Below are 57,671 nucleotides of genomic sequence, written 5' to 3' on the forward strand. Positions count from 1 at the left end.
AAACACGGCCTAGGTCGCGCCAGGGAGGTGACGGATGCCCGTGGCGGCGTCACTATCACCACCTACACCCCAGAGGGCCCGGGGCCGGTGACCCAGACGGTCACCACTAACCCCTTGGGCCATCGGGTGACCACCACCCAACAGCCGGCCTGGGCCAAACCGACCTCGATGGTTGACGCCAACAACAAGCGCACCGACCTTGCGCACGACCCGCTCGGCAGGCTGACGAAGGTGTGGTTGCCTGGCCGGGCCAAGGCCACGCAGACACCGAACCTCGACCTCGGCTATCTGGTCCGCAACGACGGACCACTGGCTGTCACCACCAAGCGGCTCGGCCCCAACGGCAACTACATCACCGAGATCGGACTGTTCGACTCTCTGTTCCGCAACGTGCAGACACAGAAGGACGCCATCGGCGGACAGCGTCTGGTGTCTTCGACCGGCTACAACGATCGGGGCCTTGAGGCATATCAGGCTGGCCCGGCGTACGTGACGGGCGTACCCGCTAACGGCCTCGTGCAACTGAATCCCGGCGCGGACCGGGTCCGGACGGTGTACAGCCGGGATGCGCTCGGCCGGGTCATCAGCGAAGGCGTCTGGTCGGGCGACAGTCAACTCTGGGCCACGGTCACCAGCTACGGCGGCAACCCAGACGGCTGGCAGGTCACGGTCACCCCGCCCGAGGGAGGAACCACCACCGCGACCATCAGCGACGTCCGTCAGCGGACCACTGATCTACGGCAGTTCCATGGTCGAACCCCCACCGGCGGGTACGACGCCACGCGCTACGCGTACACCCCCCGCGGCGACCTGGCCACTGTGACCGGCCCGACCGGCAAGGTATGGCGGTACGAGTACGACCTACGGGGCCGGAACGTACGCACCACCGATCCGGACAAGGGTGTCACCACTCTCACGTACGACAACAGCAATGAGGTCACGTCAACCACCGACGCCCGTGGACAGGTGGTGTCGACCGAGTACGACCTGCTGGGGCGGCAACGCAAGCGTCTGACCAACGGTCAGTTGGCCGGTGAGTGGACCTACGACACCGTCGCCACGGGGCAACTGACCAAAGAGCTCTCCGTTGTCAACGGCTACCAGTTCACCCGCGAGATCTTTGCCTACAGCAACGCTTACCAGGTCATGGACGAGGAATCCGTCATCCCGGCCGTGCCTGGCCTCGCAGGTGCCGCCGGCACCTACGTCTCTACCTCAACCTTCAAGATCGACGGCTCGCCTGAGCGTGTGAACCTGCCGGGTATCGGTGGCCTTGAACGGGAGATGCTCAGCTACGCCTACGACGACCAGGGCAATGTGACTCGGCTGCTGGGCCAGTCCTCGTCTAACACGATCACCACCTACGTCGATGCCGCCACGTACTCGCCCTACGGCGAGTTGTTACAACGCAAACTCGGCACCAACACCCGGCCGCAGGGGTACCACACGTACGTCTACGACGACGTGACTCGACGGCTTGCCGAGTTCTACTTCGACCGGGATGCCAGCATCACCAACGTCGCAGCGCTTGCCTATCAGTACGACCCGGCCGGCAACGTGCGGTCGATGGCCAACCAGCCAGAGACCAACGACGGCACCCCGCGACCCGGTGACAGCGACATCCAGTGTTTCCAGTACGACCAACTTCGCCGGCTCACCCAGGCATGGACGCAGAGCATGAACATCTGCGCCACCGAACCGCATCCGGGTGACGTGGGCGGTGTGTCACCGTACTGGACGTCGTACGCCTTCGATAAAGCTGGCTCCCGAGAATCGGTGACGGACCGGCGCACCGGTGTGACCTCCACCTATGGCTATGCGTCAGCGGTGGGCCAGCCGCACGCGGTGCGTACCGTCACGACCGGCCCGCGCGTCGACCACTACGACTGGGACGCCACGGGCAATCTCACATCCCGCCGGGTCGACGGTGTCGCCGAGACCCTCGGTTGGAACGCACAGGGCAAGCTCACCGAGATCAGCGGGCCGGGTGGCGTCACTCGGATGCACTACGACACCAACGGCAACCGTGTCGCCCGGATCGATCCGAACGGCGACGCGACGGTCTACGTCGCCGGGCACGAACTGACCGTTTCCGGCCTGAACAAAACGGCGACCCGCTACTACGGGCACGCGGGAAGCGTGATCGCCTCCCGTACCGTGTCATCGGTAACAGGCGCAGGTGACCTCGTGTGGCTGGGCTCCGACCACCAGGGCTCGACACAATGGGCCGTCAACTCGGTCACCCGCGTCGACACCGTCAAGTATGTCGACCCCTACGGCAATCCGAGGGGTTCCAACGGCGGTGTTTGGCCTGCTGGACAGCGCGGGTTCGTTGGCGGTGTCCAGGATCCCACCAGCCTGACCCTGCTGGGCGCTCGATTCTACGACCCGACTCTCGGCATCTTCATCTCCGTTGATCCGCTGCAGGATCTCACTGATCCGCAGCAATGGAACGGTTACTCCTACTCGAACAACAATCCCGTCACCTGGTCGGATCCCTCGGGATTGATCTACACGGACTTCATCGACGCGGTCAACCAGGATGCGGCACGAGGCAACGGTAAGGCAAATCAGCGAGGGCTCTGCCTGAACGGCAGTGCGTGGGCCTGCTCCCAGCGATACCAGCAGAACCGAAACTATGCGAAGTCTCGGGTGGCAAAGGGGCCCGGACCGTCGGTGAAGAAGCAGGTTGCAGGTGCCCTGCTCTGCTCCGCCATCGTCCTGTGCCGGGTTGCCGAGAGCACCTTCAACGTCGTTCAGGCGTTCAAGGCGTGTACCGCCGGTGCCAGCGCTGAATGTGGTGGCCACGTCATGGACATCGCATCAATGGGTCACGGGAAGAACCTCAGCCGGCTACTCAAGAAGAGCTGCCTGCATAGTTTTGACCCCGAAACCCCTGTGCTCATGTCCGACGGCACCGAGAAGCCGATCGGTAAGATCGAAAAGGGTGACAAGGTTGTCGCCCATGACCCTGAAGAGGGGGTGACCCGAACAGAGTCGGTAGAGCAGGTGCACGTCAACCATGACACCGAGCTGACCGATCTCACCGTCCGGACTCTCGACGGACAGATCGTTGTCCTCGAAACCACACAGCACCACCCGTTCTGGAGCGAGACGCGGCGGGAGTGGGTCGACGCGGCGTTCTTGCTGCCTGGTGAGCTACTTGGCGGCCGGGTTGGCCAGGTCACAGTCGTCAAGGCGAACAACTTCGTCGGCGCCGAGACGATGAGAGACCTGACGGTCGCCAACATCCACACGTACTATGTGCTCGCCGGCGCCAGTCCCGTGCTCGTGCACAACTGCGGCGACCTTGTGGGGGACGCTGCCCGATTCCCGAATGCTCACGTTCTCAACGAGCACGTCAATGTTTCTGACGCCCAACTTATCCAGATGGCTCAGGCGACTGGAGTGAAATCACGTTTCCTTGACCTTCAGACCGCTCAGCAGGTCGTTGATTATGGATTGGCTGGGAATAAGGGCAAGATTGATAAGTGGCTCCGTGGGGGCGGCGTGGGAAATCTCGAAATCAACGGCAAGTTCGGCACGAAAGACCCGATTGGTGTGGTGGCGAGAGCAGATGGTTCGATCTCGCCCAGCAGCAACGCCTACACCATCGTTCTCCAGCGAGCCAAGGGGCATTCTGGTGGCTATTATGTCTATACCGCGTACCCTCGCTGAGGGGTATGTATGAATCCTATTGCTGAATTTGATTTCGGCGTCACTGCCTTAGCTCAGCAGTTTCATCAGGACTGGCCAAGTGAGGGAACGCCTATGGAGGTTGTTAATGCGTACCTGAATGGGCAGTCGGTGTCGCATCTCGTGGCGCTAGCGGATGATCTATCTTTCATGATCGAAGGGAACGCGAGCGGCGATTATACTGGAAGTCTTTGGTTTGCAAGCACCATGGGGAATTACCAGCCGCAGCTAGCTGGAATGTCTAGCGAAGGCCTTCTTGGTCGAGCTCTTGGAGAATGTAACGAAAGGCTCAAGTGGGAAAGCTGTCCCCTGTCGTCTGGTTCGCACTACAGGGAGCGCGGTAGTGAGGTCAGACGCATAGTTCAGCAACTCCATGATCGCCTATCGAACTGCCTCGTTCGGTCGGGTCTCGTCATCGCGGAGGGGGCTCCCGTGGCTGTGGATGCACTACATCTGTACGCGGGTTCAGAGGCTCGGCCCGAACTTGCGTTTCGCTTTCTCTTAAGGCTTCTTGTGGCTAGTAATTGCACGATCGGGATCGCTGAGTATGAAGATCTTCGGGGAGTTGGTGCGGCTATGGGTTACGGCATCTTTTTGATGTCTACCGTGGAATTTTTAGTCGAATAGGTAGTTCGTCGTTGTTAATATTTTGAAACCGGTGTGTATGGGATTCACGCTTTGTTGCATCTCCGCTGGTCGCGCAGGGATATGCGGTAGAGATGTACCGAAATTTGTGGGATCCGCGGAATTCTGGGCGGTGTTTCAATCTAGGAGTCATGGAGAGGTTAAGAGTCGAAGCTGTTCCGCCGGAATGGTGGTTTGAGCTCCTTGGCGGGGAGGCATCTTGAGCCTCTCGAAGAAGAGGGTAGGTTGGCTCTATCTGCTATTTCGAAAGAATGTAGGCGGCCTCCTTTGAGGGGACTTGAAGTTTATCCGAAGGGATGCAGATGAGCTCCCCCAGGGGGGAGCCTCATCGTCAGTCGAATTCTGAAGAATTGGATATTCTGTGGTCTTGCATCGTGTGTCGGAGTCCAATCGAAATGAACGCCGTACGTTGCACTCTCTGATTAGGTCGTTTGGTTAACGGGCTGGGCAGCGCAGGCCTTCGGCGGGCAGCGTCAGATCGATCAGGTACGCGTCGACGGCCTCGGTGATGCAGGGGGTTTGCGGGTACGCGGTGTGCCCCTCGCCCTCCCAGGTCAGCACGCGTCCGACGCCGAGCATCTCGGCCAGGGCCGGGGTCTGCTCGTAGGGCGTGGCCGGGTCGCCGGTGGTGCCGATGACCAGAATCGGTGGGGCGCCTTCGGCGCGGCCGGTGGGGTAGGGGTCGGTGCCGCCGGGCCATTCGGTGCAGGAGATCAGGCCGGTGGCGAGCGCCGGACCGAACAGCGGGTACTGGGTACGCCACTGGGACTGCAACTGGCGGATGCGCTCCAGGCTGGGGCGTTCCTCGTCGTCGGCGCAGTTGATCGCGGTGTTGGCGTCGAAGAGGTTGGTGTAGCGGCCGTTCTCGTCGCGGTCGGCGTAGTTGTCGGCGAGCTGGAACACCGCGTCGGGGTTGCCCTTGTCCAACTGGTCGATGGCGCGGGCGAGTTGCCGCCAGCCGGTCTCGTTGTACAGCGACGAGATGACCGCGTAGAAGATCCAACCGGCGGTGGCCTCGCGGCCGTCGGCGGAGCGGACGGGGGAGGACGTGGCCTTGTCGATGGCGGAGACGACCGCGGCTCGGGCGTCGGGGGCGATCGGGCAGTTGCCGGCGTTGGCCGCGCACCACCGGCCGAAGTTGTCGAAGGCGCGCTCGAAGCCTCTGGCCTGGCTCTCCGAGCCGGCGATCAGATTCTGCCGGGGGTCGACCGCGCCGTCGAGCACCAGCGCCCGCACCCGCTGCGGGAAGAGTTGGGCGTACGTGGCGCCGAGCAGCGTGCCGTAGGAGTACCCGAGGTAGGTCATCTTGTCGTCGCCGACCGCCGCGCGGATCGCGTCCATGTCCCGGGCGGTCTGCTCGGTGGAGTAGAGCTTGAGCTGGTCGCCGTACTTGTCGCCGCAGCCCTGGCCGATCCGCTTGGCCATGGTGACGAAGACGTCGAACTTCTCCTGGCTCTCCGGGTCGGGGTCGTAGCCGAAGACGCCGTCCAGGTCGGCGTCGGAGATGCACTCGACGGGGCTGGACCGGGCCACGCCGCGCGGGTCGAAGCCGATGATGTCGAACCGTTGCATGACGCTGTCGGGCAGGCCGCCGAACTGCTCGCCGAAGGAGAGGTAGACGGCGGTGTCCACGCCCGAGCCGCCCGGGCCGCCCGGGTTGATCAGCAGTGAGCCGATGCGGTCGCGCTGGTTGTCGGAACGGACCCGCAACAGGGCGATCTCGAAGGTCTCGTCGGCGCCGGGACCGGTGGTGGCGCCGGTGCCGCCGGCCCAGTCGCGCGGCACCTGGATGCGGGCGCAGTCGTACCGGACGCCGGGGGCGCGGCGTCCGACCAGGTCGTCGGGCACCTCCGGGCAGGCCCGCCAGTCGGGTGCCGTGCCGGGCGGGGCGGCCGACCCTTGCGCGTCGACCTCGGCGCGCGGTGCGAAGGCCGGCACTGTGCAGCCGGCGGTGACGAGCACGGCGGCGGTCAGGCCGGCCAGGGCGAGCCGCAGGCGGCGGATCCGGTCGGAAGTACGGGTCACGAGTCGGGCCTCCGTGATCGGGTCGACGGCCGCGGGTCGGTCGGGCGCGGGTCAGTCGGGCGCGGCTCCCACCGGCACCGCCGGGTCGCCCCGCAGGACCTGGTCCACGTCGAACCGCACCGGCCGGTCGAGTTGATCGTATCGGCAGGAGCGCGGGTCGCGTTCGGGCCGCCAGCGGACGAACCGCGCGGTGTGCCGGAACCGGTCACCCTCCATCGCGTCGTACGCCACCTCGACCACCAGCTCCGGGCGGACCGGCTCCCATTCCAGGTTCTTGGTGCCGGTCCACCGGCTGACCCCGCCCGGGATGCGCTGGCCCCGCTCGTGGTCGCCGTGCACCCACGGGTGCTCGGCGTCGACGTCGCGGTAGGGCGCCAACTCCTCCAGCAGCTCGGCCCGGCGGGCCATGGTGAACGAGGCGCTCACCCCGACGTGGTGCAGCACACCCGCGTCGTCGTAGAGCCCGAGCAGCAGCGAACCCACCACCGGGCCGGACTTGTGCCAGCGGAACCCGGCCACCACCGCGTCGGCGGTACGCGCGTGCTTGACCTTGAACATCAGCCGCTTGCCAGGCTCATACGGCAGGTCGGCCGGCTTGGCGATCAGCCCGTCCAGCCCGGCGCCCTCGAACACGTCGAACCAGCGGCGGGCGGTGTCCGCGTCGGTGGTGACCTGGGTAACGTGCACCGGTGGCCGTACCCCGGCCAACGCCTGCTCCAGCCGGGCGCGGCGGGTCGGGTAGGGCGCGTCGAGCAGGCTCTCGCCGTCCAGCGCCAGCAGGTCGAAGGCGACGAAGTCGGCCGGGGTCGTCTCGGCCAGCAGTTTCACCCGGGATACCGCCGGGTGGATGCGCTGGGCCAGCAGCTCGAAGTCCAGCCGGGGTTGCCCGCTCGGCCCGTCCCGGCGGATCACGATCAGCTCGCCGTCGACCGCGCAGCGCTCCGGCAGCTGCCGACGGGCCTGCTCCACCACCTCGGGGAAGTAGCGGGTCATCGTCTTGCCGCCCCGGCTGGCCAGCTCCACCTCGTCGCCGTCGCGGAAGACGATGCAGCGGAAGCCGTCCCACTTGGGCTCGTAGGTCATTCCCCGCGCGGTCGGGATCGACGCGACGCTGCGCGCCAGCATCGGCTCCACCGGCGGGTTGATCGGCAGGTCCACGGCGCCAGTCAACCAGACGGCACCGACAGCGGTGAGGCAGATCACGGGCGCGCCGTGGGCGCGGTGTCCGCCGGTACGCCCTGCCGTGCCACCCGGGCGAATCAGGAAACCGCAGGTCAGAGCTACTTTCGCGGAGTGCCGGAGTGGGTGTGCGGGTGCTGCGGGCGGTGGCGGGTCAGCGTCGAGCTGATCCGGCAGCGGTACGTGTACCGGCTGGTGCACCACTATCCGCCGGATTTCGGCGGGGGCAAGAACGTCCTCGGCGAGGTGGGCTCGGTGCCCGAGCTGGCGGAGCTGCTGCTGAGGCGTACCCCGGTCAGCCTGGCCGACCTGCGCGAAGCCGCCTGATCCGCTCAGAAGCGGGCGAAGGAGCGGATCGGCGCGCGGGGGCCGAACTTCGGCGCCTGGACGCCGGCGATCTCCAGCAGCCGGCAGACCCGACCCCGGTGTCCCCGGAACGGTTCGAGTAGCTCCAGCAGCCGGGCGTCGTCCCCGCGCGGCTCACCGGCCAGCGCCCAGGCCACCGTGTTCGGCACGTGGAAGTCGCCGACGCTGACCGCGTCCGCGTCGCCGTACGCCACGCGTACCACCTCGGCGGCGGTCCAGACGCCGATGCCGGCGACGGCGGTCAACCGGCGGGTGGCCTCAGCGGCGTCCCCGCAGCGTTCCAGCCGGTCGGCGACGGCCGCGGCCCGGCGCAGGGTCTCGGCCCGGCGCTGTTCGACGCCGAACGGGTGGAACACCCAGTACGGGGTGGCCGCGACGGCGGCGGGCTCGGGCGGCAGCAGCAGCGACACCGGCCCCGGCGCCGGTTCGGCGAAGTGGCGGACGGTGGCGGCGTACGCCCGGTACGCCTCCTTGCCGGTCACCTTCTGCTCGAAGACGGCCCGGAGCACCCGGGGGAAGACCAGGCCGGTGGCGGGCATCCGCACCCCGGCGTGTCGGGCCGCGAGTCGCGCCACCACGGGGTGCGACCGGGCCAGGTCGGCGAAGCCGGTGAGGTCGTCGCGCAGCCCGGCGATGGCGTCGGCGTGCGCGACCACCCAGTCGCCACCCGGCCCGTACCCGTCGGCCCGCAGCTCGTCCCCGATCTCGCGCAGGGCCAGGGTGGCGGGTCCGACCGGCGTGCGGGTCGCCCACCAGAGGGTGCCGTCGACGATCCGGGCGCAGGGGTCGTAGGGGCTGAAGGTGAGCGGCCGGATCGAGGCGGCCAGCCGGTAGCCGGGTGGCGGGCGCAGCGTCCGGCTCGCGGTCGGCGCGGTCCCGGTCATGGGGTAACTCTGCCACCTCGGTCGACCGCTCGACGGGGTGCGTCCTCACCTGCCGACGGAACGACCGTGGCCGGCCGCGCCCGTACGGGCTGCGACCGGCCACCGGTGACGGATCGGATCAGTAGTCCGAGCCGCTGTCCGACTTGGTCTTCGACGGCGGGGCGACCGCCTTCGGAGTGCCCTTGGGCAGGCACTCCAGGTTCTTGCTGCCGTCCGGGTTCACCACGAACCAGGTGCCACCGACGCCCTGGCCCTTCCACTGACCGGGCTTCTTGTCACCGATGTAGGTGTAGAGCGGCCAGCCGTCGAGGGTGATCTGACGGGTGCCGTCGGGGCGGGTGATGGTGCCCACCGCGTCGTCCGAGACGCCCTTGAGCTTCGGGTTGCCGTCGGTCAGCGCGGCCGGCCACACCTCGATGCACTGGCCCTCGCAGTTGCTGGCCGGCGGGTCGTTGGTGTCGTTGTCAAAGCGGTACAGGAGGAACCCGTCCTGGTTGACGACCGCGCTCCCCATCCGGGGGAACTTCTTGCCGGTGAGGCTCTCGGTCAGTTCGAGGCCGTCGGGCAGGGGAACGTCGTTGTCGTCTCCCGCGCCGGGTGATGCCGAGGCGCCCGGCGTGGCGCTCGCCTCCGGGTTCGCGCTGGCCTCCGGGTCGGCGGTCACGGTGGGCTCGGCCGCGGCAACGGCGACCGGCTCGGCCGGACCGGCGTTCGTCCCGTCGTAGCCGGCGGGAGCGCAGGCCGTGAGTGCGACCATGGCGCCCACGGCGCTCACAGCGATGACGGTCCGCTTGATCTGTGCCACGTGCCCTCCTCATGCTTGACAGTCACCGGGATATACGGCGACGGCAGTGTCAAGGTTGAATGCGAAACGGTGGCTCATTTCACAGTGGAGCCGTTGAACCGGAACCCCTGAACCTGCGTAGGAGTGCGTATCCGCAGACCAGAGCCACGAAGGCCCGCCTCCGAATGGAGACGGGCCTTCGTCGATGCGGTACGGATCAGGGGGCGGGCACGGTCAGCAGCGTCCGGGCGGCGTCCCTGCCGTTCACCTCCTGCACCTCGACGTGCTTGATCTCCTCCAACTGCGCCGACGTGGTCGCGGAGAGCGTGGCCCGGACCGGGTTGCTGTTGGTGCCGTACCCGGACGGCGGCACCGTCCAGGTGGAGACGACCTCGGTGCTGTTGTCCTTCTTCACCACGACCAGGCGGCAGGTGCGCGGCCCGGGCAGCCGACCCAGGCTGAAGTCCAGCTTGGTGCCGAAGTCCTTGCCGATGAAGAAGTAGGTGCCCTCGACACCGGTGCTCGGGTCGGTGACGTCGACCTGCTCACCCTCCTGCTCGTTGCCGCCGAAGCCGGGGCCCGAGTTACCGGAGCCGCCGCCCGACGGGTCGACCGGGGCGCTGCTCGGCCCGGCGAGGGGCCGTGCGCCACTGTCGCCGGACAGGTTGCTGAACACCACGCCGGTCAGGCCGCCGAACACCACCACGGCCGCCGCGGTCGCCAGGATCTGCCGGAACCGGGCCTTCCGCCGGTGGCTGCGCAACGCCACGAGCGTACGGTCCAGCAGGACCGGATCGGAGTGGGTCTGCTCCAGCGCCGTCACCGACTCCTCGTCGATGTCGGAGAGCAGCCCGACCACCGGCACCATCGACTCCAGTTCGGCGGCGCAGGCCCAGCAGGTCGCGAGGTGTTCCTCGAACCGCTCCATGTCCTGTTCGTCCAGTACGCCGAGCGCGTACGCGGCGACGTCCATGTGGTCTACCCGGCTCATTCCGTCACCCCCCGTTCCTGCAGAGCTGTGCGCAGCGCGCGCAGCGCGTAGTAGACCCGCGACTTCGCGGTGCCCAACGGCAGACCGAGCTCCTCGGCCGCCTCCGGCACCGTCCGGCCCCGGAAGTACGTCGCCACCAGGATCTCCCGGTGCGATTGACTCAACGTACGCAACGCGTCCGCCACCGTCATCGAGCGCAGCACCCGGTCGGTGCTGTCCGACTCGGCGAAGGCGGTCAGGTCCCGGTCGTACGTCTCGGCCGGGCGGGCCTGCTCGCTGCGATGCTCGTCGATGGCGATCCGGCGAGCCACCGTCACCAGCCACGGCCGCAGCGACCCCTGCCCCTGCGTACCCAGCCGGTGCGCATTTCGCCAGGCCCGCAGCAACGTCTCCTGGACGATGTCCTCCGCCCGCTGCCGATCCCCACCGGTCAGCCGCATCACGAACATCAGCAGCGGGCCGGCGTGTTCGGCGTACAGCGTGCGGATCAACTGGTCGGAGTGGGCGGCCTCGGTCGTCGTGGCCTGGTGTCGGCCAGGGGCAGGTCGCGGCGTCACCGGGCTATTCTGGCGAGACGTCGCCCGGGAGTCGACCCCACGGTCGGACGTGGTCGGCCGCGACTGGGATCGAGCGGACATCCAGTCCACCCGCACCCGGTCGCCTTGCCAACCGACCGCCAGTGCATGCATGCAGACCTCCGGATGTCCATGGACAGAAAGCCGTCCCCCCACGGGCATGGCTGCCGGGTAGTACGGAGGGTCTCGCCGAACGGATCAACGGCGGACGGAAAAAATCCCCGGTGGGGGCGGTGTGGAGTCGGCGGCGTCGCTGTCGCGCACCACCGGGGAGCCTCCGGCGAACCGGTCGAGCTCCGCGCCGGCCAGCACCCGGCCGGGGAACCAGTCACCGGCGGCCCGCCGGGTCAACGCCGCCACCGGCGGCTCCTGACGACCGGCGACCAGCACCAGGTTGCCGTAGCGTCGCCCGCGCAGCACCGCGGCGTCGGCCACCAGGCAGGCCCGGGGCAGCAGCTCGCGGACGGTCGCCACCTGCCCACGGGCGTACCGCAACGGCGGCCCGTCGGCCAGGTTCGCCAGATACCAGCCCCCCGGCCGCAGCACCCGGGCCACCTCGGCGGCGTACTCGACCGAGGTCAGCCGGGCCGGTGTCCGGGAGCCGGCGAAGACGTCCGCGACGATCACGTCGTAGCCGCCGTCCCGCCCGCCGGCCAGCACCGCCCGCGCGTCGTCCACCCGGACCTTGAGTCGCGCATCGGGCCGCCAGGGCAGCTCCCGACGGACCAGGTCGACCAACGCACCGTCCACCTCGACCACCCGCTGCACCGAACCCGGCCGGGTGGCGGCGACGTAGCGGGGCAGGGTGAGCGCCCCGCCACCCAGGTGCAGCACCCGCAACGGCGTACCGGCGGGCGCGACCAGGTCGATCGCGGCGGCCAGGCGGCGGACGTACTCGAACTCCAGGTGGGTCGGGTCGTTCAGGTCGACATGCGACTGCGGGGCGCCGTCCAGCAGCAACGTCCACGATCCGGGCCGGTCCGGGTCGGGTGCCAGCTCGGCCTGCCCGGTGTCGACCTGTGCGGTGATCCGGTCGGCGTCGCGCCGCCGACCCATCAGCGACCTCGCCGCGCGGCGGCGGTCAGCGCGCGGTGCAGCAGCCGGGAGTCACCCAGCCGGGAGCGCAGCAACCGTTCCAGCCCGGCGATCGGGACCAGGTTCTGCGGGGCGCGGGGGTCCTTGTAGGGAGTGGAGGCGAACCGGGGCAGGGTGACCAGCGACAGGTCGGCCAGCCGCACCACCTCGGTGATCTCCAGGTCCGCCGAGCACTCCAGGCGGACGATCCCGGCCCAGGGCGCACCGGCGGCCACCGGCAACCGCAGATACCACGACCAGCCGCCCCACGCCGTGCCCAGGCGGAACACCGGCGAGCGGTGACCGGCGGCGAGCCCGGTGACCACCGCGGTGAGCCGGGCGTCGAGATACTGGCTGTGCTGGGTCTTGATGTAGCCCAGGGTGCGCGGCAACTGCCGCCGGTTGCGCAGCGGTCCGTCCACCACCAGCAGGTCGTCATCGGTACGCGCGGCGGACGAGACCTCCACCTCCAGCGCGGTCAGCGGGCCCTGCACGGCGGCCGGCAGCTTGGCCAACTCCCCGGTGCCGCTGACCCGGTGTACCGGATAACGGACGGTGCCGGCGACCACGTCGGTGGCGGACGGGCTGGCCGTGAAGAGGCCCCGGCCCACCGTGGCGCCGGCCAGCCGGGCCGCGCCCCGCTCCAGGTCGCACCGGACCACCCCGGCGGCGTACGAGGCGGCCAGGCCGGGGAACGACGTGCCGTCCTCCTCCGCCGTCCAGACGCTGGCGTCGATCCGGCGTACCCCGTCGACCAGCAACACCACGTCCGGTGCGCGGACCCCGGGCCGGGGACCGATCGCCCGCCAGTCCACCACCGGCAGCTCGTGCTCCGCCTCCACCTGGGCGCTGCTCGGCGCGGCCGGCCCGGCCGCCGACGCCTCGAACGAGGCCCCGTAGGCGGGATCCCACGCGTCGACGAAGAACCGCCCGGCACTCACGGCTCGCGCCTTTCGTTCGCGACTGCGGGGCTCCGCTGCGCTGCGCTCCTCGCGCTCACGGGTCTTGCCTTTCGTTCGCGACTGCGGGGCTCCGCTGCGCTGCACTCCTCGCGCTCACCGGCCGGTCCGTTCGATGCGGGCCGAGCGGGCGTCCTTACGGACCTCGAAGCGGACCGGGATGCGTTCGGCCAGGGCCGGTACGTGGGTGACCACGCCGACCATCCGGTCACCCCGGGCGGCCAGGTTCTCCAGGGTGGCGGCGACCGTGTCGAGGGTGGCCGCGTCGAGGGTGCCGAAGCCCTCGTCCAGCACGATCGACTCCAGGCTGGCCGCCGTGGTGGACATCCCGGCCAACTGCTCGGAGAGCGCCAGCGCCAGGGCCAGGGACGCCTGGAACGTCTCGCCGCCGGAGAGGGTGCGTACGCCCCGACGCAGCCCGGCGTCGTAGTGGTCGACGACGAAGAACTCGCCCTTGTCGTGGACCAGGTCGTACTGCCCGCCGGAGAGTTCCCGCAGGATCCCCGAGGCACCGTCGACGAGCAGGTCCAGTGCCTCGGCCAGCAGCCACCGCTCGAAGTTGTTGGCCCGCAGGTGCCCGGCCAGCGCCCGGGCCACCTGGGCCCGGCGTTCGTGTTCGGCCCGCTGGGCGCGCAGCTCCTCGGCCTGGGCACGGCGTTCGGTCAACCGGCGCAGGTCGGCCTCGGCGCGCTCCACGGCGACCGTGGCGGCGCGTACCGGATCGTCGGGAGCAGGCAGACCGGCGGTGGTGAAGATGCCCGCGATCCGGGCCGCGACCTCGGTGGCCACCGCCTCGGCCGCGGCGACCGACTCCGCCGACCCGGCCCGCAGCGTCTGGCGTTGCCGCGCCTGCTCCCGGGCCCACTCCGACAGCGTGGTCCACGCGGCGGCGACGTCGTCCCGGTCGGCCGTCGGCGGCCCGAACCGGGCCACCCCGTCGCGTACGCCGTCGAACCGCCGCCACGCCGACCGCAGTCGCTCCTGTGCCGCGTCCAGCGTGCCCCGGGCCCGCCGGGCGGTGTCCCGACCGGCCCGGACCGCCGCTGCCGCCTCGTCGAGTGCCTGCCGCAGCCGCGCGTGCTCGGCCAGTGTGGCCCGCAGCGCCTCGGCGGTGGCCGCACCGTCGAGCCGTTGGTCCACCTCGGTGAGGCGGCTGCGCAGCCCGTCCTGCTCGGCGCGGGCCCGCAGCAGCACCCGTTCCAGGTCACGGGCGGCCGAGTCGCGCTCGGCCAGCAGCCGCTTGGCCGCCTCGCTGGTCGCCCGGGCCGCCTTGCCGGCCGCCACCGCCTGCGCCACCGCCGAACCGGCGGGCATCGCCGGTACTCGGGCGACGGTCTGTTCGCAGACGGGACAGGAGTCCCCGTCGCTCAGGTGCGCCCGCAACGCCGCCGCCTGGTCGGTCGCCTTGGCGTCCTCGTGGGCCTGGAACGCCGCCGCCAGCTCCGCCTCGGCACGGTCGGCCGCCGTCCGCGCCTCGGCCAGCGCACCGGCCGCCGCCTCGTGCTCGGCACCGGCGGTCTGCACCACGGCGCGTACCTGCTCCGCCTCGGCGTCGAGCCGGTCCCGGTCGGCGTACGCGCGCAGCAGCATCCGCAGCGCGCTCTCGTCACCGGCGGCGGCCAACTCCCCGCGCAGCTTCTCCTCACGCTCCTCGGCCAGCGACACCGCGCCCGCCGCCGCGTCGGCCTCGGCCCGCGCGGCGTCCACCGCCCGGGCCACCTCGGCCACCCCGTCCGGTGCCCGGACCTCGCCCAGCACGGTCAACTCGGCGTCCAGCGCCGCCAGCGCCGTCCCGGCCTCGCGCACCGTCGCCCGCGCCGCGTCCAGCTCCGGTACGCACCGCTCCACCGCCCCGGCCAGCTCCCGCATCCGGTCCACCTGGTCGGTGACCTGCGTCAACGTGGCGTCGTCGGCGTCGGCGAGTCCGGCCAGCAGTTGGTCGACCGCCTCCAGCTTGGCCTCGGCCTGCCCGGCGCGGGTGGTGGCCCGCTGCTGCACCTGTTCGTAGACACCGAGTCCGAGCAGGTTGACCAGGATCTGCTGGCGGGTCGCGGGACGGGCGTGCAGGAAGTCGGCGAACTGCCCCTGCGGCAGCACCACGCAACTGGTGAACTGCTCGTACGGCAGGCCCACCGCCTCCAGCACGGCGGTCTCCATCTCGGCCGGCGTGCCGGCGACCACCTCGCCCAGGTCCTCCGGGCTGAGCCCGGTGTCCAGCTTGGTGACGTCGAACCCGTCGGGCATCAGTTGCAGACCGGCGTTCGCGGTCTTCGCGTTGCCCCGGCTGTCCCGGCGCACCACCCGGGTGGCCACGTAGCGGGCGCCGCCGGACTCGAAGACCAGCCGCACCCGCGCCTCGGTCGACGACGGGGCCAGCGCGTTGCCGAGCCCCCGCGCGCCACCCCAGCGCGGCACCGTGCCATAGAGCGCGAAACAGATCGCGTCGAGCACCGTCGACTTACCCGAACCGGTCGGCCCGACCAGGGCGAAGAAGTCGGCGTCGGTGAAGTCGACGGTGGTCTCGTCCCGGAAGACGGTGAAGCCCGCCATGTCCAGCCGCATCGGCCGCATCAGTGATCGACCTCCTCGATCAGCTCGTCGAAGAGTTCCCGGACCCCGTCGTCGGCGTGCCCCCGGCTGTCCAGGTAGTCGGCGAAGAGTTGGCGGGGCGACCGGCCGGCCCGCTGGGCGACGCGGGTGCCGCTGCCCGGCGCGGGCACCAGCTCCGGGTCGATGCGGATCTCCAACGCGCGGGGGAGCAGCTCCTGCACCTCCTCCCGCAGCCCGGCCCGGGGCTGCTCGCGGACGTACACCCGCAGCCAGCCCTCCGGCGGGGTGATCCCGGCGAGCTGGGTCAGCGTGCCGCGTACCGTGCGCAGCGCCGTCGCCTCCGCCACCGGCACCTCCCGGACCCGTGCCGCAGTCGTCGCGGTCACCTCGACCAGGGTCACCGACGGCACGTTCTCCTGCTCGCCGAAGTCCACCGCCAACGGGGCGCCGCTGTAGCGGATCGGGCACGGCCCCTGCACCCGCTGGGCGCGGTGCAGGTGGCCCAGGGCCACGTAGTGGGCGGTGCCGGGGAAGACCGTGGCGGGCACGGCGTACCCCAGCACGGTGTGCGCGTCCCGTTCGCCACCACCGGTGGTCGCGCCCACCACGGTCAGGTGCGCGGTGACCAGGTGCACCCGGTCCGGCTCGTCGAAGCCCTCGGTCAACCGGGCGAGGATGCGGCCCAGGTGGTCGGCGTACGTCTGGTTGGTCTCGGCGGCGGTCAGCTCGTACATCTCCACCGCGCGGATCGCGTACCGCTGGGACAGGAACGGCAGCGCGGCCAGCCGCCAGCGTTCCCCGTCAGCGGTGGTGCCGTCGACGACGTGCTCGGCCGGATCCTCGCGGACCGCACCGCGCAGCGTGATGCCGGCGGCCTCGGCCCACGGCCGCAGCGCGTCCAGCGCCGCGCCGTTGTCGTGGTTGCCACCGATCGCCACCACGTCCGCGCCGGTGCGGCGCAACGCGGTCAACGCCCGGGTGACCAGGCGGGTCGCCTCCGCCGTCGGCGCGGCGGTGTCGTAGAGGTCGCCGGCGATGACGACCAGGTCGGGCCGTTCCTGGCGGGCGATGTCGATGACCCCGGCCAGCACCTGCTTGTGCTCCTCGGCCCGGGACTGCCCCTTGAGGACCTTGCCCACGTGCCAGTCCGAGGTGTGCAGGATCTTCACGGGTAGCCCTCTCCTCGTGGCGCGGAAGTCGTCTAGAAGGGGATGTCGTCGTCGGCGCTGCCGCCACCGGAACCCACCACGGCGAACGGGTCGGCGGACTGGGTGATCGAGCGCAGCGTCTGCGACGGGGTGGCACCGGCCTCGGAGACCCGGGTCGCCCAGGCCGGGAACGGGAACTCCAGGCAGAGCGGCACCGGGATGTCCGGCTGGTTGACGAACATCGTGCCGGGTTTGGCCAGCAGCGCCCGCTGCCGTTGTGCCGGGGGCAGGAAACCGTACTCGGGGCGGGACGCCTCGGCCGGGTCGAGCCGGCCGACCACCCGGATCGCGGAGTTGGTGACGATGCGCCGCTCCACCTCGCTGGCGGTCTGCTGCGCGCCGATCAGGATGACCCCGAGCGAGCGGCCCCGCTCGGCGATGTCGAGCAGCACCTCCTTGATCGGGGAGGAGCCCTCGCGGGGGGCGTACTTGTTCAGCTCGTCGAGCACCACGAACAGCAGAGGCTTGGCGCCCTGCTTCTCCTTGTTGTCGAACTCGGTCTTGAGGGTCACGCCGACCACGAAGCGCTGCGCGCGATCCGGCAGGTTGTGCAGGTCGACGACGGTGACCTGGGCCGACTCGGCGGTGTTGATGGAGTGCGGGCGGCGGGTCGCCAGGTCGCCCCGGATCAGCCGGGACAGGTCCTTCTTGCTGCCGATGAGTCGTCGGGCGAAGGCGTTCACCGTGCCCAGGCCCACCGCGCTGCCCGCCCAGTCGCTGCGCGTCTCGTCGTCGCTGAGCTGCTCGACGATGTGGTCTACCAGGTCGGCGTAGGTGCCCAGCCGTACCCCGTCGATGCTGACCCCGCCGTCGGCGGGCTGGGCGTAGCGGGCCAGGTGGGCGGCGACCGAGTGGACCACCATCGTGTACTGCTGCCGTTCGTCGTCAGCGTCCGCGAAGACGTACGGCAGCAGGCGCTTCTCGCAGAACTCGGTCAGCGTCCAGTAGAAGCTGTCCACTCCGGTCAGTCGGTTGTGCACGTCCGGCGTGCCGGAGGAGTCGCCGACCCTCGGCGGGGCGTACACCCGCACGTCCGGGAAGGCGTCGGCGACCAGACCGAGCCGGGCGTACGCGGCCCGGGTGGCGTCGTCCAGCCGGACGTTCGGATGGTCGAGGAAGAGCAGGTCCTCGCCCTTGACGTTGAAGATCAGCGCCTTGGCGTTGACCGCGTCCCCGCCGAGCTGGCCGGAGCGGAACACCGAGTAGAGCAGGAAGGTGGCGAAGCTGGTCTTGGTCGCCACCCCGGAGATGCCGGAGATCGACACGTGTGCGCCGCGCGTGCCGTCGAGGAAGTCGGCGTTCAGATAGACCGGCACCCCGTCGCGCCCGGTGCCCATCGGGACGCGTCGCTCCATCCGGTCGAAGTGCAGCGCCCGGGCGCGGGCGTCCCCCTCGGCCCGGTGCACCACCGCGCCCGGGTGCGGCGGCACGTAGAACTCCGGGTCCACCCGGGTGGTGGTGATCTCGGCGGCCTCCTGCACCTGCGCCGGCAGCGTGCCGTCGGCGATGGCGAACACGTCGGAGTCGAACTGCGCGCCCTCGTGTCGCGCGCGGACCTGGGTGACCACCCCGGCGATGGTCACCGGCTCGCGGTCCGGCAGCTCCCGCCGGGTCACCACCACGTCGTCGAGCTGGAGGTAGCTGCCGGGGGCGACCGCCGTCCAGAACTGCAGCGGCGTGGCGTCGGCGGTGCCGAGCACCCGACCGACCCCCTCGCCCGGACCGTCGATCCCGCCCGGACCGACCCCCTCGACCGGGCCGACGATCTCGCCCGGACTGTAGATCTCCTGGTCAGTCATCAGGCAGCTCCGGTCGGCTGGTCGTCGCGGTCGGCACACACGCCCTGCATCCTGCCGGAGGAGTACGACAGGCCGCCACGCGACGCGGCGGAGACCACGCCCCGGTCACACCCGCCCGGCGCGTACCGCGACCGACCGTGGACGCTGCGTGTCGGTGGGCGGGACGAGCTACCGGCGGGACGAGCTACCGGTGTCGCCGTGGCGGCTGCCCGCTCGGGTCGAGCCGCCCGGCCAACTCGTGCACGGCCGCTTCGTACCCCCGGTCGGTGTGGAACGGCCAGTGCTGGTCGATCGGCGGCGGGACGGTGTCGTCCGGGTCGACGACGACCGCGCGGGGATCGCGGAGCCGCCGGTCGACGGTACCGGCCGGCCCCGACACGCGCGGGCGCTCGCCCGGGTGGTGGGCGGAGAAGATCGGCCCGCCCACCGGGTCGGTGTCGCGCCACAGGTTCACCCACCGCCAGCCGACCCGTTCGCCCAGTTCGTGCAGGGTCGCGTCGCCGAGGAAGGCGGGGAAGAGGCGGGCGTAGAGCCGGTGCAGCGGGCTGCCGTGGGTCAGCAACGCCACCCGCTGCCGCACCGAGTCCGGCAACTGGAGCAGCGTGGCGGCGGCGAGGACGGAACCGTGACTGTGCCCGGAGAGCACCACGTCGCCCCGGGTGGTCAGCGCGGTGACCCGCTTGGCCAGCTCCGGCACGGCCCGCTCGGCGTAACAGGGCGGTGCGAACGGGTGCACCGTACGCGGCCAGAACGTGCCCAGGTCCCAGATCACCGCCACGGTGCGGCGGGTCTCCTCGGACCGGTACGAGAGCACCCCGAGCACCAGGATGCCGAGGGCGATCAGTCCGATCACGTACATCCCGACGTCGGTGGCGATGGCCAGGTTCGTGGTCGCCTCGCCGTCGGTGTCGATCAGTCGCCGACTCAGCTCGGACGGTCCGATGCCGATCAGGTCGAGCCCCACCACGGCCACGCCGAGCAAGGAGAGCACCAGGAACACGATGAAGGCCGGGGTGAGCTGTTCGGCGATCGCGGCCCGGGCGACCACCTCGCGGACGGTCCGACGTCGGTTGACCGCCTCCGGCGGCACGTCGGGGAAGTCCCGCCGCACGACCTCCTCGGCCATCCGACGTCGTCGACGCCGGCTGCTCAGCACCCGCCACATGGTCGTGGCGGCCACCACCACGATCGCCACCAGGCCGGCGAGCGCGGCCCACCGGTAGGAGACGGGTGGTTCCAGCGGTGGCGCGCCTGGCAGGTTCGGCCGGGCCGGGTTCGGGATCTCGCCCCGGTCCAGGAAGTCGGCGACCCGGTAGACCAGGGCGGCGGAGAACCCGTACGCGGCGGCGATCGCCGCTGCGGCGAACACCGGCGCGGCCAGGCCGCTCAACCAGGACGTGCCCTTCCCCTCGCCGTGTCGTCGCTGGTGCAGCGTGGTGGCGGTGAGCACGGCCAGCAGGGCTGCCTGGACCGCGATCAACGCGGCCACCGCCCCCTCGTACCCGGGAAGCTGTTCCCGGGGTGGAGCCGGCTCCAGCGGGACCACGGTGTAGACCAGCGCCAGCACGGTGAGCCCGGTGGCCGCCAGCCGCACCGGGCGGATGCCCCGGAAGTCCACCGGTCCCCGGCCCGGCCCGTCGCCGACCCGGCGAGCGGGCATCACGAGCAGCATCACGCAGGCGGCGAGCAGCAACCAGGTCGCCACGAACAGCACGTACGCGACCGGGGTGGGCCGGATGTGGATCTGTGCGCCGAGCAGGATGGCGTCCAGGGTGCCCAGCCCGACCGCCCGGTGGACGGCGCGCAGCCGCTGCACCACGAGTGCGTCGTTCCAGAAGCCCGGACTGTCGATCCGGTCCTCCCCGCCGCCGCCCCGGTCGTGACCACGCGCGGCCGGGAACGCCTCGAACACCCGTGCGGAGCGCTCGCCGAGCCACCAGAGCAGCCGCAGCGCACCGATCGGGACCAACGCGAGCAACGCCAGGCGTGGTCCCAGCGGCAGGTCCGACAGCCAGGACAGGTACGGACGGTTCCGGATGCAGGGTTCGTAGGGCGTGCACTGCCAGCCGACGATGTCCACCGTCACGCCGACGATGGACAGCACGAACGCGGCGGTCAGGGTGGCGGCGAGCAGCCGGCAGACCGGACCGATGGGGCTGCCGCTGCCGCCGGTCGGCGGCCGGGCCCACACCGCCAGGTTGACCAGCATGAAGGGCAGCAGGAAGAGCAGCGACAGGGTCCGCACCGCGCCGCCCGCGGTGAGCGCACCCCAGCGGTACGCCTCCACGTGCATCCCGCTGGGCCGGTCGCTGATCCCGAACCCGGGACGGGGGCGGTAGAAGCCGGCGTTGGTGTCACCGGCCACCCGGATCACCACGGGATGGTCGAGCAGCAACTCGGCCGAGGTGCCGGAGACGCCGTGCACCCGTAGCTCGACCACCTCGTGTGCCAACGCCCCGCCTCCCGGCAGTTGCCGATCCCGGTTCACGGTAGTGAGCCGACCGGCGACTACGTGGCGGATTGCGGCAACTCGGCCGGTCGGGTCAACCTCGGGCGTAGCGCAGCAGCAGGGTGCCGTCGGCGGCGTGCAGGACGTGTCGCAGCGGCAGGTGGCGGGCGGGACTCGGGTCACCGGCGGTGATCCGGCCGGGGCCCGCACCGGCGAGCAGCGGGGCGACCGACAGGCAGACCTCGTCGACCAGGTCGTCCACGGTGAGCGCGCCGAACAGGTGCGGGCCACCCTCGCAGAGCACCTGGTCGAGCCCGCGCCGCCGCATCTCGGCGAGTCCGGTGACGAGGTCGACCCGGTCGTCGCCGCAGCGCACCACGTCGGCCACGGTGGACAGCCCGGGCGGCGGGACGGTGCCGGACCGGGTGAGCACCACGGGGCGTACCGGGGCGTCGGCGAAGGCGGCCTGGGCCGGATCGAGCCGCCCACTGCCGGAGACCACCACCAGGGTCGGGTACTCGGCCAGCCCGTGCGCCCGCCGCCAGGCACGACGCCGCTCGTCGAGCCGGATCGCCCGGTAGCCCTCGTGGCGCAGCGTGCCGGCGGCCACCAGCAGCGCGTCGCAGAGCATCCGGAGCAGCCCGAACACCCGCTTGTCGGGCTCGCCGGAGAGCCCGGCGGAGTAGTCGTCGAGGCTGACCGCGCCGTCGACACTGGTCACGAAGTTCATCCGCAGGTGCGGTCGGTCGGCCCGCCGGTAGAGCGCGGTGAGCGCGTCGTCGTCGACCGGCCCGGGTGACGGGTCCGGCCAGAGCGCGTGGATCGGAAGTCCGACGGTCATTCGCCGGCCGGACCGGTGACCGGAGGGGTGGGGCGAGGGGTACGGTGCTGGCAGTCGCACCAGTTCCGGCCCGGACAGTCGTCGTGCCGCCGTGTCCGGCACGCTCGGCAGATCATGTTGGCAGCCTATGCCGAGGAAGGATGACGCAGCATGTCACGTCAGATCTTCGCGCTGCGGATGTCCCTGTCCGGGCTGCGTCCCACGATCTGGCGTCGGGTCCTGGTGCCCGGTGGGTACACGCTCGACCGGGTTCACCGGGTGGTACAGCACACGATGGGATGGCGCGACTGCCACCTGCACTCGTTCGAGATCGACGGAGTGCAGTACGGCGAACCCGATCCCGACGGTGAGCTGAGCGTGCACGACGAGTTGGACGTACGGCTGGACGCGGCGGTGGGCAAGGGCAGCCGGTTCCACTACACGTACGACTTCGGCGACTGGTGGGAGCACGACCTGGTGGTGGAGGACGCCTTCGCCGCCGACCCGGACGAGCGCTATCCGACCTGCCTGGACGGCGAGCGCGCCGGGCCGCCGGAGGACGTCGGCGGTCCGCAGGGGTACCTGCTGCTGCTCGCCGCCTGGAGCGACGCCGACCACCCGGAGCACCGGGCGATGCGGGAATGGGTGGGTCCTGGATTCGACCCGGAGGCGTTCGACCCGGGTAGGGTCAGCACGCTGCTGCGCCGACTCTGCTGATTCGTTACTCAGCGATCACGTTGAGCTGCCCCGCGGTCCGTATTGGAGCGCGGGGTAAACATTTTCGCGGTAACGATCTGGGAACGCTCCCAGCGGGCTATTGACACTCCGGATACCTCCCGGCAATCTCATGGGAGCGTTCCCAAGATGGCGTGGATCACAGTCCCGCCCCGAGCGCCCGAACCCGACTGACCAGGTCGGGACCGGATGGCGCTGCGGCACCCCCCACCACACATAAACCAGCCTCACCACTGAAAGAGGGGTCAGGATGAGCCTCACCACGCGGCGTACCCGCCTGGCGGCAGGCGCGCTGGCGGCGGTCACCGCTGTCGGCGGTCTCGCAGCCTGCGGTAGCGACGACAGCAACACCGGCGAGGGCGGCAAGCCCGCCAAGCTGGTCGTCGACACCTTCGGCGAGATGGGCTACGACGAGCTTGTCAAGCAGTACGAGCAGCAGAGTGGCATCAAGATCGAGCTGCGCAAGACCGCGCAGCTCGGCGAGTACCGGCCGAAGCTGGTCCGGTACCTGGCCACCGGCAAGGGCGCGGCGGACGTCACCGCGCTGGAGGAGGGCATCCTCAACGAGTTCAAGGCCAACCCGCGCAACTGGGTCGACCTCACCCCGCTCGTCGATGACCACTCCACCGAGTACCTGCCGTGGAAGTGGGAGCTGGGCAAGGCTCCCGACGGTCGCCTGATCGGCCTGCCGACCGACGTCGGCAGCCTCGCGGTCTGCTACCGCAAGGACCTGTTCCAGGCGGCCGGCCTGCCCACCGAGCGCGACCAGGTCTCGGCGCTCTGGCCGGACTGGAACGGCTTCCACCAGGCCGGTAAGAAGTACAAGGACGCGACCGGCAAGGCGTTCATCGACTCGATCACCGCGGTCTCGAACGGTGTGCTGTTCCAGCAGGGCAGCGACCTGTTCTACGACAAGGAGAACAACATCATCGCGGACTCCAGCCCCGCGGTGAAGGCCGCGTGGGACACCGCGACCTCGATGTCGGACATCTCCGCCAAGGCGGCGACCTGGTCGCCGGAGTGGTCGGGCGGCTTCAAGCAGGGCACCTTCGCGGCGACCTTCTGCCCGTCCTGGATGCTCGGCATCGTCGCGGACAACTCGGGTGAGGCCAACAAGGGCAAGTGGGACGTCGCGGCCGTGCCGGGCGGCGGCGGCAACTGGGGCGGCTCGTGGCTGGCCGTGCCGGAGCAGAGCGCGCACCAGAAGGAGGCGGCGAAGCTCGCCGAGTTCCTGACCAACGCCACCAGCCAGGTCGACGCCTTCAAGCTGAAGGGCCCGCTGCCGACCAACCTGGAGGCGCTGAAGAACGAGGCGTTCCTCAGCTACACCAACGAGTACTTCAGCGGCGCGCCGACCGGCAAGATCTTCGGTGAGAGCGTCGCCAAGATCGAGCCGGTCCACCTCGGCCCGAAGCACCAGGCGGTCAAGGAGAACGCGCTCGAGCCGGCCCTGCGGTCGTTCGAGAACGGGCAGGCCAACAAGGACAAGGCCTGGGAGCAGTTCGTGAAGGACGCCGCCATCCAGGGCGCCTTCTGACAGTGATTTCCCACCGGTGGCGTCCGGGGACTACCCCGGGCGCCACCGGTCGGTCCCCGTCTGGGTTGCACCCTGCGCGCGGGCCCCCTCGGAAGGGCTCCCGCCGGGAAAGGAAAATCATGAGCCTCTCGGCCACGACGGCCCCCCCGTCGAACGTCACACCACCGGGCTCCGAGCCCCCGCGTCGGCGCGGGTTCCTGCTCAACCGCCTGGATCTGAAGTACTCCCCGTACCTCTACATCGCGCCGTTCTTCCTGATCTTCGGCATCTTCGGGTTGTACCCGATGCTGCGGACCGCCTGGATGTCCCTGCACGACTGGGACATGATCGGCGACCAGACGTTCATCGGGCTCGACAACTACGCCGCCCTGATCAAGGACGACTACTTCTGGAACGCGCTCTTCAACACGTTCGGCATCTTCGCGCTGTCGACCATCCCGCAGTTGCTGCTCGCGCTCTTCCTGGCGAACCTGCTCAACAGCACCCTGCTGCGCGCCAAGACCTTCTTCCGGCTGGCGATCTTCATCCCGAACGTGGTCTCGGTGGCCGCCGTCGCGATCGTCTTCGGCATGCTGTTCCAGCGGGAGTTCGGCCTCATCAACTGGGTGCTCAGCTTCGTCGGCGTCGACAACATCGACTGGGACGGCCAGCGGTGGAGCTCCTGGACCGCGATCGCGACCATGGTCAACTGGCGCTGGGTCGGTTACAACACGCTGATCCTGCTCGCCGGGATGCAGGCCATCCCGAAGGACCTCTACGAGGCAGCCTCGATCGACGGCGCCGGCCCGTGGCGGCAGTTCTGGCAGATCACCATTCCGATGGTCCGCCCCACCCTGATCTTCGTGATCATCCTCTCCACGATCGGCGGCATGCAGCTCTTCACCGAGCCGCTGCTCTTCGCCAACGGCAGCATCCTCGGCGGTAACCAGCGGGAGTTCCAGACCCTGGCGATGTACATGTACGAGAAGGGCATCGAGAACCTCAACACCGCTGGCTACGGCGCCGCCGTCGCCTGGGCGATCTTCCTGATCATCGCGTTGATGTCGCTGCTCAACTTCCTACTCGTCCGCCGTTCGGCCAAGTGAGGAGAGAGCTGTGACCTCGGCTTCCCGGCGCCTGTGGCGCACCAGCCCGCTGACCTACATCGCGCTCGTCATGGCGGCGCTGCTGTCGATCTACCCGTTCTACTACATGATCGTGATCGGGACCCGCACCCTGGACTCGATCAACGACGTACCACCGCCGCTCACCCCGGGTGGCGCCTTCGGTGACAACTTCGGGCGCGTGCTCGACAACGACGCGGCCAACTTCCTCACCGGTCTGATGAACTCGGTCATCGTCTCCTCGGTGGTGACCCTGTCGGTGGTCCTCACCGGCTCGCTGGCCGGCTTCGCCTTCGCGAAGCTGCGTTTCCGGGGCCGCAACATCCTGCTGCTGATGATCGTCATCACCATGATGATCCCGACCCAGCTCGGCATCATCCCGCTCTGGGGCATGATGCAGGAGTTGAGGTGGTTCGGCACCCTGTACGCCGTGACCGTGCCGTTCCTGGTCAGCGCGTTCGGCGTGTTCATGATGCGGCAGTACGCCAGCCAGGCGATCTCCGACGAGCTGATCGAGGCCGGTCGGGTCGACGGTGCCAGCACGTTCCGGATCTACTGGAACATCGTGCTGCCCGCGCTGCGTCCGGCGGCGGCCGTCCTGGGTCTGTTGACCTTCATGGAGACGTGGAACTCCTTCCTCTGGCCGTACGCGATCCTCACCCCGGAGAACCCGACCCTCCAGGTCTCGCTCTCCTTCCTCTCGTACGCCTACTACACCGACTACTCCCAGGTCTTCGCCGCCACGGCGGTCGGCACCCTGCCACTGGTCCTGGTCTTCATCCTGTTCGGCCGCCAGATCATCGGCGGCATCATGGAAGGTGCTGTCAAGTCGTGAGCAACCCCGCCATCCCACCCGCGGTGGGTGTCCTCGACGAACGCGCGCCGTTGACCTTCCCGTCCGACTTCCTCTGGGGCGCGGCCACCGCCGCCTACCAGATCGAGGGCGCGGCGAGCGAGGGTGGCCGTACCCCGTCGATCTGGGACACCTTCAGCCACACCGAGGGCCGGACGGTCGCCGGGCACACCGGCGACGTCGCCTGCGACCACTACCACCGGCTCGGCGACGACGTTCGCCTGATGGCCGAGCTGGGGTTGAAGTCGTACCGGTTCTCGGTGTCGTGGCCGCGGGTGCAGCCGGGCGGCACGGGCCCGGCAAACGCCGAGGGGTTGGACTTCTATCAGCGGCTGGTCGACGAGCTGCTGGCCAACGGCATCGAGCCGTGGCTCACCCTCTATCACTGGGACCTGCCCCAGGAGCTGGAGGACGCCGGTGGCTGGCCGGCCCGCGACACGGCCGCCCGGTTCGCCGACTACGCGCAGCTCATGGCGGGTGCGTTGGGCGACCGGGTGAAGTACTGGACGACGCTCAACGAGCCGTGGTGCTCGGCGTTCCTCGGCTACGGATCGGGCGTGCACGCGCCCGGCCGCCAGAACGGTGCGGACGCGGTCCGCGCCGGGCACCACCTGATGCTCGGCCACGGGCTCGCCGTCCAGGCGCTGCGCGCGGCCATCCCGAGCGCCGAGCTCGGCGTGACCGTCAACCTGTACCCGGTGACCCCGGCCAGCAACACGCCCGGGGACCTGGACGCGGCCCGGCGCATCGACGGGCTGGCCAACCGCTTCTTCCTGGACCCGATCCTGCGTGGGTCGTACCCGGAGGACCTGGTCGCGGACCTGGCGAAGGTGACCGACTTCGGGCACGTCCACGACGGTGACCTGGAGATCATCTCCAGCCCGCTGGACGTGGTCGGCATCAACTACTACAGCCGGCACGTGGTGGCCGCGCCGGTGCCCGGCGAGGACCCGGAGGAGTACTGGCGGGCCCCGTCGACCTGGCCGGGCAGCGAGAACGTCCGGTTCGTCACCCGGGGTTACCCGGTCACCGACATGAACTGGGAGATCGATGCTCCCGGCCTGGTCGAGACCCTGCGCCGGGTGCACGAGGAGTACACCGACCTGCCGCTCTACGTCACCGAGAACGGCTCGGCGTTCGTCGACGCGGTGATCGACGGCCAGGTCGACGACGCCGACCGGCTGGCGTACTTCGACGCCCACCTGCGCGCCTCGCACGAGGCGATCAGCGCCGGCGTGCCCCTACGGGGATACTTCGCCTGGTCGCTGTTGGATAATTTCGAATGGGCCTGGGGTTATACCAAGCGGTTCGGGATGATCTACGTCGACTACGACAGCCAGACCCGCATCCCCAAGTCCAGCGCCAGGTGGTACGCGGAGGTGATCCGACGCAACGGTCTGGCCGCACAATAAGGCGACGGCCAGCCAGTAACGGGTGGCCCGGCACCAGCGCTGAACCAGGTGCCGGGTCCGCCCATGTCGGAGGAGCAGACGATGACAACGCAGCGCACCCGGTCGCTCGGGCGCCCGACCCTCGACGCGGTCGCCGCCCGCGCCGGAGTCGGCCGCGGGACGGTCTCCCGCGTGGTCAACGGCTCCCCCCAGGTGAGTCCCGAGGCCCGCGCCGCCGTGCAGCAGGCAATCGCCGAACTGGGGTACGTGCCGAACCGGGCGGCCCGCGCCCTGGTGACCCAACGCACCGACTCGGTGGCCCTCGTGGTCAGCGAGTCCGGTGAGCGCATCTTCGCCGAGCCGTTCTTCGCCGGCATCGTGCGCGGAATCAGCTCGGTCCTGCTGGAGACGCCGTTGCAGCTCTGGCTGGCGATGGCCCAGTCGCCGCTGGAGCGGGAACGGGTCGAGCACCACCTCACCAACCAGCACGTGGACGGGGTGTTGCTGCTGTCGCTGCACGACTCCGACCCGCTGCCCACCCTCCTGGAGGAACGGGGCCTGCCCACCGTGCTGGGCGGACGCCCGGCTCGGATGCTGCACCCCGAGGCCCAGCCCGCCTCCTTCGTCGACGTGGACAACGCCGGTGGCGCGCGGCAGGCCGTGGAGTATCTCGCCGCCCGGGGACGACGCCGGATCGCCACCATCGCCGGCCCGCAGGACATGGGCGCCGGCCTGGCCCGGCTCGCCGGCTACCGGGACGCCGTCCGCACCGCCGGCTTCGGCGTCAACCCCGACCTGATCGGGTACGGCGACTTCAGCGAGGAGAGCGGGTCGACCGCGATGCGGCAACTGCTGGACCGCTGCCCCGACCTGGACGCGGTCTTCGTCGCCGCCGACCTGATGGCCTTCGGCGCCATGCGGACGCTGCGCGACACCGGCCGCCGCGTACCGGAGGACGTGGCCGTGATCGGCTTCGACGACGCGCCCATCGCCCGGCAGGCCAACCCGCCGCTCACCTCGGTGTTCCAGCCGGTCGACGAGATGGGCCGGCAGATGGCCCGTCTGCTGGTGGCCCGCATCCGCGGCGACGAGATCCCCGACCCGCACATCGTGCTCGACACCCAACTCGTCGAACGCGCCACCGCCTGAACCTGGGCATCGCAAGGCAGCTCAGCCGACCGCCGCGGCTGGTCGACAGCCTCTCCTACTCTGACAGGCCCGGACAGAGTGTGCGCTGGAGGCTTCCATCGTGGCGACGCTTCATTCGATGCAGACCGGCACCCCATCTCCTGCAGCGGTAGCCGATGCCTTGACGGAGGCATTCACACACCACAGCGCACGCCCTCTCCAGGACTTGCTGTCGCGAACGGGGCACGGGCATGCCCTGGCTGATCTCGATGCCCTGTTCACTGGCCGGGCCCCCGATTCGGAGATCGTACGGGCCGTCCTCCGCGCTCAGGTCGGACACGTTGCCGATCGACCCGATCTCCTCTTGTTGCTCGTCTCGTACCTCTACGCGCGAATCAATGAGATGTGGGATCTCTATGCCGATCAGGGTGGAGTGCTGCGGACGATCTCCGAGGTGTTGCGCGCGGGTTTTCCGGACTCTCCGGACAAGAGTCGCCGTCTAGGATCCGGTCCTCCTTCCGCAGCAATCACGGAACAGGCCTCGATCATGCTGGAGAACATCCGGCTCGTGTCGCAGGGGATGGCAGTCAGTAGGGCTGTCAATTCCTCCTGCGTGGACGAGGTGGAGAAGCAGGCGCGACCTATTGTGGCAGCGATGGACGATCAGATCTGCCGGATCCGGTCGATTCGGGACGGCGATGAGTTGACCGACTGGTTGTCCGCGCACGCCAACGAGACGCGTGATTACTATCAAACCCTCGTCTTTTGTGCCCGGGCAACGCGTCAGTTTCTTCTGGCCGGGAAGAGGACCGGCGATCAGGGCGTCCACGAGCCCCGGGAGGTTCTGGCCGAGGAGTTGGCCGGCTTCCTCGAAAAGGTAGAGCAGACCAGGCGTCGGCACCCTGCGAGGGCCTGGCTGTCCGGCGACCTTGCAGCACTCGCGGCCAACCTGCGGATCATGCGCGAGTGGGTGAACCGTGACTTCCTCTTCGTCGAGGACGCCACGGTCGTCTACATCTATCCGTTCGCGATTCCCAGCGCTGTGCTGGACCGGGTGCGGCTCACGCCCCGTCGGGGCGGATCGAGCGCGTTGACCGGGTACGGTGCCGATCCGATCAGCGCGATCAGGAGTCGTTGTGAAGAGCGAGCGGTGCGTGTGCACGGACGACCGATCAGTGCGGTCATGGATCACGCGGTCGGCGACGACTGGGGGGCGGAGTCCGACTATCGGGTGCTGGACGTGTCGCTGCCTCCGGTGTTGATCACCATGACAGACGCCGCGAGGACACAGACGACCCTCATCGCCACGCTGAGGATCAGCAGCCTCGGGAATCACAGCCTCCGCATCGAGGGCGCTCTGGTTGATGCGGACGTGCACCTCGTCAACCAGGCGCTTCGTCGTCCATCGGTCGTGATGGGAGCCAGCGAGAAGGTGCGCCTGGCGACCTCGGACCGCACGGAGGCGTGGAGCAGACTCTCTGAGTATGCCCAAGAGGTGATCACGGAATTCCTCAACGGGCTGAATGACGACCCATCGGCGGACCAGTCCTTCGACGATGTTGTCCAGCGCGCTGCGGCCACGGCGGTGGCACTGAGTCACTCGTTGTTGGTGGTTCATTCCCTTCGGGTCATCCAGGCCGACGGAACAGCCCGACATGCATGCGGATCCGAGATCCGTGATGCCGCCATCGTGGGCAGCAGCCTATTCGTCAGCCCCGTTGGCCGGGATGCCGTGACACTGGAGGAGTGGGTGCGTTATCGCCCGTCGCCGCATGTCACCGACATCCTCGGCGACTACGGATACGACGGTGACATCGTCTTGCGTACGGCGAACACCACAGTGGTGTCGGCGCCAGAGACGCCGGACTGGATGGCCCTCAGCTACAGCGCTCAAGCCGAGTTCATCGCCACGCTTCCTGGCGTACTGCTCGGCTGGACTGCTGAGATCACCGAATACATCCGGCAGGCGCGGAACCAACTCGACACGGCCCGACGGCTTCTTCAGGAGGCGCCGATGTCGACGGTCCAGGAGAGAAGCGCACTGCAGCACACCATCTTGTCACTCGAACAGCGGTATGCGGACCTCAGACTGGTCACGAGTGACGTCCGGGCCAAGCTCAACGGAATCAATTCCCCTACCCTCTTGCGTGACCTGATCAGGCGTTCCTATTTCGACCGCCTGTACGAGGCGGCTGGTCTTGCCGCGTACGAACGTTCCTTGTTGAGTCGGATTCAGGAGGCTGAGGATCTGTACCAGGTCGCCTCGGGGCTGTTCCGCGCCTTCGACGATCGGCTGGCCGCTGCCGAATCCCACCGGCGTCGACGCCTGAACACCATCCTGACCACGTCAGCGACTCTTCTCGCCATCGCCTCCACCGCCGAACTCTATGGACTGCTCAACGACCTCATCGAACCTCGTCCGTGGGTGCTCGCGGTCGAGGTCACCTCGATCGGCGTATTCGCCCTGATCATGGTGGTAGTTCTCGTTCTGGTCGGACGGCAGCCCAGAGGCAGGGACGCCCGCCGTTCGTGGCGGGCGTGGTCAGGCGGGGTGGGTCCAGCGGCGTAGCTCGCGCTTGGCGAGGCTGGCGCGGTGCACCTCGTCGGGGCCGTCGGCGAGGCGGAGCGTACGGGCGTGGGTCCAGAGTGCGGCCAGGGGAGTGTCCTGGCTGACGCCGGCTGCGCCGTACGTCTGGATCGCCTTGTCGATCACCCACTCGGCCATCGCCGGTGTGGCGATCTTGATGGCCTGGATCTCGGTGTGCGCGCCCTTGTTGCCGACGGTGTCCATCAGCCAGGCGGTCTTGAGCACCAGCAGGCGGGCCTGCTCGATGCGGACCCGGGACTCGGCGATCCACTCCCGCACCACGCCCTGCTCGGCCAGGGGGCGGCCGAAGGCCACCCGGTCGACGGCCCGGCGGCAGAGCAGCTCCAGGGCCCGTTCGGCCATGCCGATCAGGCGCATGCAGTGGTGGATGCGGCCGGGGCCGAGCCGGGCCTGGGCGATGGCGAACCCGGTGCCCTCGGCGCCCACGAGGTTCTCCGCCGGGACCCGTACGCCGTCGAAGTCGATCTCGGCGTGGCCGCCGTGCGGGGCGTCGCTGAAGCCGAAGACGGTCATCCCCCGGCGGACCGTGACCCCGGGGGTGTTCCGGGGGACCAGGATCATGCTCTGCTGCCGGTGTCGGTCGGCGTCCGGGTCGGTCTTGCCCATCACGATGAAGATCTCGCAGGCCGGGTCCATCGCCCCGGACGACCACCACTTGCGGCCGTCGATCACGTAGTGGTCGCCGTCGCGGCGGATGGCGGTGGCGATGTTCGTCGCGTCGGAGGAGGCGACGTCGGGTTCGGTCATGCAGAACGCCGAGCGGATCTCGCCGGCCAGTAGCGGGCCGAGCCACCGTTCCTGTTGGGCCGGGGTGCCGAACTCGGCCAGCAGCTCCATGTTGCCGGTGTCCGGCGCGGCGCAGTTGAGTGCCTCCGGGGCCAGATGCGGGCTGCGGCCGGTCAACTCGGCCAGCGGCGCGTACTGGAGGTTGGTCAGCCCGGCACCGTGTCGCGGATCGGGGAGGAAGAGGTTCCACAGGCCGCGCCGACGGGCCTCGTCCTTCAGCCTCGCCAGCACCGGCGGTCGGGCCCACGGGTCACCGGCGGCGGCCACCTCGGCGGTGTAGACGGCCTCGGCCGGGTAGACGTGGTCGGTCAGGAACTCGGTCAGCTCCCCGCGCAACTGCTCGGTGCGGTCGTCGTACCCGAAGTGCATCATGCCTCCCTCAGCGTGGCCAGCCCACGGGCGACCAGCGGGGCGACTATGCCGCCGATGGTGTCGAAACCCTCGCCGAGGGTCTGCCCGAGGGTGTGCCGGTAGTGGATGCCCTCGCAGATCACCGCGAGTTTGAAGCAGCCCAGTGCCACGTGCCAGTCGAGCGGGCCGACGTCGACGTCGCTGCGGGCGGCGTACCGGTCGATCAGCTCCGCGCCGGTCGGGAACCCGGCACGCGGGCCGAGCCCGTCGGCGACCGGATTGTCAACGGCGGCGACGCCGCCACCCAGGACGTCCCAGTACGTCAGCAGCAGCCCGAGATCGGCCAGCGGGTCGCCGAGCGTGGCCATCTCCCAGTCCAGCACGGCGGTCACGCTCATCGACCCGGCCGCCGGGTCGACTGCGGCGAGCAGGTTGTCCAGCCGGTAGTCGCCGTGCACGATCCCGGCCGTACCGGTGCTGTCCGGGACCGTGGCGGCGAGCCGGTCGCGCAGCTCGTCGATGTCGGGCAGCGGTCGGCTGCGGGACCGGTCGAGCTGCCCGGCCCAGCGGCGTACCTGCCGGGCCAGGTAGCCGTCGGGGCGGCCGAAGTCGGCCAGGCCGACCGCCGCCGGGTCGACGGTGTGCAGGGTGGCGAGGGTGTCCATCATCGCCATCGCCAGGTCGTGCCGCTGCCCCGCGCCGAGTCGGTCGGTCTGTTCGCGGCTCCGGTACACCTCGCCGGGAACGCGCTCCATCAGATAGAACGGCGCGCCGAGCACGTCCGGGTCGGCGCAGAGCAGCAGGGCGCGGGGGACCGGCACGTCGGTGGCGGCCAGCGCCGAGATCACCCGGAACTCGCGGGTCATGTCGTGCGCGGTGGCCAGCACGTGCCCGAGCGGTGGTCGCCGGAGCACCAGGTCACGGTCGCCGGCCCGGACCAGGTAGGTGAGGTTCGACCGCCCACCGGCGATCAGGTCGGCCTGCAGCGGCGCCCCGGTCGACTCCGGTCGATGCGTCGCGAGGTACGCGCGGAGACGGTCCAGGTCCAGACCGGCGGGGGAACGGGCAGCCGGATCGGTCATTCGGACAGTTGATGGCAGCCCCGACGGGTTGTCAAGGTCAGGTTTTGCCCAGGGGACATGCCGCAGCAACAGGGACGAAATGGTCAACTGCCAGGCTCGGGTTCAGCCTGCCGGCATTGTGCCGGCCCGCCGAGCGGAGGGTTCAGATGTTGCTGCGCGTACGGGTCACCCTGCCGGACCGTCCGGGCACGCTCGGCCAGGTGGCCCGCACCCTCGGTGTCTCGGGCGCGGACATCGTCCAGGTGGTCGTCCTGGAACGGCTCGGCGGGCGGGCGGTCGACGACTTCACCGTGGTCTGGCCGGGCGCCGCCCGGGTGGAACGGTTGCTGGCGGGCCTGGCCGCGATCCCGGGCGTACGCGTCGACGGGGTGTGGCGGGCGATCGGCGCGCCCACCACCACCGGGCAGGACGCCGAGTTGCTGGCCCAGGTCGCCGCCAACCCGGCCGACGGGCTGGCCACTCTGGTCGACGCGGTACCCGGACTGCTCGCCGCCGAGTGGTCCGTGGCCGCGGTCGTACCGGTCGACTGGGCCTCCCGCACCGGAGGCGGCGGGGCGACGGTCGGGCACGCGAGCTGGCGTACGCCGGTGCCGCCCCGGCTGCCGGAGGTGACCCCGCTGCGCGCCCGGTCGATGACCATGCCCGACGGCAGTCACTTCGCGGTCGCGCCGTTCGGTCGCGCCGGGCTGGTCCTGGTGGTCTCCCGCGAGCACAACGAGACGTTGACCCCGGCCGCCTTCCACAGCACCGAGGTCGACCGGCTCGCCCAACTGGTCCGGGCCAGCGCGGTGATCCTCGGCGACCGGCTCGACCTGGTCGGCTCCCCGGCCGTCACCGCCAACCCCTGACCGGCCCGCGACCTGGTGTGACGCAGACCGCAGAGCCCGTGGCAGCCGGACACGGTCGGGCAACCGGCCCGCAACAGCCGCAGGCCAGGGTGACAGGTGAAAGGAGGCGACCATGACGCTGTGGCGGATCCGGGCCACCGTGGACGACCGGCCGGGCTACCTGTCGGTGCTCACGGCGAGCCTCGCGCTGCGTGGAGTCAACATCCTCACCGTGCAGGTGCACACCACCGAACGTGGCGCTGTCGACGACTTCCTCGTGGACGCGCCGGACACCCTCGACGAGGCGGGTCTGATCGCCGCCGTGGAACGGGGCAGGGGGCGGGACTGCTGGGTGGCGCGCAGCGAGGCGCGTGGCCTGGCGGACCAGCCGACCCGCGTACTCGGGTTGGCCACCCGGCTGGTCCACGACCCGGACGCGACCGGCGAGGTGCTGCGCGCCCTGCTCGGCGCGGACGAGGTGACCTGGCGTCCGGCACTCGCCGTGACGCGCGCCGGGGTCGACGAGGCGACGATGCTGCTGGCCGACCCGAACGGCGGCTCCTACCTGCTGCGCCGGGCCGCGCCGAGCTTCACCCCCGCCGAGTACGCCCGCGCCCAGGCCCTGCTGGAGCTGGGCGCCACCGCGGCCCGCCGCACCGCCGAGCAGGTCACCGTGGTCCTGCCGGACGGCGCCGAGCTGACCGTACGCCCCGCCGTCGCCGACGACCTGGCGGCCGTGACCGAACTACACGAGGCGTGCTCGGCGGACACCCGCCAACGCCGCTACCTGGGCGGGGCCTGCCTGCCCACCCCGGCCCGCCTGCGTCAGCTCCTGGAACCGGCGCGCGGGCAGACCCTGATCGCCGCGACGACCGGCTCCGACGGGGCGGCGGAGTCGGTCGTCGCGATGGCGAACCTGCTCGCCGAGGGCGACGAGGCCGAACTGGCCCTGCTGGTCCGCGACGACTGGCAGCGGCGCGGCCTCGGCTCGACCCTGCTGCGCCGGTTGACCCGGCAGGCCGAGTCCGCCGGGTACGCGGCAATGGTGCTGCACATCCAGGCGGACAACACGCCCATGCTGCGTACCCTGCGTCGGCTGGCCCGACCCACGATCGCCGAACGCGACGGATCCCTGCTCACCATGACCGTGCCCCTCGGGGCCGAGGTGTCGGCGGCGACGGAACGCGCCGGCTGACAGCACAGACGACCGACCTCCGGTGCGGAGGACGGTGAGGTGGGCGGGGCTCCCGATGCGGGAGCCCCGCCCACCGCCCTCTTGCCGTCTCTCGCGCTGTGCCACGTGCCCTGCCGTGTCGCGCGCCCTTGCCGTGCAGCGCGCCCTTGCCGTGTCGCGCGCTGCACGGCGTCGCGTGCTGTGCTGCGTGGCGCGCGTTACCGCGTCGCGTGCTTTGCTGCGTCGATCATGGAGTTGTGGCGCCTGTTGTCTGATGAAACGCCCCTTTTTGTCGATGCCACAACTCCATGATCGGCGAGGACTGTGGCTGACGGGGGTGTGTCGGGGCAGCTGCTGGGGACGGTGAGAGCGCCCGGCCCCAGTGGGGCGAGCGCTCTAAAGATGTCCGGAACGTTTGGTCAGGCTTGTTTGGCGAGTTGGGAGACGAACGCCTGCCAAGCGGTGGGATCGAAGGCCAGGGCGGGACCGCCCGGGTCCTTGGAGTCCCGGACGCCGACGATGCCGGGCACGTTGTCGGCGACTTCCACGCAGTTCCCGCCGTTGGAACTGCTACGAGTGCTTGTGCGCCAGTGGGCGCCGGTCAGGTCAGCCATGCCCGCGCTCTCAGAAACTCGATGGACTGGTCGCGCGGAAGCGCCACCGACCTCACGGTATCCCAGACGGCCCAGAGTGGAGCAACATCATTGGTGATGCGGCCCTGGGCTTGATCGTCCAGATAACCGACGTCGTCTCCGTCTGCCGTCGTGGCGATCACGAAGGGTCCGGCCTGGCCCGGATGTAGACCGGCCGTCAGTGGAATGACATGCACCATGACGTTCGGCCGTTGTGCCATGGAGATCAGGTGGTCGAGTTGCGGTCCCATGATCTCCGGTGCGCCCCGACGTAACGCGGCTTCGTCGATGACGAAGACCGCCAGCGGTGGTCGGGGTCGGTCGAACACCGCTGCCTGCCGCTCCATCCTGAGTGCGACGAGGCTTTCGGCGTCGGCCGTCAGTGGCCCGGAGGCGATCACGGCCCGGGCGTAGTCCTCGGTTTGCAGCAGCCCCGGGATCACCGACGACTCGTAACAGCGGAGTCCGGTGGCCTCCCGCTCGACCTGCGTCCACGGCAGAAACCACGCGGGCTCCTTACGTCGCTGCGCGTCCGGCCAAAGGTCCTCCATGTCCCTTCGCAGGATCTCTGCCACGCGGGCACGATGACGCATCTGCGGAACACGTCCCTGGCTGACCCATCGCGCAGCGGTTTTCGGATCTACCCCGATCTGAGCTGCGAGGCTGTCGGCAGTCTCCCCAGCCGCTGCCATCGCAAGCTGAACGGCCCGATTCATCCCCTGCTCCAAACACATCGTCCGGAATGTCTTCGGTACAGACTCCTACGCGGTGTAACTGCCCCGCAACCCTTGGCAAGGTCTTGTTCAGATGGCGCGTTCGGTGGAGGCCAATCCCCCTGGCCCGGCGGGCGCGTTCGTCCCGGGGGTCGCCGCCGGGCGAGCATCCGCGGCGACCCCCGGTCCACCGAGACGACGAGGGAGGCTTCCGTGTCCACACCGCGAGCGACGAACAATGTCCCGCCGTCGCGCTGGCCGACGCCCACCGATGAATGTTCAGCTGTGCGGTCGTTTGCCGCCGTGCTCGGCGGAGAGGCACTCGGCACCGTGGCGGTGGGGGATGTGATCCGGGTGCCGGAGGGTGCGTACCTGCCCGGGGTGGGAGAGCTGCTGCTCTATGTGGCTGAGGTGATCGGCCGCGCGCAGCAGGCGGACGGCCACGTGTGGGCCGAGGTGAGCGGGCATGCGGTGCAGGGTGACGGGACGCTGCAGGTCCGTCGCCGGTACGCCCGGGTGCGGGTGGACCAGGCCGTGGTCGTGCCGCGTCGTGCTTGGTGAGCGGCGGCGGCCGGACGGGACGCCGGTGGTCGAGCCCGGTGTGTACCTGCTGACCCGCGACGCGAGCCCGCAGTTTCGCACGCCGATCGCGGTGCGGGTCGTCCGCGAGCAGGCCGACTGGCATCCGCCGTACGGCTGGACCTGGATCCGGTGTTACCAGCTCGACCGGCACGGGGACGCGGTCGAGACGCGGCATCTGTTCGTGATGCCCGCCGGGCTGCGGCGACTCGTGCTCATCCCATCCCCGCACACCCGAACACCCCGCCGTGATCGTGCGGTGCGGCCGTCTATCTTGGACGGTTTCCGTTAGCTCCTAACGGAAACCGTCCAAGATTGCCGCCGCCGCAGCACGGGTCGCCGCCGGCCCTGCGACGCCGCAGCCGCCGCAAGCCCTGCGCTGCGCCCGGCCCCGCGCCGCAGCCGCCGCCGGGACCCGCGCCCGCAGTGCCGTTTCCGCAGTGCCGCGTCGGGGGGAGCGCCGCAGCCGCGCCCGCAGATGGAACAAGCCGCGAAGTCAGCGGGGTACGTCGGCGGTGGCGCGGGTGGCGGCGAAGCGGGTGGCCCGGGTGTGGAAGCCCTGGTAGTTGACGTGTGCGGCGAAGCTGAATCCGCCCTGGCAGAAGCGGTCGTTGGCGTTGCAGTACGACTGGATGCGATCGGCGAAGCCGTTCAGCCGGCCCGCGCCTCGGGGGAAGATGCCGGAGCGTCGACCGTCGGTGACGTTGAAGGGTTCACCGGCGGTGAAGGAGGGGTCGCCGAAGAGGAGGACGGAGGAGACCCGCGCGCCGAGGTCGGCGGAGAGACCGGCACGACTGCCGGTGCCGGCCAGCGCGTCGCCCATCACGTCGGCGCCCTGGGAGTAGCCCATTAGAACGAACCGGGTATTGGGGCACTGCGCGGCGGTCGCGGTCATCACCCGCTGCACCTCGGCGACGCCCTGTCGCACGCTGGCGACGTAGTTGCCGGAGGCCGGGTAGTCCAGCGGGGTGGTGCGGACGGTCTGCGGTAGGTCCCGGGTGATCTGCCGGGCCAGCGGCGTCAGCACGATGCCGAGGCCGGGGCGTTCGGTGGTGCCGCGTGCGCCGATGACCTCCAGGTCGGGGCAGGTGTTGCGGGGTGCCTCGGCGGCGAAGGTCATCGGGGCGACCGCCAGCCCGGCGAGGGCCACCACCCCGACCGCCACCAGGGCCAGCAGGCGTGTCCGGCGTGTCCGACGGTGTCGTCCGCTCATTGTTCAGCTCCTTTTCCCAGGTCGACAGGGGTGCCGATGGGTACGGGAGCGGGCGGCGTGCGGGTGGATCTTATGGATGTTCACACAATCTGCACTGATGGTGAACCGACCGGGGCGATTCCGCGTGACGGAGGGGCGGTGCGGCCAGAGCGAGGTGCCTGGCCGCACCGCCCCCTCGGATCAGGCGACGGTGCAGGTGGCCCCGTTGACCGTGAAGCCAGTCGGTCGGGGGTTGCTGCCGGTGTGCGTACCGTTGAAACCGATGCTCGTGGACGCGCCCGGCGCGAGAGTGCCGTTGTAGGACAGGCTTGTCGCGGTCACCGACGCGCCGGTCTGCTGGAAGGTCGCCCCCCAACCCTGACCGACCCGTTGGCCGGTGTTTGGGAAGGTGAACGCCAGCGTCCAGCCGTTGATGGTCGAGGTGCCGGTGTTCGCGATGGTGATGTTCGCGGTGAACCCGGTGCCCCAGTCGTTGGTGCCGTAGGTGACCCGGCAGGGCATCGTCGGCAACGGCGCCGAGGTGGTCACCGAGACCTTCGCGGTGGGCGGCGAGACGTTGCCGCCCGCGTCAACGGCCACCACGTGGAAGCGGTACGTGGTCTGCGCGGTCAGCCCGGTCGCCGCGTACGTGGTGCCGGTGACGGTGGTGACCAGCACGTCGTCCCGGTAGATCCGGTACCCGGTGACGCCCACGTTGTCGGTGGCGGCACCCCACGTCAGCGTGGCTCCGGTCGCGGTGATTCCGGAGACGGTCACCGCACCGGGAGCGGTCGGCGCGACGGTGTCGTCCGGGTCCGGCGGCGGCGGGTCGGTGTCACCCGTGGGCTCGACGCCCCACACCCGGACCCCGCCCGCGTACAACGGCACGTTGCGGTTCGGTCCGGCGGTGGCCTGGAACGACGGGTCGTTGCCGGTGTTCCAGGTGCCGCCCTCGGGCACGCCGACCTTGAACTGCACCTCCATCCGGTGCTGCGACTGACCGGCCGGCGCGATGGTCTGGCCGGTGCAGTCGACCTCCACGTACCAGAGGTCACCACCGGCCTGCTTGGCAGTGCTCGGCGCCGGGCAGCCCTGGGTGTAACCGGGGGTGACCTGCACCGGACCGGTGCCGTCCGGGCGGAAGTAGTAGCGGAACTTCGCGTCGGTCAACGCCCGCGCCGGGAACGCCGACTTGTTGTAGATCATCACCTTGAGACCGGTGGCCCGGGTCTCGTTCTGCATCACCGTGGTCTCCACGGTCAGCTCGTCGATGTCGGGCCGCTCGACACCCGGGAAGCCGGCCAGCGGCGTACCCCCGTACTCCTGGGAGAGCCGGGCCAGCGCGGAGGTGAAACCGGCGTTGTAGTCGGTCGCGACCTCGTTCATCACGTAGTCCGACCGGTTGTCGGTGTACGCGTCGTTCGGCGACGACGGCCCGCCGACCAGCGCGCCGAAGAGGGTGTGCCGGGTCTCCGTGGGTACGGTCATGCTGTCCCACCAGGAGCCGTGCGCGGTGCGGTGGTGCGGGTTCTTCGGCGGGTTGGTGCCGAAGCCGACCACGTAGCTGGAGTTGCGCGGGTTGTCGCCGAGCGCGTAGTTGATCTGCCGGACGGCGAAGTCGTGGTAGCGGACCTTGCGGGTCGCGTCGGTGGTCTTGTCGCTGTAGACCAGCGCGGCGAACGCGGTGTTGGCCGCGTACCGCAACGCGCCCCAGGAGTCGAGCACCGCCATTCCGCCGGGGGAGTAGCGGATCCGTTCCCCGTTCACGCCGACGGTCCAGAAGTCCAACCACCGGTTGGCGTCGTCGACGTAGCGCTGCTTCCCGGTCAGGTTGGCCAGCAGCACGTACGCGCCGAACTGCTTGTTGTCCCAGGCCACCGTCCACTTGTAGGAACGGGTGGTGGTCTGCGGCTCGGTGCCGAGCTTGTCGTACTCGCTCTCCGCCTTGGCGAGGTACGTGGCGTCGCCGGTCGCCCGGTACAGCCAGATGGCACCCCACACCAGCTCGTCCTGGTAGCCGCTCCACGACCGGTAGAAGCTGGTCGCGTCCGTGATGCACTCGTGGTAGCTCTTACGCACCGTGTCGGCGAACGTGTAGAGCTGCCGCGCGTGGGTGAGCAGCTTGTCGGCGTACGCGGCGTCGGTCGGCCGGAACACCATGGACGACGCGGCCATCGCCGCCGCCGTCTCACCCGCCAGGTCCGCGCCGCCACAGCTCGCATCGATCTTGTACGCGGGCCGCGCCATCGGCATCACCTCGGCCGGACCCCACCACTTGTGGTCGTCGTCGCCCTTGCCGACCTGCCCGTACAGCACGTTCGGCGAGGGATGCGCCTTGACGAAGTAGTCGTTGACGAACCGCAGATTGTTCAACAGGTGGGTGAGCTGGCCCGACGCCACGTACCCGGCCCGGTACTCGACCGCGCCCCACGCCAGCATCGTGGTGCTGAACGCCATCGGGAAGCCGAACTTCACGTGGTCACCGGCGTCGTACCAGCCACCGGTGAGGTCGATCCCCACGTCCGCGCCGTCCCGCAACGCCGAGTCGTCACGCCAGGAGACCCGGTTCCAGTCCGGCAGCTTCCCGGACTGCTGCGCCTCGTAGAACAGCAGCGACTTCTGCAACGCCTCCGCGTAGTTGAACGCCGGCGCGGCGGCGTCGCTGGTGGTGTTCGGTGTGGCGTTGGCTGGGGTGGCGTCGGTCGGGGCGGCGACGCCGGCCGCCGGTACGCCGACCGCCAGCGCCAGTCCGGCGGCGAGGACCGTGCCGGCGCTGCGGAGACGACGCGACCAGTGGTCGCGTCGGCCGGGATCGTCGCCGCGAGCGCGGCCCGGCCGTCTGATGTGGTGCATGCGGCTGCTCCTGTCGTACGGGGCAGGCAGCGTCGACGCGGACACGTCGGGGTGGACGGCTGCCGGCGGTGGTGGCAGAGTGGCTCCAGCAGGCCCGGGAGCGCTCCCATGGATGAGTAGCAATGTAATCTGGCGCTCACCGGTTTGGGAAGGCCGAGCGGCACGACAGGAGCGAGCGTTCCGGGAAGGCCGATCCGGAACGGCGCGCGCGTCTCGTCGGGGTGCAGTCGGCAGGCGCCGGGGCGCAGGCGAGTCTGGGCCGGTGGGGGTAGCGTCGGCGGCCCGAATCGCGTTACACCGACACGCCGCTGGCGGTCCCTGATTCCACCCCCACGTCCGGACACGAGACCCGCCCGTCCGCCCAGGTCGGACCGTTCGCCTGAGATCGGTGGGCCCCATCCGCAGGCAAGCTTGTGCCATCTCCTCCGGCTGGTCGGGGTGAGACCCGATGACCAACCACCCGAGAACGGCCGCCGGTGTCCCTCCGGCGGCCGTTCTCGCCGTCACCACCCGATCCACCCCGGCACATACCCGCCAACCGGGTCCGCTCCGTCCGGGTCCGCTCCGGCCCGTACCTGCTAACCGCGTCCGCTCCGTCCGTTCGCAGGACGCGGTACCTCGCGCTTACCGTGCAGCGTGTCCGGCGATCGTGGACAGGTTCCGTTCGACAGTGACGGCAACTGTCCACGATTCACGAGTCCGGTCGCCAACCGGCGGCGACGAGGGTGCGGCGGACCGTGTCGGCGACCTGGTCGGGGTGAGCGCGTACCAGCCAGGAGGGAAAGCGCAGGATGCGATCACCCGTCGTCCACACGTCGTTCTGCCGCTGCATGTCCGCCGCCCACTGGCGTACGTCCATGTGGTGCGCCCCGTCGATCTCCACGTGGATCCGCCACTCGCGCCAGTACGCGTCCAGCCAGCGCGTACGACCGGTGGTGTCGGTTCGTCGCTCCTGTAGGTCCGGTGCCGGCAGCCCGGCGCGGCGGCAGAGCCGGACGAAGTCGATCTCGCTGAGCGCCTGCGCGCCACCGGCGATGTCGTCGACGGTCTGCCGGATCAGTCGTCGCCGTGGTGCCCGGGGCAGGACGTCGAGCACGGCGGTGATCTCCTCGGGCAGTACCCGTCTCTGCTGGCACCCGGCTGCCAGCACCTCCTGCGCCGCGCGGGTCGAAGGTGCCCAGCTCGCCGCGTCCACCAGGGCACGTGCCGTGCTGGTCCGGGGCGGCCGGCCGACCTGAAGGTGGTCGGCGGGCAGCAGCGACGTCCGGTGCATCACCACGGCGGCCATGTCGAGCGGCAGTCGGCGCAGGGTGGTACGCCCGGACCGGCGGGTCGACGGTACGAGGACGTGCAGCGGCTCGGGCCGCAGGCCGCGTACTCCGGCCTCGGTAGCTGCGGTGGGACCGGCGAGGACCGCGCCCCGTCCGCAGGCCAGGACGGCCACCCAGAGTTGTTGGGTCCGGGTGAGTCGGCCGTTGCCGGAGAGCAGCAGTCCACGGCCGACGGAGCGCCATCGGCGGGAACGGACGAGCCCCCGTAGCGTGCCCTCGGTCAGTACGGTCAGCGCCTGGGCGGTGGTGAGGACTCCGGCCTGTGCGAAGGCCAACCACTCCAGGGTGTCGGGACGATCATCGGGAACGGGCATCGTCCGACTCTGGGCACCCGATCGGCGGGGCGCCACCGGATTTCCGGCGCTGCGACGGCGGGGATGTTAGGAAGGGTCCCCTGCTATACACGAGGCGTTAGCAGGGGACCCTTCCTTACATCACACCCGCCGCACCCACTGGGAGCGCGAGTGTCGCGGTCCGGGGAAGGTCAGCGGAGTTCGTCGGCGAGCAGGTCCATCAGGAGGCCGTCGTGCCAGCGGCCGTCGGCGCCGCGTTCGTAGCGACGCAGGATGCCGACGGTGCGGAAGCCGACCTTCGCGTACGCGCGGATCGCTGCGGTGTTGGCCGCCGCCGGGTCGATGGCGAAGCGGTGGTGGCCGTGGGCGTCGATCAGGTGCCGGACCAGGGTGCGGATGGCGTCCCCGGCGAGGCCCTGGCCGCGTACCGACGGGTCGAGGAAGATGTCCAGCCCGGCGTGGCGGTAGTCGGGGTCGTTCTCGGCGTACCACTGGATCGCGCCGACCACCCGGTCGTCGTGCTCGACGACGTACACCTCCAGGTCGTCGTCGGCGAGGTCGGCCTCGACGGTGGCGGTCAGGTCGTCGTCACCGCGCCACCAGCGACGCACCTCGGGCTCGGCGCGGATGGCGGCGAGCGTGGGCACGTCGGCGGCGCTCGCCGGCCGCAGGGTCACCGCCTGTCCGCGCAAGGTCATGCCTCAGCCTCGCTGTTCGCCGTGCTCGACGCAGGTGGCGGACCAGCCGACCGGCAGCACCTGCACCTTCATCCGGCGTCGGCATCCGGCGCAGTATCGGGGCGGCTCCAGGGTGCGGGCCGCCGCGCAGCCCTGGTGGTCGCCGACCGCCACGGCCTCGCCGCAGCGGTCGCACCACGTCCCGACCAGCTCGCCCATCGGCATCACAGCGTCGCCGACAGCGCCTTGACCGGCATCTTGAGGTCGTCGAGCAGCTTGAGGTCGTCGGTGGCCGGTCGACCGAGGGTGGTCAGGTAGTTGCCGACGATCACCGCGTTGATGCCGCCGAGCAGACCGTCGCGGGTGCCCAGGTCACCGAGGGTGATCTCCCGGCCGCCCGCGTACCGCAGGATGGTGCGCGGCATGGCCAGCCGGAACGCGGCGATGGCGCGCAGCGCGTCCTTGCCCTCGACCACCGGGCGGTCGCCGAGCGGGGTGCCCGGCCGGGGGTTGAGGAAGTTCAGCGGCACCTCGTGCGGGTTCAGTTCGGCGAGCTGGGCGGCGAACTCGGCGCGCTGCTCGACGGTCTCGCCGAGCCCGAGGATGCCCCCGCAGCAGACCTCCATGCCGGATTCGCGCACCATCCGCAGCGTCTCCCAGCGCTCCTCCCAGGAGTGCGTGGTGACCACGTTCGGGAAGTACGACCGGCAGGTCTCCAGGTTGTGGTTGTACCGGTGCACACCCATCTCGACCAGTTCGTCGACCTGCTCCTGGCTGAGCATGCCGAGCGAGGCGGCGACCTGGATGTCGACCTCGGCCTTGATCGCGGCGACGCCCTCGCGCATCTGCTTCATCAGTCGGGCGTCCGGTCCGCGGACGGCGGCCACGATGCAGAACTCGGTCGCCCCGGTCGCGGCGGTCTGCTTGGCAGCCTCGACCAGCGACGGGATGTCCAGCCAGACCGACCGCACCGGCGAGGTGAACAGGCCGGACTGCGAGCAGAAGTGGCAGTCCTCGGGGCAGCCGCCGGTCTTCAGCGAGACGATGCCCTCGACCTCGACCTCCGGGCCGCACCAGCGCATCCGCACGTCGTGGGCGAGCTGGAGCGTGGCGGTCAGGTGCTCGTCGGGCAGGTTGAGCACCGCGAGGACACCGGCCTGGTCCAGGCCGACGCCACCCTCCAGCACCTGGGTACGGGCCTGGTCGAGGATCTCTGGCATGGCACGTACCCTACAAGGCCGTCCGACGGGCGGAAACGCGTGCGGTCTCGTCCCGGTGACCTCCGGCGAGCCGTACCGCGCCACGCCGGGGCGGCCCGCACGGGTGGTAACTTCGCCCGGCGGAAGCGCCCGGGGCGACGACGTGCGACCGGGCGACGACGCCTGACGGTGGAAACCGGCGGGGGAGGGGCGTGGTGGTGGCGGACTGGCTGGCGGCCCTGGCACGCCGCGCCGACCTGCGGGCGAAGGCGGGGTTGACCCGTCGGCTGCGTCCGCGTACCGCCGACGACGCCGTGGTGGACCTGGCCGGCAACGACTACCTGGGCCTGTCCGCGCACCCCGAGGTGGTCGCCGCGGCGGCGAAGGCGCTCTCCGAGTACGGGCTCGGTGCGACCGGGTCACGACTGGTCCGCGGCTCCACCGACGCCCACCACGCGCTGGAGGACGTCCTCGCCGACTGGATCGGCACCGAGCGGGCGCTGGTCTTCTCCTCGGGGTATCTCGCGAACCTCGGCGCGGTCCGGGCGCTGGTGCGCCCCCGCACGCTGCTGGTCTCCGACGCGCACAACCACGCCAGCCTGATCGACGGGTGCCGGATCTCCGGCGCGGAGACCGTGGTGACCCCGCACGCCGACGTCGACGCGGTCGCGGCGGCCCTGGCCGCAGCACCCGACCGGCCGGCGGTGGTGGTCACCGAGTCGGTCTTCTCCGTCGACGGTGACCTGGCGCCACTGGCCCGGCTGCACGCGGCCGCCCGCGCGCACGGGGCGCTGCTGCTGGTCGACGACGCGCACGCGCTCGGGGTCGTCGGCCCGGACGGGGCCGGTGGGGTGGCCGCCGCCGGGCTGACCGGCGAGCCGGACGTGGTGGTCACCGCCACCCTGTCCAAGGCGCTCGGCGGTGCCGGCGGGGTGGTGGCCGGTCCGGCCGAGTTCGTCCGGCACCTGGTGGAGACCGCGCGGACCTTCATCTACGACACCGCCCTGCCGCCGGCCGTGGCCGCCGGGGTGCACGCCGCCGTGGGGCTGGCCCGCGACGGCGACGCCCTCCGCGCCGACCTGGCCGCCCGCGCCACGCTCGCGGTGGACCGCCTGCGCGCCGCCGGCCTGGAGGTCTCCGCCCCGGACGCGGCCGTCGTCTCGGTCACCGCGCCCGGCCCGGAGGCGGCGAGCGACTGGGCCGCCGCCTGCCGGGACCGGGGGGTGGCGGTGGGCTGCTTCCGGCCGCCCTCCACCCCGGACAGCCGATCCCGGCTGCGGCTCACCATCGGTGCCGGGCCGTCCCGAGCGGACTTCGAGCGGGCCCTGGAGGTCATCGTGGAATGTGCGCCATGACGGATCAGTGGCGCGGACCGGTGCTGGTCACCGGGACCGACACCGAGGTCGGCAAGACGGTGGTGACCGCGGCGATCACGGCCGCCGCGCAGGCGGCCGGGCTGCGGGTGGCGGTGGTCAAACCCGGTCAGACGGGTACGGCCACCGGTGAGCCCGGTGACGTCGAGGCGGTCACCCGGCTCTCCGCCCCGATGACCGCCCGCACCCTGGCCGCCTACCCCGATCCGCTCGCCCCGCTGGCCGCCGCCCGGGTGGCGGACCTGCCGCCGCTGGAGTTGTACAACGCGGTCGACGCGATCCGCGAGGAGGCGGAGAAGCACGATCTGGTGCTGATCGAGGGCGCCGGTGGGCTGCTCGTCCCGATGGGGCTGCGGCCCTCGGGCGAGGCGTGGACGGTGGCCGACCTGGCGGTGTCGTTGGGTGCCCCGGCGGTGGTGGTGGCCCGCGCTGGGCTGGGCACGCTCAACCACACCGCGCTCACCCTGGAGGCGCTGGACCGGCGTGCGGTGCCGGCGGGTGTGGTGATCGGCGCGTGGCCGGCCGACCCGGAGCTGGTGCACTGGGCCAACGTCAGCGACCTGCTGCCGAATCTGCTCGGTGCGTTGCCGGCCGGGGCCGGGGCGATGGACCCGGGCGTGTTCCGGCGGTCCGCGCCGGGCTGGCTGACCCCGGCGTTGTACGGCGTGCTCGACGACTGGCGGGCCTGGGCCGACGAGATCAACTGAGGTCGACGAGATCACCTGAGCGGGGCGCGCGTCACGACCAGGGCGTCCGGCATCCGGAAGGTGAGGTTGTCCGGGTAACGGGGTGCGCGCAGCACGCGGACCCGGGCCAGCAGCGGGGCCGCCTCCGTCACCACGGTCGCGGCCTCCATCCGGGCGAGCTGGTCGCCGACGCAGCGGTGCACGCCCGCGCCGAAGGCCAGGTGTCGGCGTGACCCGCGTTGCCCCGGCCGGAACCCGTCCGGCGACTCCACCACCGCCGGGTCGCGTCCGGCGCGGCCCAGCCAGAGCACGATGCTGGTGCCCGCCGCCACCGCCGTTCCGCCCAGCGTGGTGTCCACGGCGGCGACCCGCCGCCAGGTGACGATCGGCGGCTCCAGCCGCAGCCCCTCCTCGACCACGTCGGCGACCGCCACCGAGCCGTCGCGCAGCCCGGCGAGCACGGTCGGTTCCCCGATCAGCCGGTGCATCAGCAGGGTGAGGAACTGCGAGGTGGTCTCCTGACCGGCGACCAGCAGGAAGAACAGTGCGCCGACCACCACGTCGGGCGGGTGCCCGGCGGCCCGCAGCGACCCGGCCAGCCCGCCGCCGGTGGCCGCGAACTCGCGCAGCACCCGATGGAAGCGACCCACCTCGACCGCGAGGGTCTGCTGCCGGTCGGCGTCCAGCGGTGCCCAGAACAGCTCCAGCGCGGCGCGGGCGAGCTCCTTCACCGCCGCCACCGGCGCGTCGGGCAACTCGACCAGCCGGGCCAGCACCAGCAGCGGCAGGTCGGCGGCGAGCCCGGCGTGCAGGTCGACGGGTACGCCGTCGTCCAGCGCGGCGTCCAGGCCGGTCACCCGTCGACGGACCAGCGCGGCCAACCAGTCACGCTGGTCGGCCACCCGTTTCGGGTGCAGCGCGTCGGCGACCAGCGCACGGATCCCCGGGTGGTCGGCGCCGCCGTTGTTGGCCAGCGTCGGCGGTAACCGGAACCGGTGCGCGGCGAGGACGCGCAGCGCGGCCACCGGGATCGGGGTCACCGCGTCCAGGGCGTTGTCCGGGCGGTACGTCACCGGGTCGGTCAGCACCTGCCGCACCAGCGCGTGCCGGGTCACCAGCAGGTGTTCACCGCCCACGTGGTCCACGACCCGGGCCACGTCGACACCGGCCACGTCGGCCCCGGCCCCGGCCATCGCGACGTCGGCCCCGGCGCTTGCGGTCGCTCCCGGGGCCTGCTCCCAGGCGCGGAACAGCACCGCGTCACGCTAGCGGGCCGTCGACGGCCGTCCCGCGCGCAGCCGCCACACCGTGGTGCGCTTCACCCGTACGCTCTCCAGCGCCTCGCTGACCGGCACGTCGTAGGCGGCCACCTCGTCGAAGCGGTCCCTGGGCAGGAAGGCGCGTCCGGGATCGCCGACCAGCACGGTGGCCCCGGAGCGGGCGGCGCGCAGCAGGAACCGTAGGACCCGGTTGGCCATCGCCTCGCTGTAGAACACGTCTCCGGCGAGCACCACCTCGGCGTCCCCGGCGTCCCGATCGAGGACGTCGCCGAGTTCGGCGTCGACGCGTACCCCGTTGGCCTCGGCGTTGAGCGCGACCGCCGCGACGGCCAGCTCGTCGACCTCCACCGCGCGCACGGCGGCGGCACCGGCCCTGGCGGCGGCGATCGCCACCAGGCCGGAGCCGGAGGCGAAGTCGAGGACCCGCCGGCCGGCGACGAGGTCCGGGTGGTCGGTGACGTACCGGGCGAGGCCCTGGCCGCCCGCCCAGGCGAAGGCCCAGAACGGCGGCGGCCGGTCGCTGCGGAACTCACCCTCGGTCAGCTCCCACAGGCCGATCGGCTCGTCCGCCTGGTGCAGCCGCACCTCGGGTACGAAGGCGACGGGGCCGAGCCGGGCGTGCAACTGGACGAAGGCGGCGGAGAGAGCGGACACCCGGTGATTGTCCATCGTGATCCCGTTCGGCGTGTCGCGGGTGCCGGGTGACCGGTTCAATACCGTACGTGAAAAGGGGCATCTTGCTTCACACCACGTGCGAACACGCCCGTCTACCGGCTGGCGCCCGGCCCTCATAGCGTTGCCGATGGAGGCGACCAACAGGAGGACAGATCGTGAGAAGGCTGTGGCGGAACACGCTACGGATCGGGGTGGTACTGGCCTGTGTCACCGGTGTGCACCTGGCCATGTCCGCGCCGGCACAGGCGGCGTTCGCCACCGAACTCAGCGGCCTGCCGGACCGGTTCACCGCCGGAGGGCGGGTGGAGACGGTCTCTGCCGTGGTGTCCCGCTCCGATCAGGGCGGCTGCATCAAGGTGCGTTGGTCGATGGTGGTCGGTGTGCAGGGCGTCCGGCTGGACCAGGTGCGGATCGACCGGATCGAGGAGAACGGTTCGTTCCCGGTGCAGGTGCGGACCGAGGGCAACGCGGCGCGGTTGACCGACCGGCAGCTCGACCCGGGCACGCTCTGCCCGGGGCGTACGGTGACCGCCCAGTACCGGGTCGCGTTCGCCCGTGACGCCGACCCGGGGCAGGTCCAACTCACCGTCGAGGCGTACGACCAGAACCTGCAGTTGCTGTCCCGCCAGACGGCGAACCGCGACGTGGTCGGCCGAGGGGCGGCCCGCCCCTCGGTGGCGCCCACCCCGACCGAGGTGACCCCGAGCGAGTCGCCCCGGGAACTGGAGCCGCAGCCGACGGAGGACCCGCCGGAGGAGGGGCCGGGGGAGAGGGTCGATGCCGGTGCCGCCGGTGGCGGTGCCGCCGCGCCGGACGCCGGAGCCGCCGGCAACGTCTCGCAGACCGGGGCCGGTCTCGGCCTGACCGAGGTCGCCTTCCTGCTCGGTGGGCTGCTGCTGTTCCTCGGTGTCGGCCTGCTGATGCGGCTGCGGCAGTTGACCAAGGATCCGGAGCCGGTACCCGCCGACGGCGTCTCGGTGAGCGCTGCGGACCGCTGGGAGCGGCAACCCGGGCCACGCCAGCGGTGGCGGACGGTACCCCGTGACGGTGGTCGGCTGGGCTGACCGCTCGCGTACTTCACACACCGGGGGTGCGGCCGGCGCGGGTGATCCCGCGCCGGCCGCCGTACTCGTCTCGCTGTGCGGCGGTCTCGCTGTGCGGCGGTCTCGCTGTGCGGCGGTCTCGCTGTGCGGCGGTCTCGCCGGGCCGGGTGCGGTGGGCGGTTACGGGGCCCAGCCGGGATCGCGGCCGAACGCGGCGATCAGCCGGTCCTGCTCGTCGGCCTGCGGCGGAACGTCGACCCGGTCGTGCACCAGCCCGTTGCTCCGGTAGCCGCCGACGGCGCGACTGAACCAGCGGGCGCACTCGGCGACCGCGTCGGCGTCCATCCTCGGGTCGGCACCGATGGCCACGGCCAGGTCCCACCCGTGCACGAGATGCTCGGCGAGCAGTTGGTGCAGGTACTCCTCGGCGGGCGTGTCGCCGGCCGAGAGGTGCACGGTGCGGTCCAGCGCGCCGGGCGAGGCGGCGGCCAACTCGGCCTGTGCCGCCGCGTCGCGCGCCGCCACGACCGGGTCGTCACCGAGTTGGTCGCCGTCGTAGCGGTCGCCGACCTGCGCGATGGTCCGGCCGGCGAGCAGCGCGACGCTCCAGCGCTGTTCCCCGACGACGTGGTTGACCAGGGTGTGGACGTCCCACCCCGGGCACGGGGTCACCGCCGACCACTGCCCGCCGCCGACCTGTTCCACCCGGTCGGTGAACTCCACCAGGCTGCGCCGGTACACCTCGAGCAGGTCCATGGCGTCATTGTCGTCGTCGTCGGCCGGCTCCGGTGGCGGTTCGCCAGGTGCCGGCGTGCTCGGCGTGGTGTCGAGTGTCGGCGCGGTGGGCTCAGTCGAGCTGCGCGGGATCGAGGCCCAGTTCCCGGGCGGTCACCAGGCGGACCCACTCGGCGAACTGCCGCCGGGAGATCACCCGGTCGTGGACCGCGAGCTGGACCGCCAGGCCGTCCATGACCGCGCTGATCCGCCAGGCCGCACCGGCCGGGTCGGTGCACTCGAAGACGCCCTCGTGGACCCCGTCGGAGATGATCGTGGCGAGGTCCTGCCGCCAGCGCAGGTCCAGCTTGCGGGAGACCTTCTCCAACTCCGGGGTACGCAGCGACTCCGACCACCCGTCGATCCACATGGACCAGGAGGTGGGCCGACCGGCGGGGGTGTAGAGCCGGAGGATGCGGCGGAGCTTGGTCAGCGGTGGGGCACTCGACCGGATCACCGTGTCCAGCCGGGCCAGATCCTGCTCGACCGCGTACGCGAAGGCCTGCGCGAGCAGCCGTTCCTTGGTGGCGAAGTGGTAGAAGACCAGGGCCTGGCTGACCCCGGCGGCCTGCGCCACGTCCGCCGTTCGGGTGTTCGCGAGCCCACGCTGCACGATCACGTCACAAGCGGTGCGCAGCAGGGCATCCAGGCGGATCTCGGCCGCACGTCTCGTCACGCCCGTCACCGTAGCCCATCGAGGCGGACACGGCGTGTCACCAAACCCCTGGTGATCCGGCTTGCGACAGTCGGAACCCGGACACTCGCGACTTGTAGCCCGGGTCGCCTCCCGAGCTGCGGTCCTGCCCTTCGGTGGCCCTCCATCGTCGGTCACGATCGGGAGCATCCAACGCAGGTTCCTAGGAAGCCTGCGGGTCGGGGTCTGTCGCACGCGCCGGAACCGGACGCGCCGGGTGGGGCCCGATTTGGCAACCGTTCCACCGCTCGGCTAAAGTTCTCATCCGTCACCGGAAAACCGGAGACGTGCGGACGTAGCGCAGCTGGTAGCGCATCACCTTGCCAAGGTGAGGGTCGCGGGTTCGAATCCCGTCGTCCGCTCGGAGCTGCCGCCACGCGTGACGGGGGCAACCTCGGTGGGGTGGCCGAGAGGCGAGGCAACGGCCTGCAAAGCCGTGTACGCGGGTTCAAATCCCGTCCCCACCTCGGTGTAACAACAGCACGGGCGATTGGCGCAGTGGGAGCGCGCTTCCTTGACACGGAAGAGGTCACTGGTTCAAACCCAGTATCGCCCACCATCGATAGTCGCAGAGTGAGCGGCCCGCTATCAGATCTTGATAGCGGGCCGATTTCTCGTCGGATGGCCGGTGCGCGTGTTTCTCCCGTACCGACCCCCGGGGCTGCTGACGGTCCTCGTCGCCGGGGACCTCCCTCCATCGCCGCCCGCCGACTGGGCGTCATCCGGCCGGCTCGGCATGACCCGGCGTGCCCCGCCCGGTCTGCGCGCGATGCCGAGCCCGGACATCCGCGCTGCCCGGTCTGCCCCGGACCGGGTCCCGGCGACACAACTTCATGGATGTTGCTGTCTCACGTGCCCCTGGAGGCAGCAACATCCATGAAGTTGCTGCCTCGGCCCGTGTCGGAGGGAGCCCGAGGGTGGTCGGTGGTGACCGGCGGCCCGTCGCCCTCCCGTGGTCGTGTCGCGTCCCCGCGCCGGAGACATCCGGGGACGGTGAGGCGCGGGCGTGCCCGCCGGGGGTGATACGCAGCGCGGATGCGGTTGTGGTGGGAAAAGCGATGCCAGGAAATGCCGGTTACATTCTCGGCGCTCAATTCCTGGTCATGTCGGGCCGTGGCGGTCGGCTAATATGCACCGATGCGCGTCGCTTCGCGATCCATTCTGTTCGGGTGCATTCGCCATGTTTCCAGTTGATCTGCCAACTGTCTGGGCCGGACGGGAAAAGGAACTGTCCGTGCTGCACGCCGCCGCCGAGGCCGCCGGCCAGGGCCGTGGCGCGGTGCTGTGGGTGGAGGGTGAGGCGGGAATCGGGAAGTCTTCCCTGGTCGCGGCCGGTCTCACCGCTGGCGGGGGCGGCGACCGTGAGGTGCTGTGGGGGACCGCGGACCAGTTGTCCCACCGCTTTCCGCTGCGGGTGATGCTGGACTGTCTCCAGGTTCGGCTGCGCTCGCCGGATCCTCGTCGCGCACGGATCGCCGAGTTCCTGCGGGACCGGCGGCCAGGACTTTTCGCCGTCGACGACATCGCCGGTACGGCCACCGAAATGCTCGTGTCGCTGGTCGACGAGTTGTGCACCGACGCGCCCACGGTGCTGGTCCTCGACGACCTGCAATGGGCCGACGAGGCGTCGTTGATGCTGTGGCACCGGCTCGCCCTCGCCGTCGAGGAACTTCCACTGCTGTTGGTGAGCGCGACCCGTCCGGTGCCGACCCGGCAGGACGTTCAGACGTTGCGGGCCGCCACCCTGCGTCGGGGCGGCACCCTGCTCTCGCTCGGCGCGCTCAGCCCGGACGACGTCCGCACGATGACCACCGGGGTCCTCGGTACGCCGCCGGGGCCGGGACTCGACCGTCTGCTCGGGCGGGCCATGGGCAATCCGCTCTATCTGCGGGAACTGCTCGACGCCCTGGCCCGGGAGCAGAGCGCCGGTGCAGTGCCGAGCGGTGGTGAACTCTCCGACGCCGCGCTGGACCGGGTGCCCGCCTCGTTCGCGGCGGCGCTGACCGACCGGCTCAGCGTGGTGTCCGCGGGCACCGCCCAGATGTTGCGGACCGCCTCGCTGCTCGGCGGGGAGTTCGCCGTCACCGACCTTGCCGCGGTGCTCCGCCGGACCGCGTCGGATCTGGCCGAAGGGCTGCAGAACGCGGTCACCGCCGGGATCGTCGTCGGCGTCGGCGACCAGCTCGCCTTCCGACACCCGCTGATCCGTCAGGCGCTCTATGACAGCATGCCGGCCGCGCTGCGTGCGGCGCTGCACTGCGAGGCGGCGCGGACGTTGGCCGGTGCCGGCGCCGAACCGCTGCGGGTGGCCCAGCAGCTGTTGGCGGCCGGTCACACCGGTGACGAGTGGACCCGGACGTGGGTCGTCGAGGCGGCGCCGGCGTTGGCGGCCCGCGCCCCGGACATCGCGGCGGAGCTGCTGCAACGCGAGTTGTCGGTGAGCCCGCTCGACCGTGCGGACCAGGCCGCGCTCTCGGTGGAACTGGCCCGGGTGCTGCTCGACGCCGGGCGCCACTCCGAGGCCGCCGCCCGGGCCCGGTCGGCGTTGACGCTGCCGACCGAGCCGGGACAACAGGCCGAGATGTCCTCGATCCTGGCCCGCACGCTGTTCGGCCAGGGCCGCAACGAGGAGGCATTGCAGGTCCTCGGTACGGCGCTGCGCCGTCCGGGCGTACCGGCGGTGTGGCGAGCCCGCCTGCTGGCCTCGCTGTCGATGGTCAACCGGGCGAGCAACGGCGACCTGGACACCGCGGACAGCACCGCGCGCGAGGCGTTGCGGGTGGGGGAGGAGGCCGGGGACGCCTTCGCCGTCGCGTACGCGTTGACCGACCTGTGGTTGACCCACTCGGTCCGCCGCGACCACGAGGCCGCCCTCGACTACGCCGACCGGGCGCTGGCCGTGCTGGGCGACGCACCCGAATACGCCGACCTGCGGACCTTCGCCTTCGACGGCCGGATCTTCAGCCTGCAGAACCTGGACCGGTGGCCGGCGGCGCAGGAAACCCTGTGGCGGGCCCGTGACCTGAGTCAGCGGGCCGCCGGGCCGGGCCAGGGCGTCTCGACGCTCACCGCCGCGGTGCTGTTGTACTGGCTCGGCCGCTGGGACGACGCGCTCGCCGAACTCGACGTCCTCGGGCGGGACAGCACGACGATCACCTACTCCGGGCTCCGGGAGCGCGGGCCGGCGCTGCTGTGGCACGGTGTCGCCGCGATGATCGCCGGGCGTCGCGGGAACAGCGCCGCCGCGACCGAGCACCTGCGCGCCGGTCTGGAGCTTCCCGTGCGTACCGTCGCCGACCGGGAGAATCGCGATTTCCTGCTCGCCGCGCGGTCGCTCGCCGTCGAGCAGGAGGGGGATCCGGCCCGGGCGCTGGCGGAGCTGTCGGTGGTCCTGGAGCGTGGGCCCGGTGAGATGACCCTGCTCCACCAGTGGGCGCCGGAGCTGGTGCGGCTCGCGGTGGCGACCGACGACGCGGCGGCGGCCCGGGCGGCGGTGGAGTCGTGCCGGGCGGAGACTGCGGCGGAGACCCGGCCGGGGCGGGCCGCGGCGGCCCTGCGCCGGTGTCAGGGGCTGCTCGACGACGATCCGGCACCGCTGCGCGAGGCAGTCGGTTACTACCGGTCGGTCGGGTCGCCGGTGGAGCTGACCGGCACGCTTGAGGACCTGGCGGCGGTGCTGGCCCGACGCGGCTCGTCGGCCGAGGCGAGGACGCTGCTGGGCGAGGCGGTCGACGGGTACGACGGTCTCGGCGCGGTCTGGGACGTGCGCCGGGCCGAGCGGCGACTACGGCGTCTCGGGGTGCGCCGGGGTGTCCGGGGTCCCCGGCCGGCCCGCGCGCAGGTCGGCTGGGAGGCGCTCACCCCGACCGAGGCGCGGGTGACCGCGCTGGTGGCGGAGGGACGGTCCACACCGGACATTGCCCGGGAGATGTACCTGTCGCGGCGTACCGTGCAGACCCACATCTCACACGTCCTCGGCAAGCTCGGCGTCCGGAGTCGGGTCGAGATCGCCCGCGAGGCGCTGCGCCGCGAGGCGGTGTCCGGCGTCGAGCCCTGACCCTCGGACGTCACCGGAATCGGTATGCGTCAACTGACTGATGTCTGCGCGCGGTGATCGGCGCAGCATCGGTGGTGGGCACGGCGACCGATGGGGGACGGAGGAGTTCCGAAAGATGAGGTATTCGAGCCAGCAGCCACTCCGGGGACCGGCGGTCGAGGAACCGGAGCCGCCGACCATCGCTGCACAGCCGTCGGACGCGGGCGCGCCACTCGTGGTCCGCTGCTTCGGCGGATTCCACCTGGAGATGCCGGGGCGGCGGTTGGAGTGGACGACGGTCCGGCCGAGGGTCCGCGCCCTGCTGCGTTTCCTGGCCGCCCACGGTGGTCGGCCGGTACATCGGGAGACCATCCTGACGGCGCTCTGGCCGGAACTGCCGGTCGGGTCCGGCATCCGCAACCTGCACGTCGGCGTCTCCACGTTGCGGGCGTTCCTCGAACCGGGCGTGCGGCGCGGCGAGTCCCGGTTCGTGCGCAGGGACGGCGAGTCGTACCTGCTGGACCTGCCGCGCAGCGCCCGCTGCGACGTGCGCTCGTTCGAGAACGCGGTGGCGGCGTGGCGTCGCAACGTGGGCGCGGGGCAGCGGGGCGTCGCGACGGCGGCCCTGCGGGAGGCCCTCGCCCAGTACGCCGGTGACCTGCTGCCGGAGGACGGGCCGGCGGAGTGGGTGGTGGCCGACCGCGACCGCTACCGCACGCTGGCGGCGGAGGCGGCGGCGACGCTCGCCGCGTTCGAACTGGAGGCGGGCGATCTCGCCGGGGCGGCTGCGGCGGCCCGACGCGGACTGGAGATCGACGGGTTCCGGGACGACGCCTGGCGGGTGTTGGCCGAGGCGCATCAGCGTTCCGGCGACACGGCGGCGGCGGCGCGGACACGCTGCGCGTACGACCGGGTGCTGCGCACACTCGGGGTGCCCGAGTCGGCCCGCGCAGCCTGAGCCCGGTCAGGGGCGGCGGAAGAACTCCACCTCGGCGATGGCGGTACGACGGTCGGCGGCGCTGCCGTAGCTCTCCCGAACGGTGAGGCGTACCCGCACCACGTCGTCGACGACCTGGTGGAAGGTCTGTGGACCGGCCTGGTCGGCGAGCTGGAGCGTCCGGCTCTCCGAGGTGCCGGCGTTGGTCCAGAGCGTCAGTTCCAGCACTGCTGGGCGGGCCTGCCGCAGGAACACGTCGCGCTGCGCCGACACGCCGGAGTGCACGATCAGGTCGAGCAGCCGGAACGGGGAGGCGAAGGTGAGTTCCACGTACTCCCCGCCACCGGCGCCCTCGGCGGCCGGGGCCCAGTAGCTGTTGCTGATCCCGTCGACGACCGCCTCCGCCGGCTGGCCGCTCGCCTGACTGGACGCCTGGACCGACACCGGGCTGATCGGCTGCGGGTCGGCGAGCCGGTCCCGTACGGCGTCACCGGCCTGGGAACCGAACCGTGTCACGCCGTACGCGACACCGGCGAGCAGGGCGACGACGAGCAGCAGCGCGGCGATCCGGCGCACCAGACCGGCGACGCCGGAACGGGGCCGGAACAACCAGTTCAGTGCCCGGACCACGGCTCGACGCAGGCGACGCCACCACGATTCCCGCCCGGACGGGCCGGTCCGGGCGCCGAGCGGGCTCCCGCACCGGCGGCAGAACCTGCGGTCCGGTGGGTTGCCGGTCCCGCACACCGGGCAGACGACATCACCGGCACCGTCCTCGGTCGACGGTGGGCGTTGTCGGACGACGGGCCGGCGAGTCGACGGGCGGGCCGGCTGGACCGCCTCCACCACCTCCGCCGGTTCCGGCGCGGTGGCCAAAGGCTCCGAGTCCCGCCCGTCGGCCGAGGTCGGCGGTGCCTGTTCGGCGGCTGAGGTCGCTGATGCCTGCTCGACGGCCGGGGTCGCCGGTGCCTGCCTGGTGGCGGGGGTCGCCGGTGCCTGCCTGGTCGCCGGGTTGTCCTCGACGGACGCCACCGGAGCGTCGAGCCACGGCGTGAAGTCGTCGGATCGGTCAGCGGTCGTCGGGTCGGTCGGGGGTGCGCTGGAACGGGGCGTGGTCGACGGCCG

46 protein-coding genes and 3 tRNA genes (1 of these 49 cut by a window edge) are annotated in these 57,671 nt (G+C 70.9%); 21 read left to right on the forward strand and 28 right to left on the reverse strand.

The genetic code is table 11. From position 1 onward, the window contains the following. The first annotated feature begins 27 nt into the window (after positions 1-27). Positions 28-3,678, forward strand: a complete 3,651-nt coding sequence (locus ACZ31C_RS26610) for an RNase A-like domain-containing protein (protein ID WP_465797599.1) — start codon at positions 28-30, stop codon at positions 3,676-3,678. A 1,098-nt stretch (positions 3,679-4,776) separates the two neighbouring features. On the opposite strand, the gene ACZ31C_RS26615 is transcribed toward ACZ31C_RS26610, so the two are convergent. Together ACZ31C_RS26615 and ACZ31C_RS26620 are read right to left on the reverse strand one after the other, a co-directional pair. After that, positions 4,777-6,345 (reverse strand): alpha/beta hydrolase, encoded by a 1,569-nt coding sequence (locus tag ACZ31C_RS26615; RefSeq protein ID WP_465797691.1) that lies wholly within the window; start codon positions 6,343-6,345, stop codon positions 4,777-4,779. Positions 6,346-6,417: 72 nt separating this feature from the next. Then, a complete protein-coding gene (locus ACZ31C_RS26620) occupies positions 6,418-7,524 on the reverse strand; it encodes an ATP-dependent DNA ligase (protein ID WP_465797600.1) in 1,107 nt (368 codons plus the stop codon). Between the two features lie 135 nt (positions 7,525-7,659). Here ACZ31C_RS26620 and ACZ31C_RS26625 point away from each other — a divergent pair, with 135 nt between their 5' ends. Then, positions 7,660-7,872, forward strand: coding sequence for a hypothetical protein (locus tag ACZ31C_RS26625; RefSeq protein WP_396744938.1), 213 nt, complete (start codon positions 7,660-7,662; stop codon positions 7,870-7,872). A gap of 5 nt (positions 7,873-7,877) precedes the next feature. Here ACZ31C_RS26625 and ACZ31C_RS26630 read toward each other — a convergent pair whose 3' ends face one another. From ACZ31C_RS26630 to ACZ31C_RS26680, 11 genes are all read right to left on the reverse strand, one after another. Further along, positions 7,878-8,795: a DNA-3-methyladenine glycosylase family protein gene (locus ACZ31C_RS26630; protein WP_465797601.1), complete on the reverse strand. Its 918-nt coding sequence runs from the start codon at positions 8,793-8,795 to the stop codon at positions 7,878-7,880. A gap of 118 nt (positions 8,796-8,913) precedes the next feature. Further along, entirely contained in the window at positions 8,914-9,600 is a 687-nt protein-coding gene (locus tag ACZ31C_RS26635) for a COG4315 family predicted lipoprotein (protein ID WP_350693996.1), read from the reverse strand. A 196-nt stretch (positions 9,601-9,796) separates the two neighbouring features. Continuing rightward, the gene (locus ACZ31C_RS26640) at positions 9,797-10,570 is read right to left on the reverse strand and encodes an anti-sigma factor family protein (RefSeq protein ID WP_465797602.1); all 774 of its coding nucleotides are present in this window, start codon (positions 10,568-10,570) and stop codon (positions 9,797-9,799) included. Then, entirely contained in the window at positions 10,567-11,259 is a 693-nt protein-coding gene (locus tag ACZ31C_RS26645) for a sigma-70 family RNA polymerase sigma factor (RefSeq protein WP_119579049.1), read from the reverse strand. The genes ACZ31C_RS26640 and ACZ31C_RS26645 overlap by 4 nt, the downstream gene beginning before the upstream one ends. Before the next feature lie 84 nt (positions 11,260-11,343). Continuing rightward, on the reverse strand, positions 11,344-12,201 hold the full coding sequence (locus ACZ31C_RS26650) for a spermidine synthase (protein WP_465797603.1): 858 nt from the start codon (positions 12,199-12,201) through the stop codon (positions 11,344-11,346). Beyond that, positions 12,201-13,160, reverse strand: coding sequence for a hypothetical protein (locus ACZ31C_RS26655; RefSeq protein WP_449944636.1), 960 nt, complete (start codon positions 13,158-13,160; stop codon positions 12,201-12,203). Before ACZ31C_RS26655 ends, ACZ31C_RS26650 begins: the two co-directional genes overlap by 1 nt. A gap of 114 nt (positions 13,161-13,274) precedes the next feature. Beyond that, entirely contained in the window at positions 13,275-15,749 is a 2,475-nt protein-coding gene (locus tag ACZ31C_RS26660) for an AAA family ATPase (protein ID WP_465797604.1), read from the reverse strand. Beyond that, positions 15,749-16,897, reverse strand: coding sequence for an exonuclease SbcCD subunit D (locus ACZ31C_RS26665; RefSeq protein ID WP_449944641.1), 1,149 nt, complete (start codon positions 16,895-16,897; stop codon positions 15,749-15,751). The genes ACZ31C_RS26660 and ACZ31C_RS26665 overlap by 1 nt, the downstream gene beginning before the upstream one ends. Positions 16,898-16,929: 32 nt before the next feature. Continuing rightward, positions 16,930-18,735, reverse strand: coding sequence for an ATP-binding protein (locus ACZ31C_RS26670; protein WP_465797605.1), 1,806 nt, complete (start codon positions 18,733-18,735; stop codon positions 16,930-16,932). A gap of 184 nt (positions 18,736-18,919) precedes the next feature. After that, positions 18,920-21,223 carry a hypothetical protein gene (locus ACZ31C_RS26675; protein WP_465797606.1) on the reverse strand — a complete coding sequence of 768 codons (2,304 nt, stop codon included), beginning with the start codon at positions 21,221-21,223 and terminating at the stop codon, positions 18,920-18,922. A 55-nt stretch (positions 21,224-21,278) separates the two neighbouring features. Next, the gene (locus tag ACZ31C_RS26680) at positions 21,279-22,025 is read right to left on the reverse strand and encodes a pyrimidine reductase family protein (RefSeq protein WP_465797607.1); all 747 of its coding nucleotides are present in this window, start codon (positions 22,023-22,025) and stop codon (positions 21,279-21,281) included. Positions 22,026-22,175: 150 nt separating this feature from the next. On the opposite strand from ACZ31C_RS26680, the gene ACZ31C_RS26685 reads away from it, so the two are divergent. The 7 genes from ACZ31C_RS26685 (at position 22,176) to ACZ31C_RS26715 (ending at position 31,320) form a co-directional block, all read left to right on the forward strand. After that, positions 22,176-22,721 carry a plasmid pRiA4b ORF-3 family protein gene (locus ACZ31C_RS26685; protein ID WP_465797608.1) on the forward strand — a complete coding sequence of 182 codons (546 nt, stop codon included), beginning with the start codon at positions 22,176-22,178 and terminating at the stop codon, positions 22,719-22,721. Between the two features lie 268 nt (positions 22,722-22,989). Then, positions 22,990-24,276 (forward strand): ABC transporter substrate-binding protein, encoded by a 1,287-nt coding sequence (locus tag ACZ31C_RS26690; protein WP_465797609.1) that lies wholly within the window; start codon positions 22,990-22,992, stop codon positions 24,274-24,276. Between the two features lie 119 nt (positions 24,277-24,395). Beyond that, the gene (locus ACZ31C_RS26695; RefSeq protein WP_465797610.1) at positions 24,396-25,361 is read left to right on the forward strand and encodes a carbohydrate ABC transporter permease; all 966 of its coding nucleotides are present in this window, start codon (positions 24,396-24,398) and stop codon (positions 25,359-25,361) included. Between the two features lie 10 nt (positions 25,362-25,371). Then, a complete protein-coding gene (locus tag ACZ31C_RS26700; protein WP_465797611.1) occupies positions 25,372-26,214 on the forward strand; it encodes a carbohydrate ABC transporter permease in 843 nt (280 codons plus the stop codon). After that, positions 26,211-27,644 carry a GH1 family beta-glucosidase gene (locus ACZ31C_RS26705; protein ID WP_465797612.1) on the forward strand — a complete coding sequence of 478 codons (1,434 nt, stop codon included), beginning with the start codon at positions 26,211-26,213 and terminating at the stop codon, positions 27,642-27,644. Before ACZ31C_RS26700 ends, ACZ31C_RS26705 begins: the two co-directional genes overlap by 4 nt. An 81-nt stretch (positions 27,645-27,725) precedes the next feature. Next, complete coding sequence (locus ACZ31C_RS26710) at positions 27,726-28,772, forward strand: LacI family DNA-binding transcriptional regulator (protein ID WP_465797613.1); 1,047 nt, start codon at positions 27,726-27,728, stop codon at positions 28,770-28,772. Between the two features lie 118 nt (positions 28,773-28,890). Further along, a complete protein-coding gene (locus ACZ31C_RS26715; RefSeq protein WP_465797614.1) occupies positions 28,891-31,320 on the forward strand; it encodes a hypothetical protein in 2,430 nt (809 codons plus the stop codon). Here ACZ31C_RS26715 and ACZ31C_RS26720 read toward each other — a convergent pair. Both ACZ31C_RS26720 and ACZ31C_RS26725 read right to left on the reverse strand, forming a co-directional pair. Continuing rightward, a complete protein-coding gene (locus tag ACZ31C_RS26720) occupies positions 31,294-32,514 on the reverse strand; it encodes an acyl-CoA dehydrogenase family protein (RefSeq protein WP_465797615.1) in 1,221 nt (406 codons plus the stop codon). The genes ACZ31C_RS26715 and ACZ31C_RS26720 overlap by 27 nt on opposite strands. Next, entirely contained in the window at positions 32,514-33,578 is a 1,065-nt protein-coding gene (locus ACZ31C_RS26725) for a phosphotransferase family protein (RefSeq protein WP_465797616.1), read from the reverse strand. Before ACZ31C_RS26725 ends, ACZ31C_RS26720 begins: the two co-directional genes overlap by 1 nt. A gap of 146 nt (positions 33,579-33,724) precedes the next feature. Between ACZ31C_RS26725 and ACZ31C_RS26730 the strand changes: the two genes are divergently transcribed. Together ACZ31C_RS26730 and ACZ31C_RS26735 are read left to right on the forward strand one after the other, a co-directional pair. Beyond that, positions 33,725-34,426: an ACT domain-containing protein gene (locus ACZ31C_RS26730; protein ID WP_396744882.1), complete on the forward strand. Its 702-nt coding sequence runs from the start codon at positions 33,725-33,727 to the stop codon at positions 34,424-34,426. Positions 34,427-34,538: 112 nt separating this feature from the next. Continuing rightward, entirely contained in the window at positions 34,539-35,600 is a 1,062-nt protein-coding gene (locus ACZ31C_RS26735) for a GNAT family N-acetyltransferase (protein WP_465797617.1), read from the forward strand. 398 nt (positions 35,601-35,998) lie between these two features. Here ACZ31C_RS26735 and ACZ31C_RS26740 read toward each other — a convergent pair whose 3' ends face one another. Both ACZ31C_RS26740 and ACZ31C_RS26745 read right to left on the reverse strand, forming a co-directional pair. Then, positions 35,999-36,193: a DUF397 domain-containing protein gene (locus tag ACZ31C_RS26740; protein ID WP_396744877.1), complete on the reverse strand. Its 195-nt coding sequence runs from the start codon at positions 36,191-36,193 to the stop codon at positions 35,999-36,001. After that, a complete protein-coding gene (locus ACZ31C_RS26745) occupies positions 36,181-36,927 on the reverse strand; it encodes a Scr1 family TA system antitoxin-like transcriptional regulator (protein WP_465797618.1) in 747 nt (248 codons plus the stop codon). The genes ACZ31C_RS26740 and ACZ31C_RS26745 overlap by 13 nt, the downstream gene beginning before the upstream one ends. A gap of 282 nt (positions 36,928-37,209) precedes the next feature. Between ACZ31C_RS26745 and ACZ31C_RS26750 the strand changes: the two genes are divergently transcribed. Further along, entirely contained in the window at positions 37,210-37,485 is a 276-nt protein-coding gene (locus ACZ31C_RS26750) for a hypothetical protein (RefSeq protein WP_465797619.1), read from the forward strand. 25 nt (positions 37,486-37,510) lie between these two features. Next, positions 37,511-37,795, forward strand: a complete 285-nt coding sequence (locus ACZ31C_RS26755; RefSeq protein WP_465797620.1) for a hypothetical protein — start codon at positions 37,511-37,513, stop codon at positions 37,793-37,795. Positions 37,796-37,999: 204 nt separating this feature from the next. Here the strand turns inward: ACZ31C_RS26755 and ACZ31C_RS26760 are convergent, their stop codons facing one another. From ACZ31C_RS26760 to bioB, 6 genes are all read right to left on the reverse strand, one after another. Beyond that, entirely contained in the window at positions 38,000-38,716 is a 717-nt protein-coding gene (locus ACZ31C_RS26760) for a cutinase family protein (RefSeq protein ID WP_465797621.1), read from the reverse strand. Between the two features lie 180 nt (positions 38,717-38,896). Beyond that, on the reverse strand, positions 38,897-41,548 hold the full coding sequence (locus ACZ31C_RS26765) for a glycoside hydrolase family 9 protein (RefSeq protein ID WP_465797622.1): 2,652 nt from the start codon (positions 41,546-41,548) through the stop codon (positions 38,897-38,899). 691 nt (positions 41,549-42,239) lie between these two features. Beyond that, positions 42,240-43,193: a hypothetical protein gene (locus ACZ31C_RS26770; protein WP_465797623.1), complete on the reverse strand. Its 954-nt coding sequence runs from the start codon at positions 43,191-43,193 to the stop codon at positions 42,240-42,242. A gap of 170 nt (positions 43,194-43,363) precedes the next feature. Further along, on the reverse strand, positions 43,364-43,870 hold the full coding sequence (locus ACZ31C_RS26775; RefSeq protein ID WP_465797624.1) for a GNAT family N-acetyltransferase: 507 nt from the start codon (positions 43,868-43,870) through the stop codon (positions 43,364-43,366). Between the two features lie 3 nt (positions 43,871-43,873). After that, on the reverse strand, positions 43,874-44,074 hold the full coding sequence (gene bsaP, locus ACZ31C_RS26780; RefSeq protein ID WP_465797625.1) for a biotin synthase auxiliary protein BsaP: 201 nt from the start codon (positions 44,072-44,074) through the stop codon (positions 43,874-43,876). Then, a complete protein-coding gene (gene bioB / locus ACZ31C_RS26785) occupies positions 44,074-45,069 on the reverse strand; it encodes a biotin synthase BioB (protein WP_465797626.1) in 996 nt (331 codons plus the stop codon). Before bioB ends, bsaP begins: the two co-directional genes overlap by 1 nt. A 197-nt stretch (positions 45,070-45,266) precedes the next feature. Here bioB and ACZ31C_RS26790 point away from each other — a divergent pair, with 197 nt between their 5' ends. Both ACZ31C_RS26790 and bioD read left to right on the forward strand, forming a co-directional pair. Beyond that, on the forward strand, positions 45,267-46,403 hold the full coding sequence (locus ACZ31C_RS26790; RefSeq protein WP_465797627.1) for an 8-amino-7-oxononanoate synthase: 1,137 nt from the start codon (positions 45,267-45,269) through the stop codon (positions 46,401-46,403). Continuing rightward, on the forward strand, positions 46,391-47,128 hold the full coding sequence (gene bioD / locus ACZ31C_RS26795; RefSeq protein ID WP_350695557.1) for a dethiobiotin synthase: 738 nt from the start codon (positions 46,391-46,393) through the stop codon (positions 47,126-47,128). Before ACZ31C_RS26790 ends, bioD begins: the two co-directional genes overlap by 13 nt. Before the next feature lie 11 nt (positions 47,129-47,139). Here the strand turns inward: bioD and ACZ31C_RS26800 are convergent, their stop codons facing one another. Together ACZ31C_RS26800 and ACZ31C_RS26805 are read right to left on the reverse strand one after the other, a co-directional pair. After that, positions 47,140-48,300 (reverse strand): cytochrome P450, encoded by a 1,161-nt coding sequence (locus tag ACZ31C_RS26800; RefSeq protein WP_465797692.1) that lies wholly within the window; start codon positions 48,298-48,300, stop codon positions 47,140-47,142. A 72-nt stretch (positions 48,301-48,372) separates the two neighbouring features. Beyond that, complete coding sequence (locus tag ACZ31C_RS26805) at positions 48,373-49,041, reverse strand: class I SAM-dependent methyltransferase (protein WP_465797628.1); 669 nt, start codon at positions 49,039-49,041, stop codon at positions 48,373-48,375. Positions 49,042-49,217: 176 nt separating this feature from the next. Between ACZ31C_RS26805 and ACZ31C_RS26810 the strand changes: the two genes are divergently transcribed. Then, the gene (locus ACZ31C_RS26810) at positions 49,218-50,126 is read left to right on the forward strand and encodes a hypothetical protein (RefSeq protein WP_465797629.1); all 909 of its coding nucleotides are present in this window, start codon (positions 49,218-49,220) and stop codon (positions 50,124-50,126) included. A 159-nt stretch (positions 50,127-50,285) separates the two neighbouring features. On the opposite strand, the gene ACZ31C_RS26815 is transcribed toward ACZ31C_RS26810, so the two are convergent. Together ACZ31C_RS26815 and ACZ31C_RS26820 are read right to left on the reverse strand one after the other, a co-directional pair. Beyond that, complete coding sequence (locus ACZ31C_RS26815; RefSeq protein ID WP_449944710.1) at positions 50,286-50,861, reverse strand: TIGR03086 family metal-binding protein; 576 nt, start codon at positions 50,859-50,861, stop codon at positions 50,286-50,288. Between the two features lie 91 nt (positions 50,862-50,952). Further along, positions 50,953-51,555 (reverse strand): TetR/AcrR family transcriptional regulator, encoded by a 603-nt coding sequence (locus ACZ31C_RS26820; RefSeq protein WP_465797630.1) that lies wholly within the window; start codon positions 51,553-51,555, stop codon positions 50,953-50,955. Between the two features lie 307 nt (positions 51,556-51,862). On the opposite strand from ACZ31C_RS26820, the gene ACZ31C_RS26825 reads away from it, so the two are divergent. From ACZ31C_RS26825 to ACZ31C_RS26845, 5 genes are all read left to right on the forward strand, one after another. Next, a tRNA-Gly gene (locus ACZ31C_RS26825) sits at positions 51,863-51,935 on the forward strand. 34 nt (positions 51,936-51,969) lie between these two features. Continuing rightward, positions 51,970-52,040 (forward strand) — tRNA-Cys (locus tag ACZ31C_RS26830). A gap of 17 nt (positions 52,041-52,057) precedes the next feature. Continuing rightward, positions 52,058-52,132: transfer RNA gene (locus ACZ31C_RS26835), tRNA-Val, on the forward strand. A gap of 621 nt (positions 52,133-52,753) precedes the next feature. After that, complete coding sequence (locus tag ACZ31C_RS26840; RefSeq protein ID WP_465797631.1) at positions 52,754-55,630, forward strand: ATP-binding protein; 2,877 nt, start codon at positions 52,754-52,756, stop codon at positions 55,628-55,630. Between the two features lie 115 nt (positions 55,631-55,745). Next, positions 55,746-56,567 (forward strand): AfsR/SARP family transcriptional regulator, encoded by an 822-nt coding sequence (locus tag ACZ31C_RS26845; RefSeq protein ID WP_465797632.1) that lies wholly within the window; start codon positions 55,746-55,748, stop codon positions 56,565-56,567. Positions 56,568-56,573: 6 nt separating this feature from the next. On the opposite strand, the gene ACZ31C_RS26850 is transcribed toward ACZ31C_RS26845, so the two are convergent. Next, a protein-coding gene (locus ACZ31C_RS26850) for an NADase-type glycan-binding domain-containing protein (RefSeq protein WP_465797633.1) crosses the window boundary here: on the reverse strand, positions 56,574-57,671 show its 3' portion. 108 nt of this gene lie beyond the right edge of the window; the window shows 1,098 of its 1,206 coding nt (coding positions 109-1,206); its start codon lies beyond the right edge, outside the window — the gene reads right to left on this strand; its stop codon occupies positions 56,574-56,576.

Source organism: Micromonospora sp. NPDC023869 (assembly GCF_055559695.1).

Bases quoted from the DNA above. Each gene is read 5' to 3' on its own strand.
- ACZ31C_RS26630 (WP_465797601.1), bottom strand. From the start codon at position 8,795: ATGACCGGGACCGCGCCGACCGCGAGCCGGACGCTGCGCCCGCCACCC.
- ACZ31C_RS26640 (WP_465797602.1), bottom strand. From the start codon at position 10,570: ATGAGCCGGGTAGACCACATGGACGTCGCCGCGTACGCGCTCGGCGTA.
- ACZ31C_RS26645 (WP_119579049.1), bottom strand. From the start codon at position 11,259: ATGCATGCACTGGCGGTCGGTTGGCAAGGCGACCGGGTGCGGGTGGAC.
- ACZ31C_RS26650 (WP_465797603.1), bottom strand. From the start codon at position 12,201: ATGGGTCGGCGGCGCGACGCCGACCGGATCACCGCACAGGTCGACACC.
- ACZ31C_RS26660 (WP_465797604.1), bottom strand. From the start codon at position 15,749: ATGCGGCCGATGCGGCTGGACATGGCGGGCTTCACCGTCTTCCGGGAC.
- ACZ31C_RS26670 (WP_465797605.1), bottom strand. From the start codon at position 18,735: ATGACTGACCAGGAGATCTACAGTCCGGGCGAGATCGTCGGCCCGGTC.
- ACZ31C_RS26680 (WP_465797607.1), bottom strand. From the start codon at position 22,025: ATGACCGTCGGACTTCCGATCCACGCGCTCTGGCCGGACCCGTCACCC.
- ACZ31C_RS26685 (WP_465797608.1), top strand. From the start codon at position 22,176: ATGTCACGTCAGATCTTCGCGCTGCGGATGTCCCTGTCCGGGCTGCGT.
- ACZ31C_RS26690 (WP_465797609.1), top strand. From the start codon at position 22,990: ATGAGCCTCACCACGCGGCGTACCCGCCTGGCGGCAGGCGCGCTGGCG.
- ACZ31C_RS26695 (WP_465797610.1), top strand. From the start codon at position 24,396: ATGAGCCTCTCGGCCACGACGGCCCCCCCGTCGAACGTCACACCACCG.
- ACZ31C_RS26710 (WP_465797613.1), top strand. From the start codon at position 27,726: ATGACAACGCAGCGCACCCGGTCGCTCGGGCGCCCGACCCTCGACGCG.
- ACZ31C_RS26715 (WP_465797614.1), top strand. From the start codon at position 28,891: ATGCAGACCGGCACCCCATCTCCTGCAGCGGTAGCCGATGCCTTGACG.
- ACZ31C_RS26720 (WP_465797615.1), bottom strand. From the start codon at position 32,514: ATGCACTTCGGGTACGACGACCGCACCGAGCAGTTGCGCGGGGAGCTG.
- ACZ31C_RS26725 (WP_465797616.1), bottom strand. From the start codon at position 33,578: ATGACCGATCCGGCTGCCCGTTCCCCCGCCGGTCTGGACCTGGACCGT.
- ACZ31C_RS26730 (WP_396744882.1), top strand. From the start codon at position 33,725: ATGTTGCTGCGCGTACGGGTCACCCTGCCGGACCGTCCGGGCACGCTC.
- ACZ31C_RS26735 (WP_465797617.1), top strand. From the start codon at position 34,539: ATGACGCTGTGGCGGATCCGGGCCACCGTGGACGACCGGCCGGGCTAC.
- ACZ31C_RS26740 (WP_396744877.1), bottom strand. From the start codon at position 36,193: ATGGCTGACCTGACCGGCGCCCACTGGCGCACAAGCACTCGTAGCAGT.
- ACZ31C_RS26745 (WP_465797618.1), bottom strand. From the start codon at position 36,927: ATGAATCGGGCCGTTCAGCTTGCGATGGCAGCGGCTGGGGAGACTGCC.
- ACZ31C_RS26760 (WP_465797621.1), bottom strand. From the start codon at position 38,716: ATGAGCGGACGACACCGTCGGACACGCCGGACACGCCTGCTGGCCCTG.
- ACZ31C_RS26765 (WP_465797622.1), bottom strand. From the start codon at position 41,548: ATGCACCACATCAGACGGCCGGGCCGCGCTCGCGGCGACGATCCCGGC.
- ACZ31C_RS26770 (WP_465797623.1), bottom strand. From the start codon at position 43,193: ATGCCCGTTCCCGATGATCGTCCCGACACCCTGGAGTGGTTGGCCTTC.
- ACZ31C_RS26775 (WP_465797624.1), bottom strand. From the start codon at position 43,870: ATGACCTTGCGCGGACAGGCGGTGACCCTGCGGCCGGCGAGCGCCGCC.
- bsaP (WP_465797625.1), bottom strand. From the start codon at position 44,074: ATGCCGATGGGCGAGCTGGTCGGGACGTGGTGCGACCGCTGCGGCGAG.
- bioB (WP_465797626.1), bottom strand. From the start codon at position 45,069: ATGCCAGAGATCCTCGACCAGGCCCGTACCCAGGTGCTGGAGGGTGGC.
- bioD (WP_350695557.1), top strand. From the start codon at position 46,391: ATGTGCGCCATGACGGATCAGTGGCGCGGACCGGTGCTGGTCACCGGG.
- ACZ31C_RS26800 (WP_465797692.1), bottom strand. From the start codon at position 48,300: ATGGCCGGGGCCGGGGCCGACGTGGCCGGTGTCGACGTGGCCCGGGTC.
- ACZ31C_RS26815 (WP_449944710.1), bottom strand. From the start codon at position 50,861: ATGGACCTGCTCGAGGTGTACCGGCGCAGCCTGGTGGAGTTCACCGAC.
- ACZ31C_RS26840 (WP_465797631.1), top strand. From the start codon at position 52,754: ATGTTTCCAGTTGATCTGCCAACTGTCTGGGCCGGACGGGAAAAGGAA.
- ACZ31C_RS26845 (WP_465797632.1), top strand. From the start codon at position 55,746: ATGAGGTATTCGAGCCAGCAGCCACTCCGGGGACCGGCGGTCGAGGAA.